Source organism: Streptomyces sp. NPDC048434 (genome assembly GCF_043200375.1).
GTDB lineage: Bacteria > Actinomycetota > Actinomycetes > Streptomycetales > Streptomycetaceae > Streptomyces.
Genome location: NZ_JBICXQ010000027.1, coordinates 55,092 through 110,701 on the forward strand (window position 1 = coordinate 55,092; position 55,610 = coordinate 110,701).

Annotated in this window: 52 protein-coding genes, 3 pseudogenes and 1 riboswitch (2 of these 56 cut by a window edge); of the genes and pseudogenes, 28 read left to right on the top strand and 27 right to left on the bottom strand. The window is 71.7% G+C overall.

Annotated features, from left to right (window positions below; all coding sequences use genetic code 11):
• Both ACGFWI_RS28635 and ACGFWI_RS28640 read right to left on the bottom strand, forming a co-directional pair.
• On the bottom strand, positions 1–122 hold the 5' portion of the coding sequence (locus ACGFWI_RS28635; protein ID WP_393908924.1) for a nitrous oxide reductase family maturation protein NosD. 982 nt of this gene lie to the left of the window's left edge; 122 of the gene's 1,104 nt are visible here — the first part of the coding sequence; its start codon is at positions 120–122; its stop codon lies off the left edge, out of view.
• Positions 123–664: 542 nt separating this feature from the next.
• Positions 665–1,039 carry a VOC family protein gene (locus tag ACGFWI_RS28640; RefSeq protein WP_393908925.1) on the bottom strand — a complete coding sequence of 125 codons (375 nt, stop codon included), beginning with the start codon at positions 1,037–1,039 and terminating at the stop codon, positions 665–667.
• 456 nt (positions 1,040–1,495) lie between these two features.
• Here ACGFWI_RS28640 and ACGFWI_RS28645 point away from each other — a divergent pair, with 456 nt between their 5' ends.
• On the top strand, positions 1,496–1,876 hold the full coding sequence (locus ACGFWI_RS28645; protein ID WP_393909009.1) for an ArsR/SmtB family transcription factor: 381 nt from the start codon (positions 1,496–1,498) through the stop codon (positions 1,874–1,876).
• Positions 1,877–2,180: 304 nt separating this feature from the next.
• Positions 2,181–2,348: a hypothetical protein gene (locus tag ACGFWI_RS28650; RefSeq protein WP_393908926.1), complete on the top strand. Its 168-nt coding sequence runs from the start codon at positions 2,181–2,183 to the stop codon at positions 2,346–2,348.
• Here the strand turns inward: ACGFWI_RS28650 and ACGFWI_RS28655 are convergent.
• The gene (locus ACGFWI_RS28655; RefSeq protein WP_393908927.1) at positions 2,317–3,111 is read right to left on the bottom strand and encodes a CDP-alcohol phosphatidyltransferase family protein; all 795 of its coding nucleotides are present in this window, start codon (positions 3,109–3,111) and stop codon (positions 2,317–2,319) included. The two genes, ACGFWI_RS28650 and ACGFWI_RS28655, sit on opposite strands and share 32 nt — an antisense overlap.
• Positions 3,112–3,220: 109 nt before the next feature.
• Between ACGFWI_RS28655 and ACGFWI_RS28660 the strand changes: the two genes are divergently transcribed.
• The 5 genes from ACGFWI_RS28660 to ACGFWI_RS28680 all read left to right on the top strand — a co-directional run bounded on the left by ACGFWI_RS28660 (position 3,221) and on the right by ACGFWI_RS28680 (position 7,677).
• Positions 3,221–4,207 carry a zinc-binding alcohol dehydrogenase gene (locus ACGFWI_RS28660; protein WP_393908928.1) on the top strand — a complete coding sequence of 329 codons (987 nt, stop codon included), beginning with the start codon at positions 3,221–3,223 and terminating at the stop codon, positions 4,205–4,207.
• A gap of 74 nt (positions 4,208–4,281) precedes the next feature.
• On the top strand, positions 4,282–4,680 hold the full coding sequence (locus tag ACGFWI_RS28665) for a 6-pyruvoyl tetrahydropterin synthase family protein (RefSeq protein WP_393908929.1): 399 nt from the start codon (positions 4,282–4,284) through the stop codon (positions 4,678–4,680).
• A complete protein-coding gene (locus ACGFWI_RS28670; RefSeq protein WP_393908930.1) occupies positions 4,677–5,798 on the top strand; it encodes a glycosyltransferase family 4 protein in 1,122 nt (373 codons plus the stop codon). Before ACGFWI_RS28665 ends, ACGFWI_RS28670 begins: the two co-directional genes overlap by 4 nt.
• A complete protein-coding gene (locus ACGFWI_RS28675) occupies positions 5,792–6,673 on the top strand; it encodes an SAM-dependent methyltransferase (RefSeq protein WP_393908931.1) in 882 nt (293 codons plus the stop codon). Before ACGFWI_RS28670 ends, ACGFWI_RS28675 begins: the two co-directional genes overlap by 7 nt.
• A complete protein-coding gene (locus ACGFWI_RS28680) occupies positions 6,670–7,677 on the top strand; it encodes a lysylphosphatidylglycerol synthase transmembrane domain-containing protein (RefSeq protein ID WP_393908932.1) in 1,008 nt (335 codons plus the stop codon). The genes ACGFWI_RS28675 and ACGFWI_RS28680 overlap by 4 nt, the downstream gene beginning before the upstream one ends.
• A gap of 108 nt (positions 7,678–7,785) precedes the next feature.
• Here the strand turns inward: ACGFWI_RS28680 and ACGFWI_RS28685 are convergent.
• Both ACGFWI_RS28685 and ACGFWI_RS28690 read right to left on the bottom strand, forming a co-directional pair.
• Positions 7,786–8,418: pseudogene (locus ACGFWI_RS28685) on the bottom strand (RibD family protein); the annotation flags it as partial.
• Positions 8,411–9,166 carry a creatininase family protein gene (locus ACGFWI_RS28690; RefSeq protein ID WP_393908933.1) on the bottom strand — a complete coding sequence of 252 codons (756 nt, stop codon included), beginning with the start codon at positions 9,164–9,166 and terminating at the stop codon, positions 8,411–8,413. The pseudogene ACGFWI_RS28685 and the gene ACGFWI_RS28690, both read right to left, overlap by 8 nt.
• Positions 9,167–9,278: 112 nt before the next feature.
• Between ACGFWI_RS28690 and ribA the strand changes: the two genes are divergently transcribed.
• The gene (gene ribA, locus ACGFWI_RS28695; RefSeq protein ID WP_393908934.1) at positions 9,279–9,962 is read left to right on the top strand and encodes a GTP cyclohydrolase II; all 684 of its coding nucleotides are present in this window, start codon (positions 9,279–9,281) and stop codon (positions 9,960–9,962) included.
• Between the two features lie 92 nt (positions 9,963–10,054).
• Here ribA and ACGFWI_RS28700 read toward each other — a convergent pair whose 3' ends face one another.
• Together ACGFWI_RS28700 and ACGFWI_RS28705 are read right to left on the bottom strand one after the other, a co-directional pair.
• A complete protein-coding gene (locus ACGFWI_RS28700; protein ID WP_393908935.1) occupies positions 10,055–10,804 on the bottom strand; it encodes a CbtA family protein in 750 nt (249 codons plus the stop codon).
• Between the two features lie 15 nt (positions 10,805–10,819).
• Positions 10,820–11,038 (bottom strand): CbtB-domain containing protein, encoded by a 219-nt coding sequence (locus tag ACGFWI_RS28705; protein ID WP_129292739.1) that lies wholly within the window; start codon positions 11,036–11,038, stop codon positions 10,820–10,822.
• A gap of 63 nt (positions 11,039–11,101) precedes the next feature.
• Positions 11,102–11,188: riboswitch (cobalamin riboswitch) on the bottom strand.
• Between the two features lie 160 nt (positions 11,189–11,348).
• Between ACGFWI_RS28705 and ACGFWI_RS28710 the strand changes: the two genes are divergently transcribed.
• The 5 genes from ACGFWI_RS28710 to ACGFWI_RS28730 all read left to right on the top strand — a co-directional run bounded on the left by ACGFWI_RS28710 (position 11,349) and on the right by ACGFWI_RS28730 (position 18,219).
• Complete coding sequence (locus tag ACGFWI_RS28710; protein WP_393908936.1) at positions 11,349–11,921, top strand: histidine phosphatase family protein; 573 nt, start codon at positions 11,349–11,351, stop codon at positions 11,919–11,921.
• Positions 11,922–12,056: 135 nt separating this feature from the next.
• Positions 12,057–12,497, top strand: coding sequence for an SPW repeat protein (locus ACGFWI_RS28715; RefSeq protein ID WP_393908937.1), 441 nt, complete (start codon positions 12,057–12,059; stop codon positions 12,495–12,497).
• A 578-nt stretch (positions 12,498–13,075) separates the two neighbouring features.
• Positions 13,076–14,116, top strand: a complete 1,041-nt coding sequence (locus ACGFWI_RS28720; protein ID WP_393908938.1) for a methyltransferase — start codon at positions 13,076–13,078, stop codon at positions 14,114–14,116.
• Positions 14,117–14,266: 150 nt separating this feature from the next.
• A complete protein-coding gene (locus tag ACGFWI_RS28725; protein ID WP_393908939.1) occupies positions 14,267–16,093 on the top strand; it encodes an alkyl/aryl-sulfatase in 1,827 nt (608 codons plus the stop codon).
• A 95-nt stretch (positions 16,094–16,188) separates the two neighbouring features.
• Entirely contained in the window at positions 16,189–18,219 is a 2,031-nt protein-coding gene (locus tag ACGFWI_RS28730; RefSeq protein WP_393908940.1) for an ATP-binding protein, read from the top strand.
• 18 nt (positions 18,220–18,237) lie between these two features.
• Here ACGFWI_RS28730 and ACGFWI_RS28735 read toward each other — a convergent pair whose 3' ends face one another.
• Genes ACGFWI_RS28735 through ACGFWI_RS28755 form a run of 5 tightly spaced genes read right to left on the bottom strand, consistent with a single transcriptional unit; the run spans position 18,238 to position 22,078 of the window.
• The gene (locus tag ACGFWI_RS28735) at positions 18,238–19,278 is read right to left on the bottom strand and encodes a serine hydrolase domain-containing protein (protein ID WP_393908941.1); all 1,041 of its coding nucleotides are present in this window, start codon (positions 19,276–19,278) and stop codon (positions 18,238–18,240) included.
• Entirely contained in the window at positions 19,275–20,198 is a 924-nt protein-coding gene (locus ACGFWI_RS28740) for a DUF6895 family protein (RefSeq protein ID WP_393908942.1), read from the bottom strand. The genes ACGFWI_RS28735 and ACGFWI_RS28740 overlap by 4 nt, the downstream gene beginning before the upstream one ends.
• Positions 20,195–21,178 carry a DUF6895 family protein gene (locus tag ACGFWI_RS28745; RefSeq protein WP_393908943.1) on the bottom strand — a complete coding sequence of 328 codons (984 nt, stop codon included), beginning with the start codon at positions 21,176–21,178 and terminating at the stop codon, positions 20,195–20,197. Before ACGFWI_RS28745 ends, ACGFWI_RS28740 begins: the two co-directional genes overlap by 4 nt.
• Positions 21,175–21,876: a hypothetical protein gene (locus ACGFWI_RS28750; RefSeq protein WP_393908944.1), complete on the bottom strand. Its 702-nt coding sequence runs from the start codon at positions 21,874–21,876 to the stop codon at positions 21,175–21,177. Before ACGFWI_RS28750 ends, ACGFWI_RS28745 begins: the two co-directional genes overlap by 4 nt.
• Positions 21,877–21,892: 16 nt before the next feature.
• Complete coding sequence (locus tag ACGFWI_RS28755) at positions 21,893–22,078, bottom strand: hypothetical protein (protein WP_030411128.1); 186 nt, start codon at positions 22,076–22,078, stop codon at positions 21,893–21,895.
• A gap of 418 nt (positions 22,079–22,496) precedes the next feature.
• Here ACGFWI_RS28755 and ACGFWI_RS28760 point away from each other — a divergent pair, with 418 nt between their 5' ends.
• Genes ACGFWI_RS28760 through ACGFWI_RS28770 form a run of 3 tightly spaced genes read left to right on the top strand, consistent with a single transcriptional unit; the run spans position 22,497 to position 25,287 of the window.
• Positions 22,497–24,377, top strand: coding sequence for an MFS transporter (locus tag ACGFWI_RS28760; protein ID WP_393908945.1), 1,881 nt, complete (start codon positions 22,497–22,499; stop codon positions 24,375–24,377).
• Positions 24,377–24,850 carry a MarR family winged helix-turn-helix transcriptional regulator gene (locus ACGFWI_RS28765; RefSeq protein WP_393908946.1) on the top strand — a complete coding sequence of 158 codons (474 nt, stop codon included), beginning with the start codon at positions 24,377–24,379 and terminating at the stop codon, positions 24,848–24,850. Before ACGFWI_RS28760 ends, ACGFWI_RS28765 begins: the two co-directional genes overlap by 1 nt.
• 29 nt (positions 24,851–24,879) lie before the next feature.
• Entirely contained in the window at positions 24,880–25,287 is a 408-nt protein-coding gene (locus ACGFWI_RS28770; protein WP_393908947.1) for a molybdopterin-binding protein, read from the top strand.
• 49 nt (positions 25,288–25,336) lie between these two features.
• On the opposite strand, the pseudogene ACGFWI_RS28775 reads toward ACGFWI_RS28770, so the two are convergent.
• A pseudogene (locus ACGFWI_RS28775) lies at positions 25,337–25,543 on the bottom strand (PucR family transcriptional regulator); the annotation flags it as partial.
• Positions 25,544–25,551: 8 nt separating this feature from the next.
• On the opposite strand from ACGFWI_RS28775, the pseudogene ACGFWI_RS28780 reads away from it, so the two are divergent.
• Both ACGFWI_RS28780 and ACGFWI_RS28785 read left to right on the top strand, forming a co-directional pair.
• Positions 25,552–27,888, top strand: a pseudogene (locus tag ACGFWI_RS28780) (xanthine dehydrogenase family protein molybdopterin-binding subunit); the annotation flags it as partial.
• A gap of 189 nt (positions 27,889–28,077) precedes the next feature.
• Positions 28,078–28,638 carry a molybdopterin-dependent oxidoreductase gene (locus ACGFWI_RS28785; protein WP_393908948.1) on the top strand — a complete coding sequence of 187 codons (561 nt, stop codon included), beginning with the start codon at positions 28,078–28,080 and terminating at the stop codon, positions 28,636–28,638.
• A gap of 59 nt (positions 28,639–28,697) precedes the next feature.
• Here ACGFWI_RS28785 and ACGFWI_RS28790 read toward each other — a convergent pair whose 3' ends face one another.
• The gene (locus tag ACGFWI_RS28790) at positions 28,698–29,117 is read right to left on the bottom strand and encodes a molybdopterin-binding protein (RefSeq protein ID WP_393908949.1); all 420 of its coding nucleotides are present in this window, start codon (positions 29,115–29,117) and stop codon (positions 28,698–28,700) included.
• A gap of 295 nt (positions 29,118–29,412) precedes the next feature.
• Between ACGFWI_RS28790 and ACGFWI_RS28795 the strand changes: the two genes are divergently transcribed.
• The 3 genes from ACGFWI_RS28795 to ACGFWI_RS28805 all read left to right on the top strand — a co-directional run bounded on the left by ACGFWI_RS28795 (position 29,413) and on the right by ACGFWI_RS28805 (position 32,831).
• Positions 29,413–29,808: a molybdopterin-binding protein gene (locus ACGFWI_RS28795; RefSeq protein WP_393908950.1), complete on the top strand. Its 396-nt coding sequence runs from the start codon at positions 29,413–29,415 to the stop codon at positions 29,806–29,808.
• Between the two features lie 148 nt (positions 29,809–29,956).
• Positions 29,957–30,763, top strand: coding sequence for a molybdate ABC transporter substrate-binding protein (modA, locus tag ACGFWI_RS28800; RefSeq protein ID WP_393908951.1), 807 nt, complete (start codon positions 29,957–29,959; stop codon positions 30,761–30,763).
• A 97-nt stretch (positions 30,764–30,860) separates the two neighbouring features.
• Positions 30,861–32,831, top strand: coding sequence for an ABC transporter permease (locus ACGFWI_RS28805; RefSeq protein WP_393908952.1), 1,971 nt, complete (start codon positions 30,861–30,863; stop codon positions 32,829–32,831).
• A 19-nt stretch (positions 32,832–32,850) separates the two neighbouring features.
• Here ACGFWI_RS28805 and ACGFWI_RS28810 read toward each other — a convergent pair whose 3' ends face one another.
• From ACGFWI_RS28810 to ACGFWI_RS28845, 8 genes are all read right to left on the bottom strand, one after another.
• Positions 32,851–33,297 carry a nitroreductase family deazaflavin-dependent oxidoreductase gene (locus ACGFWI_RS28810; RefSeq protein ID WP_393909010.1) on the bottom strand — a complete coding sequence of 149 codons (447 nt, stop codon included), beginning with the start codon at positions 33,295–33,297 and terminating at the stop codon, positions 32,851–32,853.
• A 280-nt stretch (positions 33,298–33,577) separates the two neighbouring features.
• Entirely contained in the window at positions 33,578–35,032 is a 1,455-nt protein-coding gene (locus ACGFWI_RS28815) for a SulP family inorganic anion transporter (RefSeq protein ID WP_393908953.1), read from the bottom strand.
• Positions 35,033–35,049: 17 nt separating this feature from the next.
• A complete protein-coding gene (locus tag ACGFWI_RS28820; protein WP_393908954.1) occupies positions 35,050–35,652 on the bottom strand; it encodes a carbonic anhydrase in 603 nt (200 codons plus the stop codon).
• A gap of 90 nt (positions 35,653–35,742) precedes the next feature.
• Positions 35,743–36,168 carry a hypothetical protein gene (locus ACGFWI_RS28825; protein ID WP_393908955.1) on the bottom strand — a complete coding sequence of 142 codons (426 nt, stop codon included), beginning with the start codon at positions 36,166–36,168 and terminating at the stop codon, positions 35,743–35,745.
• A 145-nt stretch (positions 36,169–36,313) separates the two neighbouring features.
• Entirely contained in the window at positions 36,314–37,618 is a 1,305-nt protein-coding gene (locus ACGFWI_RS28830) for an MFS transporter (protein WP_393908956.1), read from the bottom strand.
• A 27-nt stretch (positions 37,619–37,645) separates the two neighbouring features.
• The gene (locus ACGFWI_RS28835; RefSeq protein WP_393908957.1) at positions 37,646–38,158 is read right to left on the bottom strand and encodes a hypothetical protein; all 513 of its coding nucleotides are present in this window, start codon (positions 38,156–38,158) and stop codon (positions 37,646–37,648) included.
• A 38-nt stretch (positions 38,159–38,196) separates the two neighbouring features.
• A complete protein-coding gene (locus tag ACGFWI_RS28840; RefSeq protein ID WP_393908958.1) occupies positions 38,197–39,435 on the bottom strand; it encodes a hypothetical protein in 1,239 nt (412 codons plus the stop codon).
• A gap of 141 nt (positions 39,436–39,576) precedes the next feature.
• Entirely contained in the window at positions 39,577–39,732 is a 156-nt protein-coding gene (locus tag ACGFWI_RS28845) for a hypothetical protein (RefSeq protein ID WP_393908959.1), read from the bottom strand.
• Positions 39,733–40,077: 345 nt separating this feature from the next.
• On the opposite strand from ACGFWI_RS28845, the gene ACGFWI_RS28850 reads away from it, so the two are divergent.
• A complete protein-coding gene (locus ACGFWI_RS28850; RefSeq protein ID WP_393908960.1) occupies positions 40,078–41,781 on the top strand; it encodes a hydrogenase maturation protein in 1,704 nt (567 codons plus the stop codon).
• A 137-nt stretch (positions 41,782–41,918) separates the two neighbouring features.
• On the opposite strand, the gene ACGFWI_RS28855 is transcribed toward ACGFWI_RS28850, so the two are convergent.
• Positions 41,919–42,473 carry a winged helix-turn-helix domain-containing protein gene (locus tag ACGFWI_RS28855; protein ID WP_393908961.1) on the bottom strand — a complete coding sequence of 185 codons (555 nt, stop codon included), beginning with the start codon at positions 42,471–42,473 and terminating at the stop codon, positions 41,919–41,921.
• A gap of 1,064 nt (positions 42,474–43,537) precedes the next feature.
• Here ACGFWI_RS28855 and ACGFWI_RS28860 point away from each other — a divergent pair.
• From ACGFWI_RS28860 to ACGFWI_RS28870, 3 genes are all read left to right on the top strand, one after another.
• Positions 43,538–44,494 carry a hypothetical protein gene (locus ACGFWI_RS28860; RefSeq protein ID WP_393908962.1) on the top strand — a complete coding sequence of 319 codons (957 nt, stop codon included), beginning with the start codon at positions 43,538–43,540 and terminating at the stop codon, positions 44,492–44,494.
• Between the two features lie 211 nt (positions 44,495–44,705).
• Positions 44,706–46,157, top strand: coding sequence for an amino acid permease (locus ACGFWI_RS28865; protein WP_393908963.1), 1,452 nt, complete (start codon positions 44,706–44,708; stop codon positions 46,155–46,157).
• Between the two features lie 174 nt (positions 46,158–46,331).
• A complete protein-coding gene (locus ACGFWI_RS28870; protein WP_393908964.1) occupies positions 46,332–47,219 on the top strand; it encodes a GNAT family N-acetyltransferase in 888 nt (295 codons plus the stop codon).
• Between the two features lie 49 nt (positions 47,220–47,268).
• Here the strand turns inward: ACGFWI_RS28870 and ACGFWI_RS28875 are convergent, their stop codons facing one another.
• The 3 genes from ACGFWI_RS28875 to ACGFWI_RS28885 all read right to left on the bottom strand — a co-directional run bounded on the left by ACGFWI_RS28875 (position 47,269) and on the right by ACGFWI_RS28885 (position 51,004).
• Entirely contained in the window at positions 47,269–47,775 is a 507-nt protein-coding gene (locus tag ACGFWI_RS28875; RefSeq protein WP_393908965.1) for a DinB family protein, read from the bottom strand.
• Between the two features lie 515 nt (positions 47,776–48,290).
• Positions 48,291–48,485 carry a hypothetical protein gene (locus ACGFWI_RS28880; protein WP_393908966.1) on the bottom strand — a complete coding sequence of 65 codons (195 nt, stop codon included), beginning with the start codon at positions 48,483–48,485 and terminating at the stop codon, positions 48,291–48,293.
• 122 nt (positions 48,486–48,607) lie between these two features.
• Positions 48,608–51,004 (bottom strand): SpoIIE family protein phosphatase, encoded by a 2,397-nt coding sequence (locus tag ACGFWI_RS28885; protein ID WP_393908967.1) that lies wholly within the window; start codon positions 51,002–51,004, stop codon positions 48,608–48,610.
• A gap of 152 nt (positions 51,005–51,156) precedes the next feature.
• Here ACGFWI_RS28885 and ACGFWI_RS28890 point away from each other — a divergent pair, with 152 nt between their 5' ends.
• Entirely contained in the window at positions 51,157–51,936 is a 780-nt protein-coding gene (locus ACGFWI_RS28890) for a VOC family protein (protein ID WP_393908968.1), read from the top strand.
• Positions 51,937–52,053: 117 nt separating this feature from the next.
• Here ACGFWI_RS28890 and ACGFWI_RS28895 read toward each other — a convergent pair whose 3' ends face one another.
• Entirely contained in the window at positions 52,054–53,697 is a 1,644-nt protein-coding gene (locus ACGFWI_RS28895; protein ID WP_393908969.1) for a S1 family peptidase, read from the bottom strand.
• Between the two features lie 489 nt (positions 53,698–54,186).
• On the opposite strand from ACGFWI_RS28895, the gene tdh reads away from it, so the two are divergent.
• Positions 54,187–55,215, top strand: a complete 1,029-nt coding sequence (gene tdh, locus ACGFWI_RS28900) for an L-threonine 3-dehydrogenase (RefSeq protein WP_393908970.1) — start codon at positions 54,187–54,189, stop codon at positions 55,213–55,215.
• Between the two features lie 65 nt (positions 55,216–55,280).
• On the top strand, positions 55,281–55,610 hold the 5' portion of the coding sequence (locus tag ACGFWI_RS28905) for a glycine C-acetyltransferase (RefSeq protein ID WP_393908971.1). 864 nt of this gene lie beyond the right edge of the window; 330 of the gene's 1,194 nt are visible here — the first part of the coding sequence; it begins with the start codon at positions 55,281–55,283; its stop codon lies off the right edge, out of view.

The following is a 55,610-nucleotide window of genomic DNA, read 5'->3' on the forward strand; positions in this document are numbered from 1 at the left end:
TGGATCGACTCACCTGGGTGGACGACTTGCCGTTCCCTTGCGTCGCACGGCGATGCCGCGCCGAGGCCGCCGATCAACATCGCGGCGACGCAGCTCATGTATTTCATCTGTCGTAGCGCCATGAGGCGAAGCTATGGGCGATCACTCCCGCTCGCCACATGTGGTGACCCGGCGATGACGGTGTGTGCACCCGCCAGCTTTCGACACGCCGTCAAGTCCGCTGCCCGGCCGTGCACCGGACTGCCGATCAGGGCCGGTCACAGGGCTTCTCCCGGTCCTCGTCGACGGCGCCGGCCGGGCCGGCGCACGGCCGGCAATCGGCCGGGCCGGAATCAGCTGACCGGGTATCGGACGGGGTGCCGGGCTGAGCGTCGGGCCGGATATCCGACGGGTCATCAGCCGGCCCGTCCGGCCACACCTCGGTCAGGAACGCCGCGAGGCTGGTCGGCAGAAACCACGGGCGGGCGGGGGGAACGGTCACGGAAGACCAACGCGCCAGGCCCGGCCGACGACACCCGCTCAGGGCGGCGAGCGCATTTGATCACCCCAACGGCCGCGGGGAGGCGGCCGCTGAACGGGCGTCGGCCGCCTCCCCTCTGAACGGGCGTCGGCCACCCTCCCCTCAGCGGCCGCGGCGGATCGCGCAGGGCTGAGGCCCGCGGGATCAGCCCGCCCGCTCGGCCGCGCTGCGCTCCACACAGAACTCGTTGCCCTCGATATCGGCCAGCGTCGCCCACCCGGTCCCGTCGGCCCGCCGATGGTCGGCCACCAGGGCCGCGCCCAGCGCCAGCAGCCGCTCGACCTCCTCGTCGCGGCTGCGGTCCTGTGGCTGCAGATCCAGATGCACCCGGTTCTTCCCGGCCTTGGCGTCGGGCACCGTGACGAACAACAGGGCGCCACCCGCGGCCGTGACCGTGGCCTCCGGGTCGCCCGGCAGATCGTCCTCGGCCAGCGTGCCGTCCAGTACCTGTGCCCAGAAGCTCGCCAGCCGGTAGGCGTCGGTGCAGTCGATCGTGGTGTGACGTACCAGTGAAGTCATGGGCGTCACTATGCGGTTGGGGGACAGGGGGTTGTCCACCCGCATCCGGTGTACGGGGCGGCGCCCGCGGTTCCGGCCCCGCGACCGGTGCCGGTACCGGACGTCCCGTCATCGGTGGCCCCTGCCGCCCCCTACGGCAACTGTGTCCGTCCGCCGGGGAGTTCGTGACAAAACCGGCACCACGGGCCGGCGGCGGGCGGCGCGGTCCGGCGGGCCGTCGGCAGCGGGACGGGCGCGTGGGATGACCGCGCCGTGCATGCCCCCGGTTTGTCCGGCACACCCATTCAAGTCGCCCGCCCCGGTCGTCTACAGTTGCAGAATTCCGCAATTCAACAGATGACGCGATGGCCGGTCGGCCTGAACGCGGAGGACATGCGTGGGCGGTTTCGCCGAATCGGTACGGAAACGGGTGCGCGCGGCGCGGTCCGCGCCCGGCCCCGGGAGCGGGGCGCGGAGATGAACGGCGCCTGGGTTCCGCTCTGTCAGGCCAAGGCCGACTTCTTCCGGATGCTGGGTCATCCGGTCCGTATCCGGGTGCTGGAACTGCTCCAGAGCGGGCCGATGCCGGTCCGGAGTCTGCTCTCCGCGATCGAGGTGGAGCCGTCCGCGCTCTCCCAGCAGCTGGCGGTGCTGCGCCGCTCGGGCATGGTGACGGCCACCCGCAGCGGCTCCACCGTCGTCTACGAGCTGGCCGGAGGCGAGGTCGCGGAGCTGTTGAGCGCCGCCCGCCGGGTCCTCACCGAGGTGCTCGCCGGGCAGCATGCGCTGCTCACCGAACTGCGGCAGGCGGAGGCCGGCGTACTGCCGGCGGCCGACGGGGTGGGGGCGGTCTCGTGATCCGCCCACTGCGCCCCGCGGACGCCGGCCGGCCGGGCACGGACCGCTCGTTCACGACCGGAAAAGGGTGACGCTGATGTCCGGCGCACCGAGGCGTAAGGGGCCGCCGCCGTGGCGGGCGGTCCGCTCACGTACCTGCATACCCACGCCCTCCGGGCCGGGGACCGTACGGCCCTGCCGCGGGCGTCCCCCCGGACGAGGACCGCTCCGCACCGCTCGCGGACACGGCCGTGCGTGCCCGGAGAACGCCGCCCGCCACCGCACCTCGCCGCGCTGCGGCGTCCGGCGGGCCCGTACGACCGCGGTGCGCCCCGGGACACAGCTGGCCCGGCTGCCCGGTGCGGTACTGCTCACCCAACGGGCTCCACGGCGCAGCCTGTGGCGGCAGGTGCTGCTCTCCATCGTCGTGACCAATCTGCTGCTGGTCTTCCTGGCGCTGGTCATCTATCTGGGCCGGCACGCCGGGACGTGACGCGGAGGCCGGCGAGCGGGCCGACGTCCACCACCGGCGTCCTGCTCACCCCGCCCCCGGTCCGCCACAGCCACACGACATCCCGTCCGAAGGACCACACGAGGAGCCCCAGCGCCACGGCCACCGCGGTGACCGCCGATGGCTGCGGCAGGATCCCGGTACCGGCCACGACCAGTACGACACCCTGCAGCGCCGCCACGGTCTTCCGGGCCGTACTGGGCGGCAGGGCGCCGCGCAGCCACGGGAGCACCCAGGACGCCGCGACGAAGGCGTACCGCATGAGGCCGATGCTCAGCACCCAGCCGCCCAGCGGTACCGCGACATGGACACAGAGCACCAGGATCAAGAAGGCGTCGACCTCCATGTCGAAGCGCGCACCCAGTGGCGTCGCCGTTCCGGTGCGCCGGGCCACCTGCCCGTCGACCGCGTCCAGGACCAGCGCCACGGCGGCGAACGCGATCAGCACCGTGACCGGTACCCGCCGGGCGAAGGAGTCCGCGACCAGCGCGGTCACCCCGCCGACGAGAATGGTGCGGGCCAGAGTGACGCGGTTGGCCGGTCCGAACGACGTGGTCCACGTCCGGCGCAAGGCGACGGTGAGCACGGCCCAGGTGGCCACGGCGAAGACGCAACCCGTGAGCCACCCCACGGTGCCCAGGCCGGCCACTCGGCACAGCACTTCCAGAACCAGCAGTTGCACACCCATACCGGCCGTAATGTCCGGTCCGAACGGCCTTGTGTCGTAGCGCTCTTGTACGGCCACCCTGCCTCCCGGGATGTGTAGCGGAGTCGATGGGCGCCGCGTAGGGTGACGGCGTCCTCATGATCCCCAGCATCGATGAACCATCGCCGTAGCGTCCAGGAGGATCCCGATGCCGCGCGTCGCTTGTGCCTTTTGGCTAAGCGCTCCAGGTCAGGGCGAGATCCGGACGGTACCCCTTCCGGAGCCCGCCGCCGACGAGGTCCTGGTGCGCACGATCTGCTCCGGAGTGAGCCGTGGAACGGAGACCCTGGTCTTCCGTGGCGGCGTCCCCGAGAGCCAGCACACCGTGATGCGGGCGCCGTTCCAGGAAGGCACCTTCCCGGCACCGGTCAAGTACGGCTACCTCAATGTAGGTGTCGTCGAGGAAGGCCCGCACGACCTGCTGGGCCGTACGGTCTTCAGCCTGTATCCGCACCAGACGCACTTCGTCGTCCCGGTGAGCGCCGTCACTCCGGTACCGGACAGCGTCCCCGCCGCGCGTGCCGTGCTGGCGGGCACGGTGGAGACCGCGGTGAACGCCCTGTGGGACGCGGCGCCGCTGGTCGGCGACCGGATCGCGGTGGTCGGCGCGGGCATGGTCGGCTGCAGCGTCGCCGCGGTCCTGGCCCGCTTCCCCGGGGTCCGGGTGCAGTTGGTCGACGCCGACCCCGCGCGCGCCGCCACCGCCCGCGCACTGGGGGTGGACTTCGCGCTGCCCGCGGACGCGCTGGGCGACTGCGACCTGGTCGTGCACGCCAGCGCCACCGAGCAGGGGCTCGCGCGCTCGCTCGAACTGCTCGTCCCGGAAGGCACCGTGATCGAGCTGAGCTGGTACGGAGACCGGCAGGTCAGCCTGCCGCTGGGGGAGGCCTTCCACTCCCGCCGGCTGGTCGTCCGCAGCAGCCAGGTGGGCACGGTCTCCCCGGCCCGGCCCCGCCGTACCTACGCCGACCGGCTCGCGCTCGCCCTCGACCTGCTCGCCGACCCCGCCTTCGATGCGCTGATCACCGGAGAGTCGGCCTTCGAGGACCTGCCGCGGGTGCTGCCCGAGCTCGCCTCCGGCGACCTGCCGGCGCTGTGCCACCGCATCCGGTACGGGCCGGCGGACGACGGCTAGCAGTCCCGGGACCGCCCGGAATTCGCCCCCGACGACACCGTCACTGAGACCGACATCACACCGGAGGAACGGCCTTGTTCAGCATCACCGTCCGCGATCACCTCATGGTCGCCCACAGCTTCCGTGGCGCGGTCTTCGGACCCGCGCAGCGTCTGCACGGCGCGACCTTCATCGTGGACGCGACCTTCCGCCGCGCGGAGCTCGACGCCGACAACATCGTCGTCGACATCGGCCTGGCCACCCAGGAACTCGGCGCCGTCGTCGGGGAGCTGAACTACCGCAACCTCGACGACGAGCCCGCCTTCGCCGGCATCAACACCTCCACGGAGGCGCTGGCCAAGGTCATCGCCGACCGGCTCGCCGACCGCATCCAGGCGGGCAACTTCGGCGAAGGCGCCCGCGAACTGGCGGGGATATCGGTCACCCTGCACGAGTCCCATATCGCCTGGGCGACGTACGAGCGCACCCTGTGACCCCTACGGGCGCCACCGCGGCGACGGAGCGTGTGGTGCACTTCGTCCTCCCCGGTGACGTCGACGATCCGGCGGTACCCAGCGGCGGCAACACCTACGACCGCCGGGTGTGCCGCGACCTTCCGGCGGCGGGCTGGCAGGTGCGCCCGTATGCGGTGCCGGGAAGCGGGCCGCAGCCGGATGCCGCGGCCCGCGCGGGGCTGGAGCGGTATGTGGCGGCGCTGCCGGACGGCGCCGTGGTCCTCCTCGACGGGCTGGTCGCCTGCGGCGTCCCCGAGATCCTGGTTCCCGAGGCGGGACGGCTGCGGCTCGCCGTACTGGTCCATCTGCCGCTGGCCGACGAGACCGGGCTCGACCCCGCACTGGCGGCCGAGCTGGACGCCCTCGAACGCCGCACCCTGCACGCCGTGGGAGCCGTGGTCGCCACCAGCGAGTGGGCCGCCCGCAGGCTCGTCGCGCACCACGGGCTGGCGGCGGAGCGGGTCCATGTCGCCAGGCCAGGAGCCGATACCGCCCCCCTCGCACCGGGCACCGACGGCGCCACCGGGCTGCTGTGCGTCGCCGCGGTCACCCCGCGCAAGGGGCAGCACCTCCTGGTGGAGGCCCTCGCCGCCGTCACCGAGTTGCCCTGGAGCTGCACCTGCGTCGGAGGGCTCGACCGCGCCCCCGGCTACGTCGCCCAACTGCGGCATCGCGTCACGGAGTCCGGCCTCGATGGCCGGATCGCCCTCACCGGACCGCAGGGGGGTGCCGACCTGGAAGCGCGCTATGCCGCAGCCGACCTGCTGGTACTCACCTCGTACGCCGAGACCTACGGCATGGTCGTCACCGAGGCGCTGGCGCGTGGGATTCCGGTGCTGGCGACGGAGGTTGACGGCGTTCCGGAAGCGGTCGGGCGGGCTCCCGACGGCAGTGTGCCCGGCCTGCTCGTGCCGCCCGGGGGGCCGTCGGCCGTTGCCGAGGCGCTGCGTGGCTGGCTGGGGGATCCGCAACTGCGTGACCGGTTGAAGAATTCGGCACGCGGACGGCGTGCCATGCTGGAGGGGTGGGAGATGACGTCGCACAGTCTGGCCGGAGCGCTGGAACGGCTTCGGAACGAGATCCGGAGCATATGGTGAACGTGACCGGCAGGCCCCGATTCGCCCCGCGGTGGCTGGAGTTGCGGGAGCGCGCCGATGCCGCCGCCCGCGCACCCGAGCTGCTGCATCCGCTGCTCGACCGGTTGTCCGCGCAGCCGGCGCCGGCCGGCCCGCCCGGGAGCCCCCGCGGTCTGGTGATCCGTGATCTCGGGTGTGGCACCGGTTCGATGGGGCGCTGGCTCGCCGTCCGGCTACCCGGCCCCCAGCACTGGATCCTGCACGACCACGACCCCCTGCTGCTCGAACACGCCGGTGCGCGGATGCCCGTAACGGCCGCCGACGGCACGCCCGTTGACGCCACGACCGAGCGCGGCGATCTGGCCGCCCTCAGCGCCGACGACCTGGCCGGCACCTCGCTGGTGACCGCCTCCGCGCTGCTCGATCTGCTCACCCGCGACGAGGTGGAGGCGCTCGCCGAGGCCTGTGTGGGCGCGGGCTGCCCGGCGCTGCTGGCGCTCTCCGTCGCCGGACGGGTCGAGCTGACCCCGTCCGATCCGTTCGACGCCGAGCTCGCCGCCGCCTTTGACGACCATCAGCGGCGCACGGACCAGGGCCGCGGCCTGCTCGGGCCGGACGCGGTCGCGGCGGCGGTCGCGGCGTTCGAGCGGCGCGGGGCGACCGTGGTGGTGCGGCCCAGCCCGTGGCGGCTCGGCTCGGCGGAATCCGGGCTGATCGCCGAATGGCTGCGCGGCTGGGTCGGTGCCGCGCGGGCCCAGCGGCCGGAGCTGGCCCCCGAAGCGGTGGCCTATCTGCGCCGGCGGCTGGAGGAGTGCGCGGCGGGGGAGTTGACCGTCGCGGTGCACCACACGGATCTGCTGGCGCTGCCCGGCCCCTCGTCCAGGAGCGCGGGATGAACCGGTCCCGCTGGGCGGCGTGGCTCAGGCTGCTCGCGGGACTGGGCATCCTGGTGGCGCTGGTGTGGCATCTGGGATCCGACGCCTTCCTGGACGGTCTGCGCAGGATCGATGCCGCCACGCTGCTCGCCGCCCTCGCCATCGGCCTGCTCACCACGGTGTTCAGCGCCTGGCGGTGGTGTCTGGTGGCCCGCGGCCTCGGCCTGCGGCTGCCGCTGGGCGGAGCCGTCGCGGACTACTACCGCGCGCTGTTCCTGAACGCGGCGCTGCCCGGTGGCGTCCTGGGCGATGTGCACCGCGCCGTACGCCACGGCCGTCACTCCGGTGACCTCGGCCGGGGCGTGCGCGCGGTGGTCCTGGAACGCACCGCCGGCCAGTTCGTTCTGCTCGTCGCCGGAGCGGTGGTGCTGCTCGCCCGGCCGTCGCCCGTACTGGCGCCGGTCGCCCGCTTCCTGACCTCGCCCGGTGTCGCACTGACCGCGGCCGCGGTGGGGGTGCTGCTGCTGGCGGTCGCCGTCCGGCTGCGCCGGCGCCGCGGCGCCTCGCGCGCCGAACGCGCCCTGCGCACCCTGCTGGCCGAAGCGCGCCAGGGCCTGCTCGGCCGCGGTGTCTGGCCCGGCGTCGCGCTCTCCTCGGTGGCGGTCCTGGCGGGCTACCTCGGAATGTTCGTGCTGGCCGCAAGGGTTGCGGGAGTCACCGCGCCGACAGCCGAGCTGGTGCCGCTCGTGGTGCTGGCGCTGCTCGCGATGGCGCTGCCGTTGAACGTCGGCGGCTGGGGCCCGCGGGAGGGCGTCGCCGCCTGGGCCTTCGGCGCGGCCGGGCTAGGCGCGGCGCAGGGACTCACCACTGCCGTGATCTACGGCGTGCTCGCCTTCGTCGCGAGCCTCCCGGGCGCCGCGGTGCTGCTCGTCCGCCGGTCCGCCGGACGGCGCACCGAACGCCCGCAGTTCGAGTTCGAAGAGCGTGTCCTCGCCGAGCGGGGCGCGGCGCAGCGGCGGGCGTAGCGCCTCCCGCATCACCGGCGTACCGGGAAACCGCAGACCGGGGATGCCATCGCCGAGCAGGACCGGTGCGACGGTGACATACAGCCGGTGCAGCGCCCGCTCCTGCACAAACCGCGACACGGTGACTCCGCCGCCTTCGACCAGCACCCGGCCCAGACCACGCCGCGCCAGCGCCGCCAGCAGGCGATCCGGAGCGAACGCGTCCCGGTCCCGCAGCACCATCACGTCGACGTCTGCGCCGCGGGGCACGGCGGCGACATCCGGTCCCACCACCCACAGCGTCGGCGCGGCACCGTCGGTGAACACCCCGCTGTGCAGCGGCACCCGGCCCCGCGGATCGAGCACCACCCGCACCGGGTTGTCGCCCGTACAGGCCCGCACGGTCAGCCGCGGATCGTCCGTCACGGCGGTACCGGCCCCGACGACCACCGCATCGGCCAGCGCGCGCAGCCGGTGCAGATGGCAGCGGTCCTCGGCACCGGTGACATAGTCGGCATCGCCGGTACGGGTCGCGATGAAGCCGTCCAGACTCTGCCCGAGCTGCGCGAACGCGATCCGGGGCCCGGCCAGGCACAGCGGCAGATAGAGTCCCGCGAGCTCCACCGCCTCGGGTGTGGCGGGCCGCTCCCAGCGCAGCCCGCCGTCCCCGTCCGTCACCATTCCGGCGGCCCGCGCCTCGTCCGCCGTACGGATCGTCCGCAGCCGCTCCCAGGCCGCTGCCGTGTCGAGCGCCTCAGTCATGGGCTTCCGTCCGTGCGCCGAACAGCGCGGCGTATTCGTCGAATGCGTCGACCAGGCCGGCCAGCAATTCCTTCCCCTTCCGGGCGGACGCCAGCGACGGCCGCCCGATGACCCCGGATTCGGTATACACCGACATGCCGAGCGTCAGCAGGTGCTTCCGGTCATCGGCGACGCAATCCGCCGATTCATAGCCTTCCTTGACCAATTCGGGATGGGCATACAGGAGAATGGACGTCTCGGCCTCTCCCGCATGCATATCGGTGTGCCCGGACGTCTGCACCCCGGCCCGGGCGCGCGCCGCGTCCCAGTCCGCCGATCCGGGGAAGAGCGCCATCCGCACGCCGCTTCCGGCGGATTCCTGAACGACATTGCGCAGCACGTAATTTCCACCGTGCCCGTTGACCAGAATCAGGGTGCCGATACCGGACTTGCGGAGCGAATCAGCGATGTCCGTGACGACCGCATGCAGGGTACGCGCCGAAATGCTGACGGTCCCCGGCCATGCGGCATGTTCGTGCGAACAGGACACGGTCAGCGGCGGCAGCAGCTGGACGGGACGGCCGGCCGCCACCTCCCGGGCGATGGTGCAGGCGATGACGGTATCGGTGCTCAATGGCAGGTGAGCGCCATGTTGTTCGAAGCTGCCGATGGGCAGCACGGCCATCGTCGGCTGCCGTGCCCGTACGTCCTCGGTGGTGTCCGCCGGCAGCAGGCCGGGCGCCGGAGTCGGGTGTCCCGAAGCGGTCATCGTGTGCTGCGGCCTTTCGTCGCTGACTCACCGAGTCGTGGTTGTCGCAGCATACTTGTTGTGTTCTGAGTGAGTCCCGGCGATCCATTCCTCCCGCGGGTACCATCGCGCCATGATGGACGCCGACGACGATGCCTGCCCCGACCTCCGTGTCGCAATCGATGATGCCCTCGGCCACAAACCGGGCGTGGAACAGGTGGTGACGGTCAGGCTGCCCACCACATACGGTGAATTTCTCGCCGTCGGCTATCTGGACCGGCGTAGCGGGATCGAGCAAGTGGCTCTGGTCCACGGCGATGTCGTGGGAGAGCCGGTGCTGACCCGGGTGCATTCGGAATGTCTCACCGGCGATGTCTTCGCCTCCGCCCACTGCGAATGCGGCGATCAATTGTCCGCCGCGCTGCGCGCGATCGTGGCGGAAGGACGCGGCATTCTCGTCTATCTCCAGGGCCATGAGGGCCGGGGGATCGGGCTGTTGGCCAAGCTCCGGGCGATGAAGCTGCAGGAGGGCGGGCTGGACACGGTCGAGGCGAATATCGCGCTCGGGCTGCCCGTCGACGCCCGTGAATACCGCGTCGCGGCGGAGATGCTGCTGGACCTCGGCGTCCGGTCGGTGCGGCTGCTGTCGAACAACCCGCGCAAGCGCGAGGCGCTGCTGCGGCACGGCGTCGCCGTCGCCGAACAGGTCCCGCTGCTGATGACCCCCCGTGCGGAGAACATCCGCTACCTCCGCGCCAAACGGGAGCGCCTCGACCACGATCTGCCGCATCTGGACGGTATCCCCGGTCTGTCCTGACGTGGGCGGGACGGCCCGCGAGGGCGGCCCCCCGTACCACGAGGGAGGGCTCGCGACGCCGTACGTCGCGAGCCCTCCCTCGGTGGGCCGGGTCAGGAGGCGGCGGGCGCCGCCTCGGCCGCGGTGGCCTCCGACCGGGTCGGGACGACGCGCTCCGCGAGATGACCGAAGACCAGCCCGAAGGCGGTCCACAGCACCAGTTGGATGGCGATCGCCGACAGCCGGAACTGCCAGAGCAGCGTGGGCGAGAAGCCGTGCGGCACCTCGTCGATGGCCGGCAGGAACGCATAGGCGAGGCCGATGGCGACCACGAACGCGGCGACGGCCGTGACCGTGGCGTACCAGTTGCCCAGCTTCGGAGCCAGCCGCCGCCCGAGGATCGTGGCGGCGACGGCCAGCAGGATGCCGAGCAGCATCATCAGGAAGTACAGGGCGGTGCGTTTGCCGATGGTGTCGGGGTCGCCGACGGACGGCGGGTTGGCCGGGTACTTCAAGAACGGTACGAGGTAGACGGCCAGCAGCGCCGCGCCGGAGAGCAGCGCGGCCGTGGCGCGGGCACCGAACCGGCCGATCCGCCCGAGGGCGAAGCAGAAGGCCAGTGCGGCGATACCGCCCAGCGCGACGCCGTAGACCAGTACGCCGGTGGCCAGCCCCGCTGTGGACTGCACACCGCGGCTGACGACCTCCATCTCGTGTTCGTGGCTGTGTGCTTCCTCGAACGCGATGGCGGCGTCCACCCGCGGTTCGCCCAGCAGATAGGCGACGACGAGGGCCAGGACGCCTGCGGCCAGACCGGCGAGCATCCCGCGCACCAGAAGGGTTCTGATGGTGACGGAGTTCATGGGTGCGCAGTCCGATCAGTGGCAGGGGAAGCCGAGGAGGTGGCGCCCGTCGTGGACCCACTCGTGGACCTCCGTGCCCGAAAGCACTGAGGTGGCGCCCTGCTCCGCGCCGATGAAGTACAGGAGAACGAGCATCAGGACGCCGAAGAACAGCGCCCACGGGGCAATTGCCTTGAGGGGGAGCGGGGCCGGGGTGACGGCGCCGGTGGCCGGGGGTGCGATGGTCTGGGCCATGGCAGAACCTCCTGTGCGGGGAACTCGCGTCCCTGGTCGTGGGAGTGCGTAACGACATGCCGGGTCTGGCTCGCCCGGTTCCGGCCCTGGCTGGGCTGGTAAAAACCGGACATACAGTGGCGCGACCGCGCCGGGATCCCACCGGCTTCCGTCATGTCGTCGTCAATATCATCGGGAAGGTACCGCGAACCGACCCCCGGGCCAAGGCCGCGAAGGGGGCGGAGAGGCGCAGGACCGGGCGCATGGGCCGGACAACTCCCTTGTACGAGTGAGGTGTTGCCGGTACCGGTGATGAGTGGGAGAAGAGGGCATGACAACTCGGGTGATGTTGGTCTCACCGGCCGCGGGCGACGCCCAGCGCGAGGTGCGCTTCGACGACGACGGCCCGCTGAGCGAGGCCGGGCTGCGCCGCGTCCGGGCCGCGGCCGGAGCGCTGCCGGCCGCCGACCGGACCTTTGTCTCGCCCTCCGTCCGGTGCCGGAGCACTGCCGGGGAACTCGGGCTGTCGGCCCGCTCCACGCAGGAGCTGGCGGGCTGTGCGATGGGCGGCTGGCGCGGCCGGACGCTGGCCGAGGTCGCCGATGCCGAGCCGGTCGCGGTGTCCGCCTGGCTCTCGGACCCGGACTTCGTGGGGCACGGCGGGGAGTCGCTGCGGCAGCTCTGCGACCGGGTCGAGGCCTGGCTGACGCGGATGGCCCTGGACGCGGGCCGGGTGCTGGCCGTCGTCGAGCCGGATGTCGTACGTGCGGCGGCGGTCTGTGCCCTCGGCGTTCCCGTGGAGGCGTTCTGGCGGCTGGATGTGCCGCCGCTGACCGTGACCGAGCTGAGCGGGCGCGGCGGCCGCTGGAATCTGGGCCTGGGGCGGGCGCCGGACCGCAGGTGACAGCGGTGCGGCGGTTTTACGGCGAAATTCACTTGCCACTTCATCTACACATAAAGGCGACATAAGCGCAGAATAAAAGTGCGTGGTCCGATGCCGCGCGGAACGGCCGGAATGCGAGCGAAGGAGGCGAGTCGCATGGCCGACGTCTCACACCACAGGGGAGATCTCGCAGGTCACCCCGATGCTTCTGAGATGCAGGCTCGATATGAGCGGGTGCTCGGCGGGCGTGACGTGGTACTCGTCGACGGTCCGGTGCTACTGGTCGGCCTGTACTGCGCCGTCTCACCATGGATCCTCCACTTCACCGCCGCGCAGCCGGCGCTCGTGACGCACAACCTCATCCTCGGTATCGCGATCGCCCTCCTGGCGGTCGGATTCACCGTGACCCCTGAGCGGATGTACGGCCTGAGCGGCGCGATGTGCGCGATCGGCGCATGGATGATCATCTCCCCCTGGATCGTCGGCAGCGGCCCGGACGCCGGCGTCATCTGGAACAACGTCGTCATCGGTGCCCTGACGTTCCTGCTGGGCGCCATGTGTGTCGCCGCAGCGTCGAGGAGCCGCCGCGGCACGTGATGCGCTCTCCCTGCGGGGGCGTGAAAGCCGCTGACCGCCTTGCCCTCCTGTGAGGGCGCGCCGGTTGGCGGCTGCGTGTGAGGGGGTACGGCGGTCGGCGCTCAGGCTGCTAACGGCGCGGGGCGCCGCCGCCCGTGAAGGGCTGCCGCAGCAGCCCGGCCAGTACCAGCCCGCCGGCGAGCAGCAGTCCGTCGGCCAGCGCGATTCCGGCGGCCAGACTGCCGACCGCGGCCGCCGGCGCCAGCCAGGCGAAACCGCGGTGGTACGGGCGTAACCGGACCCGTTGGCCGGCTGTCGGGGTGCGGGGGCGGGCGCCGGGCCCGGCGCCGTGCCGGAACGCTTCGGTGAGCTCGCCGAACGGGCCGTCGTCGTACGGGGGCAGCGTCGTCCCTCCTCCGGGTCGTGTGGACGGCCGCGCCGTAGTGGCAGGGCGAAGGCGGGCGGGGGCATTGCTCCGGTGATCGCGTCTGGTTAGGGTTGCCTAACTAAGGTAGCGGGGGGGCGCCGTCCAACGTCTTCGGCATTGTTGTGCCCTGCCCGGCCTTGTCCGTAACGCCGTTGACGAGAGGTGCCGCAGCATGCCGCGCGAGAACCACCCATCGCACAAGGACAGGGACACGCTGGTCCGGATCGCCTACGGTGCGATGGCCACGCACACGATGGGCGCCGCCGCCCGTCTGCGGATCGCCGATCTGATCGGCGACGGCGAGTGCACGGCCGACGAGCTGGCGGCGGAGTGCACGGCGCAGCCCCAGGCCATGGGCCGGTTATTGCGGGCGCTGACCGGTCTCGGGCTGCTCGACGAGCGGTCCCCGGGCGTCTTCGCCCTCACCCCGGTCGGCGCTCTGCTGCGCACCGACGAACCCGAGTCGCTGCACTCCTTCGTCCGGATGTTCAGCGATCCCACCCTGCTCAGGGCCTGGGAGCGGCTGGACGACAGTGTGCGCACCGGCGAGACCTCGTTCGACGCGGTCTTCGGCAAGGATTTCTTCGGTCACCTCGCCGAACGGCCGGAGATGTCCGCCGACTTCAACGCCGCGATGAGCCAGGCCACCCGCGACACCGCGGCCCTGCTGCCGTCGGCGTTCGACTTCGGCCGCTTCGCGACGGTGGCCGATATCGGCGGCGGTGACGGCACCCTGCTCGCCGCGATCCTGCGGGCCTTTCCGTCGCTCGACGGCATCCTCTTCGACAGCGCCGAGGGTCTGGCCCAGGCCGGTGCGAAGCTGGCGCGCGACGGGCTGGACGGCCGCTGTTCCCTGGTGCCCGGGGACTTCTTCGCCACCGCTCCCGAAGGTGCCGATCTGTATCTCCTCAAGAGCGTGATCCATGACTGGAGCGACGCCCGGTGCGCGGACATCCTGGGCCACTGCCGGCGAGTGATCCCCGACGGTGGCCGGCTGCTGCTGGTCGAGCCGGTGCTGCCGCCGGTCGTCGATCCGGCGGCGGCCGGTGTCGTCTACCTCAGTGACCTCAACATGCTGGTGAACGTCGGTGGCCGGGAGCGCACCCGGGACGACTTCGAGCTGCTGTGCCGCGCTGCGGGCTTCGCCGTCCGTACGGTCACCCGGCTCCCGAAGCCCAACCGCTTCAGCGTCATCGAGGCCGAGCCGGTGTGAGGCGGGCGACGGGGTGGACGGGGGCGGGCGACACCCGTGCACCCCGGTGGGGGCGGATGCCTGCACGCATGCGATAACCGGGCAAATTCGGTTAAATCGGTTGCATGGGTCCGTCGACTGTGGCCCGCCGCCCCGGAGAGGGAGCGTTCCGTGACCGCTGCACCCGTGGATGATCACCAAGACTTCGCCGATGCCGACCGTGGCTTCATCGCCGCGCTCGACCCGCCCCAGGTCACCGCGGACGACGGCCGGGTCATCTGGGACGCCGAGGCCTACGGCTTCCTGGCCGGAAACTGCCCCGACACCGCGAGCAAGAGCCTGTGGCGGCAGGGCCGGCTGGTGAGCCGGCAGGGCCTGTACGAGGTCACCGAGGGCATCTACCAAGCCCGCGGCCTGGACCTGTCCAACATGACGCTGATCGAGGGCGACCACGGCGTCATCGTCGTCGACCCGCTCGTCTCCGCCGAGACCGCCGCCGCGGCCCTGGAGCTCTACCGCAAATACCGCGGTGACCGGCCGGTCACCGGCCTGATCTACACCCACTCGCACGGAGAGCACTTCGGCGGCGGGCGGGGCGTACTGCCGCACGACCACCACCCCGTCCCGGTGCTCGCGCCGGCCGGCTTCCTCCGGCACGCGGGGCGCGAGGACGTCTACGCGGGTACCGCCATGACCCGGCGCTCCGTCTACATGTACGGAACCCAGCTGCCCAAGGGACCCGACGGCCAGATCGGCTGCGGCCTGGGCACCACCCGCTCCACCGGCACCATGACCCTCATCCCGCCGACCGTGGACATCACCCGCACCGGCCAGGAGGAGATCGTCGACGGCGTCCGCATCGTCTTCCAGCTCACCCCGGGCACCGAGGCACCCGCCGAGATGAACTTCTGCCTCCCGGCGCACCAGGCCCTCTGCCTGGCCGAGAACGCCACCCACACCCTGCACACCGTCCTGCCGCTGCGCGGCGCCCCCGTCCGTGACGCCCGGGCCTGGTCCCGCTACCTGGGCGAGGCGCTCGCCCTGTTCGGCGACGAGGCGGAGGTCGCCTTCGCCTCCCACCACTGGCCCACCTGGGGCAAGGACCGCGTCAAGACCCTGCTGGCCCACCAGCGTGACCTGTACGCCTATCTGCACGACCAGACGCTGCGGCTGCTCAACGAGGGGCTCACCGGCACCGAGATCGCCGAGGAGCTCCGGCTGCCGCCGGCCCTGGAGCGGGACCCGTCCCTCCACGGCTACTACGGTGCGCTCAGCAACAACGTCAAGGCGATCTACCAGCGCTACCTGGGCTGGTTCGACGGCAACCCTGCCCACCTGTGGGAACACCCGCCGGTCGAGCAGTCCCGACGCTATGTGGACACCATGGGCGGCGTCGAGGCCACGGTGGACGCGGGCAAGCGGTACGCCGCCGAGGGCGATCTGCGGTTCGCGGCCACGCTGCTCAACCATGCCGTCTTCGCGGACCCCCACAACCTCCGTGCCCGGCGCGAACTGGCCCTCGTCTACGAACGGCTGGGCCACGGCTGCGAGAACGGCACCTGGCGGAACTTCTACCTCACCGGCGCCATGGAGCTGCGCGGCACCCTCGCCGAGGCCCGCCCGGACACCGCCGACTCCGAACTCGCCCTGGCCCTGACCGTCGACCAGCTCCTCGACTCGCTCGCCATCCGCATCGACGGCCCCCGGGCCTGGTCCACCGCGCTCACCCTCGACCTCTACCTCCCCGACGAGGACCGGACCTGGCAGCTGACGCTCTCCCACGGAGCCCTCACCCACCTCAGCGCACCCGGCGCCCCCACTCCGTCCGGGGAACGCACCCCGGACCTCACGCTCACCCTCACCAAGCCCCAGCTGCTCGACCTGCTCGCCGGCCGCGGTCCGGGCGACGCCGCACAGCACGGCGAGCCCGGGGCACTGAACCGGCTGCTGAGCCTCGTCCGCACGCCGAATCCCACCTTCCCCGTCGTCACGCCCTGACGAGGACCGTCCGCCCGGCCGTCGGCCGTCAACCTCGCGCCCCGGACCGCTTCACCGGACCCCTGCCGACACCGCGGCTGGGGCAAACTGAGCCAGTGGCGAGCAACATTCCCGAGGAGTCGACCAGTTTCATCGGCCGACGAGCCGAACTGCGCCGGATCGACGACGATTTGACGGTGCATCGGCTGATCACTCTGACCGGGCCCGGTGGTGTGGGCAAGACCCGGATCGCGATGCGGGCCGCACGCGCGGCGGCGGCGCGGTTCCCCGACGGGGTCTGCTGGGCCGATCTGTGGCCCCTGCACGACGCGGGGCGGCTGGTGGCCAGCGTCTGCGATGCCGTAGGGCTGGCCGACCACACGGCGCGGACGCCGGTAGCGGTGCTGTGCGAAGGGCTCGCCGGCAAACGGCTGCTGCTGGTACTGGACTCCTGCGAGCATCTCGTCGATGCCTGCCGTGACCTGCTCGGGGACCTGCTGACCGCCGCCCCGGGCCTGACCGTGCTGGTCACCAGCAGACAGCCGCTGGACATCGTCGGCGAGTGGACCACCGAGATCGGCCCGCTGCCCTGCACCGGCGACAACGACGCGCTGGCCCTGTTCACCGCACGGGCCGGGGCCGCGGCCCCCGGGCTGCGGCTCACCGCCCCACCGCATGCGACGGCCGCCGCCGTCATCTGCCGCCGCCTCGAAGGCATCCCCCTGGCCCTGGAGCTGGCCGGCGCCCAGCTGGCGAACAGCTCCGTCGAGCAGATCGCCGAGCGGCTCACCTCCCGCTTCGACACCCTCGACGGCGACGGGCCCGTACGGCTGCCGCGGCACCGGACGCTGCGCTGCGCCATCGGCTGGAGCCATGAGCTGTGCGCACCGCTGGAACGGCTGCTGTGGGCCCGGCTGTCCGTCTTCCGCGGCACCTTCGACGAGGAGTCCGCGAGCGCCGTGTGCGCCGGTGGACCGCTCACCGGACCGGGGGTGCGCACCACGCTGGCCTCGCTGGCCGCCAAATCGGTGCTCACCCGCGAGGGCGCGCGCTACCGCATGCTCGACACGCTGCGCGAGTACGGCCGGATGTGGCTGGCCGAACTCGACGAGACGACGGCGCTCGCGGACCGGCACGCCGCACACTTCGCCGCCTTCGGCCGCCGCGCCGAACTGGGCTGGCTGGGCCCCGAACAGGTCGGCTGGTACGACAGGGTCGCCGAGGCTCACGTCGACCTGTGCACCGCGCTGGACCATCTGCTGGCCACCGACCCGGAGCGGGCCCAGGAACTCAGCGCCTCGATCGGCTTCTTCTGGAACTGCTGCGGCCATCTGCACGAGGCCCGCGACTACGTGGCCCGCGCCCTGGCCGCCCACCAGCGCCCGGGCCCGGCACGCACCCGGGCGCTGTGGGCGCTCGGCGTCGCCGTACTGCTCCAGGGCGATCTGGCGCTGGCCGACTCCCTGGGCCTGGAGTGTTCCCGCGCCGCGCGGGTGTCCGACGACGCGGAGGCGGTACTTCAGGCCGGCTATCTCACCGGTCTCACCCATCTGATGGCCGGCCGCCCGAGGTCCGCGCACACCGTCGCGGAACAGGTGCTCGGCCCCGCGCCGTACACCCCCTTCGCCTCTCCCGGACGGCTGCGCTGCCATCTCGTACAGCTCTTCGCGCTCACCGGCCTGGGCAAGCTCACCGAGGCCCGCGCCGAGGCGAGCGCGCTGCGCCGCGGGTGTGTGCAGCGCGGCGAATACTGGACCCGGTCCTATATCGATTACCAGCTCTCGCTGATCTCGCTGTTCCAGGGCCGGCCCGAGGAGTCGGCGGACCACGCCCGCGCGATGCTCGCGGCCAAGCAGGGCATCGGCGACAAGTTCGGTATCGCGCTCGGCCTGGACCTGCTCGCGGCCGCGGTGGCGGCCCAGGGCCACGGCGCGGCCGCCGCCCGCGTCTACGGGAGCGGCCAGGCCATCTGGCGGACCGTCGGGCACCCGCAGCGCGGCACCCCGGAGCTGCGCGCGGTACGCGAGGAGTGCGAGCAGCGGGCTCGCGCGGCGATCGGCGACGAGGCGTACGCGGACCTCTTCCGGCGGGCCAGCGAGGAGCGGCCCGGGACCTCGCTCGCCCGGATCCTGGCGGGCGACCTGTGACCGGCGCCGGTCACCGGCTCAGGCGGAGGAATCACCGGCCAGCGCGTACAGCAGCTCATAGGCGGTGGTGATCATCCGGCAGGTGCGGCCGCGGCGGGTGGCCAGTGCGACCAGCCCGGTGTGCGACGCCGGGTGGTAGCCGAGGAACGCCTGCTGGCCGAAGGTCGCCCCGACGTGGAAGAGCAACGGCCCGCGCGGAGCCGGATGTTGATACCACGTCAGGGTGTGGGTGTGGCGGTTCCGCCAGCCGCGGCGCAGCAGCGGCACCTGGACGTCGCGCAGCGGCCGGGCCAGCGGCGTGTCGCCGGGGGAGAGGTGCGCCTCAAGGTAGCTGAGCAGATCGGCGGGGGTGGCACGGACCGACCCGGCGGCGACGAAGGCGCCCATGTCGGCGCTGTCCACCGGCGTCACCCCGTTCGTACGGTGGCCGATGGCGTCGGTGCCGGTGGTGCCGGGGCCCAAGGTGGTGTCCGCCAGCCCGAGGGGCCGCAGCACCCGGCCGGTGAGCAGCGCGGGGTAACCGGCGCCCGCGGCCCGGGACATGGCCGGGCCGAGCAGCGCCAGCCCGAAGTTGGAGTACCGCCAGCGGGTGCCGGGACGGTGCCGCGGCCGGGTACGGCCGAAGGTGTGCAGCAGCCGCTCGGTGTCGTAACGGGCATAGCCGTTGGCGTACGGGTGCACCAGCGCGCCGGCGATCAGGTCGGCGGGGATCCGCGGCAGCCCCGAGGTGTGGGTCGCCAGATGCCGCAGGGTGATCAGGCGCGAGTACGGGTGCCGCAGCGGCAGCTCCGGCAGACGGTCGGCGAGCGGATCGTCCAGGGACAGCACATCGGCCCTGGCCAGTTCGGCGAGCAGCAGCACGGTGAAGGTCTTGGACAGCGACCCCAGCTCGTAGCGCAGCGCATGGCGGGGGGTGGGCGGTGCCAGCGCCGAGCCGCCGGTCATCACGGTCCGCCGGCCGTGCCGGGTGACCGCCAGCACGACGTCCGGCGCGTCGATCAGGGTGACCGCGTCCGCGAGACGGTCACCGAGCGCCGGTCCGGGGTCCTCGGGGGTCATCCGACGGCGGACAGGGCCCGGGAGGTGGCCATCGCGGAGGCGAACGCGGCGACCAGGGTGGGGTGGTGGACCAGATCGAAGACCCGCGCCGCGTCGCCCTGCGGCATCCGGCGCTGGATGGGCATCGCGCCGGTGGGCGACTGCGCGGCGGCGTACCGTTCCCACAGCTCCGCGTCGAGCGTGGGCCGCGGCAGGCAGGCGTCGACGACGAGGAGTTCGCCGAGCAGATCCCAGTGTTCGAGGTCCGCCCAGTCCTCCATCCAGGCGGGCAGGTACCGCGTGAGGTAGTCGGCGAGGGCCGACGGGATGCGCTCGGGGGCCTCGCCCCAGTTGGTGAGGTGGAAGACGGTGTGGGTGAGGTCGTAGGCGACGTGCAGCTGCACCGTCCACGGTTCGGGCAGCTGCCCCAGCCAGGTGCGGCCCACGGCCTGGTCGAAGTCGCTGCTGGGCGGCAGACCGAGCTTGCGTTCCGCGTTGAGCACACCGAGCCGCCGGTTGGGCATCATCTCCAGCGCCGTCCAGCTCGTGGTGCGCCGGCAGATCTCCAGCGCGGCCTCCAGTCCCGGGTGGCGGTGGCCGAGTTCGTGGAAGGTCGCATAGACCTCCAGCGGCACCGGGGAGAGCGGCTCGTCGTGCTGGAGCCGGGCCAGCACATTGCCGCCGTCCAGCAGCTCCCGCCAGGCGAAGTCCAGCAGCTGCCCGGCGCGGGCCTTCTGCCGGGACCCGGCCACGCCCTCCCGGAACAGCACCTGCATATTGAGCGCCAGCTCCCCGATGGGCTTGAGCCGCTCGACGACCGCGCCGTTGCTGGCGAGGTCGTCGGGGGTCAGCCGGAAGTGCTCGCGGTGGTCGTCGAGCCAGCTCAGGGCCCGGTCGCCGACAGCGTGCAGCAAGGCGGGGGATGCGGCCGTCACGGTCACGGGGCTGTCTCGCTTTCGCAGGAGGTCCGCCCGCCCGCCGTCGCCGTATCACCGGCCGGGGGACCGGCCTCGGCCTCGTCGGAGGCGATACGGGCGAGGGTGGCGGCGAACGCGGTCACCAGGGTGGAGTGGTAGCAGGCGGTGAACGCCGCGGCCCGGTCGCCGGTGGCCGGCGCGGAACCGATCTCGGGGACGCTGCCGTCGGCCGTCTGGGCGCCGGCCAGCCGCTGCCAGGCATCCGGATCGTACGGGGCGCCGGGCAGGCAGGCCGTCACGGCCAGCAGCTCGCCGGCCAGGTCCCACAGCTCTTCCTCCAGCCAGTTCTCCAGCCAGGAGGGGAGCCACAGCCGCAGATAGCCGGCGAGTTCGGGGGAGAGCCGTTGCCGGTTGCGCCCCCAGTCGGTGAGATGGAAGACGTCATGGGTCACGCCGTACGCCGTCTTGCGGTCCAGCGCCCAGGGCTCCGGCAGTCCGCCGAGGCCGGTCTGTGCCAGGACGGCGCCGAAGTCGGCGTGCTGCCGCAGCCCGATCCGCCGCTCCGCGTTCAGCACGCCGAGCGTACGGGTGTGATCCTCGCGCGCCACCCGCCAGCCACGCAGCCGCGTCGTGGTGTGCACCAGCTCGTCGACCTCGGCATGGCGCAGCCCGGCCTGGGCGAACACCCCGTACAGCTCGACCGGATAGGTGGCGAAGGGCTCACCGCGGATCAGCTCGGCGAACAGCTCGCCGTCGCGGGTCTCGTTCCAGGCGAAGGCGAAGAGCCCGCGGGCCGTCTGCCGGATCTCGTCCCGCGGGTGCAACAGCCCGATCAACTGGGTCAGTTCGGCGAGTTCGCCCAGCGGTTTGAGCGTCAGGTTGGGGTCGGCGTCCGTGGTGACGTTCGGGGGCAGGCGGAAGAAGTCGCGCGCCTCCTCCAGCCACCCCAGGCCGCCCAGGACCATCCGGTCCAGGAGCCCGGGGTCGCCCCGGCCGCCGGTCACCAACCCCGTCCGTGGAATCGTCGGGCGGCCTCGGCATGCAGCGTCACCCGTGGGTCGCCGCCGCCCATCTGGCGGACGAACGCCAGCCCGTTGTCGAGCCCCAGGGTCTGCGGTACGTCGGGCAGCCGGGCCAGCCAACGGCCCAGGCCCGCCGCCTGCAGCCAGTCCCGGCGGCGTACCGCCCGGACGAAACCGCGGGCCAGATCGTCGGTGCGTGCCGACAGCTGCTCGGCGAGGCCGGGCGCCAGCCCGGGCAGCGCGAGCGCGGCAAGCTGCGACACGCGATGGGAGAGCTTCGGCCAGGGGTCGGCCGTGACCCAACCGGCCGCCGCCGCCGGTGGTCGTGGCCAGTGCTGTGCGCTTCCGGGCAGAAACGCGTGCGAGGCCTCGACCAGGCCCCGGTAGGTCCACACCGACACCTCCGAGGCATCGGCTCCCGGCGGATAGGCCGTGAGCGCTTGCCGGACGACCTCCGTGTCGTCCGCGCCGACGGGCGTCCCGAGGCGGTCCATTGCGTACGGTGCGAGCGCATCGGCGCCGAGCACCCGGATGGCGGCCGGAGCCAGTGCATCGCTCTGCCGCAAGATGGCCGACAACGCATAAGGGTCGCCCTCACCCCGCAGGGCGAGGGCGACCCCGGTTGCGGCATCGGCAATCACAGCGCTCAGCGGGACTGCTCCCTGCGTCTGTTCAGCCAACGCTTTCCCCTCAGCCTTAGCGGACGTCAGTCTTGGGCCGGGGGGTGGGCGGCGAGATCAGGAGCAGCGCGGCCAGCAGCAGCGCACCTCCACACTCGCGGGTATCGCGGAAAACGCCGTCGGCCTCGGCGGGTTCAAGCAGTCCCTCGACCTCGGCGGCCAGGGTGGCCGTCTCGACCGGCGCTGTGCGATCCGTAACCATGCGATCAACTCCTTCGACGAATGGGATCTCAGATTCACATCGGCATATTTGCGGCGCAAGGGGAAAGAAGCGACAAACATCAATCTTTCGGGTGGTGGTGATGGCCTCTCAGCGGGTTCCCTGAACGCCAACTGCCTTGTTCCGCACGGCCGGTGGTGTTTCCTCCAGCGCGGCAGGCAGGTGTACGGCGCGTTTGCTCCAAGGAGGACGGAGCCGCACCGATGGGGGATCGGACTGCTCTGTTCGGATGCACCGGGCCCGCAGAGGCCACGCGGCGCGCAGGCGCCGAAGGGAACGGCCCCGGGCCGGAGCGGGAGCACGGCAAGCGGCACCACGGTCCGCACTGGCCGGTCCCCGCGCGGAGAGTTAGATTGGTTGATGTCAAGCAAGTAAATATCCCGGTGGGAGTGAGTGCCCCGTGGGAAGCACTGCTGCTGATTCCGGCGACCGCGCCGCTGCGGGCCCGCGGCCGCGCCCCGCGCCGGGTCCGGGCTACAAATGGGTCGCCCTGTCGAACACGACCCTGGGCGTGCTGATCGCGTCCATCAATATGTCGATCATGCTCATCGCGCTGCCCGACATCTTCCGGGGCATCGGTGTGGACCCGCTGCAGTCCGGAAACACGGGGCTGCTGCTGTGGCTGATCATGAGCTACCTGGTCGTCACCGCCGTGCTGGTGGTCAGCTTCGGCAGGCTCGGCGACATGTACGGCCGGACCCGGATGTACAACCTGGGCTTCGCCGTCTTCACCGTCTTCTCCGTACTGCTGTCGGTGACCTGGCAGCACGGCACGGCCGGCGCCCTCTGGCTGATCGCCATGCGGGTCCTGCAGGGCGTCGGCGGCGCGATGCTGATGGCGAACTCCAACGCGATCCTGACCGACGCCTTCCCCGCCCACCGGCGTGGCCTCGCCCTCGGCCTGAACCAGGTCGCGGGCATCACCGGATCGTTCGTCGGGCTGGTGCTCGGCGGGCTGCTGGGCCCCGTCAACTGGCGGCTGGTCTTTCTGGTGTCGGTGCCGTTCGGGGTGTTCGGCACCGTCTGGGCGTATCTGAAGCTGCGGGACACCGGCATCCGCACCCCGGCCCGGCCCGACTGGTGGGGCAACCTCACCTTCGCGGCCGGCCTGATCGCCCTGCTGGCCGGGATCACCTACGGCATCCAGCCGTACGGCGGACACACCATGGGCTGGAGCAACCCCTCCGTACTCGCCGCGATGGCGGGCGGGGTGCTGCTGCTGGTCGTCTTCTGCGTGGTCGAGACCAAGGTGGCGGCGCCGATGTTCCGGCTCGGGCTGTTCCGGATCCGCGCGTTCACCGCGGGGAACCTCGCCAGCCTGCTCGCCTCGCTCGGCCGCGGCGGCCTGATGTTCATCCTCATCATCTGGCTGCAGGGGATCTGGCTGCCCCGGCACGGCTACGGCTTCACCGAGACACCGCTGTGGGCCGGTATCTACATGCTGCCGCTGACGCTGGGCTTCCTGGTGGCCGGGCCGGTCTCCGGATGGGCGTCGGACCGGTTCGGGGCGCGGACCTTCGCCACCGGCGGGATGCTGCTCGCGGCCGGCACCTTCGTGGCGCTGCAAGCCCTGCCGGTCGACTTCGGCTACCCGGGCTTTGCGCTGATCCTGCTGCTCAACGGCATCGGCATGGGCCTGTTCGCGGCCCCCAACCGGGCCGCCATCATGAACAGCCTGCCGCCCGACCAGCGCGGGGTGGGCGCCGGCATCAGCACCACCTTCCAGAACTCGGCCATGGTGCTGTCCATCGGCATCTTCTTCTCGCTGATGATCGCGGGCCTGGCCGGAACCCTCCCGCGGGCCCTCACCAGCGGTCTGACCGCCCAGGGCGTCCCCGCGGCCGACGCCGTCAAGGTCGCGGCGCTGCCGCCGGTGGGCGTGCTGTTCGCCTCCCTCCTGGGCTACAACCCGATCCGGACCCTCCTCGGGCCGCAGGTGCTGGACCATCTTCCGCCCGGCCGTGCCGCGTACCTGACCGGCCGGGAATTCTTCCCGCAGTTGATCTCCCAGCCGTTCTCCGACGGGCTCGCCGTCGCCTTCGACTTCGCCATCGCCGCCTGTCTGATCGCCGCGGTCGCCTCACTGCTGCGCGGCGGACGGTACGTCCACGACGAGGACCGGTACCGTCACCAAACGGACGGGACACCGGCGCCGGTGACGGTCGCCGTGGCCGAAACGCCCGGGCTCGCCGCCGCTCCCGGCACCGGCACGGCCCCCGGCGCCTCCCCCCACCCGGGTCCGCCCCGGCCCCCGTCCCCGCCGCCCTCCAGGAGCCCGTGATGGAGCAGTCCGACGCCTCGACCGAGCAGCCTTCGCCGCCTGGGACCGAACCGGCGGAGCTGGCCGGGCGGCTGCGCGCGGTGATCCAGCAACTGCTGCCGCTGCTCCGCGGCCAGAGCCGGCACCGCGATCTCACCCCCAGCCGTACGGCCGCCCTCGCGGCCCTCGCCGCCCACGGCCCGCTGCGCATCAGCGACCTCGCCGCGCGGATGAACATCGCGCTGTCCACCACCTCCCGCATGGTGGATCTGCTCGACAGCTTCGGCTGGATCGCCCGCCGCCCCGACCCCGCGGACCAGCGGGCCAGCCTGATCAGCCTCAACGACGACGGGCTGGCGCTGCTGCGTGCCGTACGCCGGGAGACCACCGGCGTGCTCTGCGAACGGATCGACCGGCTGGCCCCCGACCGGCAGCGGCTGCTGCAGGAGGCGCTCCCCGCGCTGGAGGAGCTGGTGGAGGGGAGCAGCCCTTAGGGGGTGTGACGACCCCTTAGAGTGCCAGCGTGCCGACATACAGCATTGGTCAGGCAGCTGGGCTGCTGGGCGTGAGTTCGGAGACCGTCCGCCGCTGGGCCGATGGCGGGCAGTTGGGGATGGACCGGGACGGCGTGGGAAACCGTGTGATCGACGGGGTGAGCCTGGCGGCGTTCGCCAAGGAGCGCGCCGAGGGCCTGCATCCGGTGCCGGGCGATGTGCTGACCTCGGTACGGAACTCCTTCGCCGGGATCGTCACCAAGGTGACCCTCGACGATGTGATCGCCCAGGTCGAGATCCAGTCCGGGCCGCACCGGCTGGTGTCCGTGGTCAGCCGGGAGGCGGTCGAGGAACTGGGGATCGAGGTCGGGGTGCGGGCCACCGCCCGGGTGAAGTCCACCAATGTGCACATCGACCGGGCGGGCGACCGGAGTTGAGCGGTGCTTCCGGCCGGTCCCCGGCGCCCGCGGCCGGCCCCGGCGTCCCTCAGCGGCAGAGCAGCGCCGCCTGCAGATCCAGCTTGTGATCGAGCCGGGACAGATCGCGGCCGGTGAGCGTCTCGATGCGCTGGATGCGGTAGTGCACCGTGTTCACATGCAGATGCAGCGTCTCGGCGGTCCGCGCCCATGACCCGTGGTGGGCGAGGAAGGCCTCCAGCGTCTCCAGGAGCATCCGGTGCGAGGCGCTTCCGGCGCGGCCCGGGGCAGTCGGTCGGCCGCAACCTGGGCGCCCCGGCCGGGCCGCTGGTCGTCACCGGCACCGCTCGCTACACCTTCGACATCGAGGTGGAGGGGCTGCTGCACATGAAGCTGCTGCGCTCCCCGCACCCGCACGCCCGGATCGTCCGCATCGACACCGCCGACGCCTTGCGCGTGCCCGGCGTACACGCCGTCTTCACCCACCACGACGCCCCCCAGCGGCTGTTCTCCACGGCCCGTCACGAGCACCCCACCGAGGACCCCGACGACACCCGGGTGCTGGACGACGTGGTCCGGTTCGTCGGGCAGCGGGTGGCGGCCGTGGTCGCCGACAGTGAGGGGGCGGCCGAGGAGGGCTGCCGCCGCATCGCCGTGGAGTACGAGGTGCTGCCTTACGTCCTCGACCCCGAGGAGGCGATGCGGCCCGGGGCCCCGGTGATCCACCCCAAGGGTCCCGAGACACGGATCGCGCGGGCGGAGAACAACGTCGTCGGCGAGGTGCACGGAGAGACCGGCAGCGTGGAGGAGGGCTTCGCGGACGCCGACCTCGTTCACGAGGACACCTTCCGCACCCAGCGGGTGCAGCACGCCAGCCTGGAAACGCACGGGGCGGTCGCCTACTTCGAGGAGAACGAGGGGGGCGGGGAGCGGATCGTGGTGCGGTCCAGCACCCAGGTGCCGTTCCTGACCCGACGCGCCCTGTGCGCGCTCTACGACCTGCCGGAAGACCGGGTCAGGGTGGTCGCGGGCCGGGTCGGCGGCGGCTTCGGCGGCAAGCAGGAGATGCTGGCCGAGGACATCGTGGTGCTGGCCGCGATGCGGCTGAAGCGGCCGGTGAAGCTGGAGTTCACCCGTGCCGAGCAGTTCTTCGGCGCCACCACCCGGCACCCCTTCACCGTCGGCATCAAGGCGGGCGCGAAGCGGGACGGCACCCTCACCGCCCTCCAGCTCCGGGTGGTCTCCAACACCGGCGCGTACGGCAACCACGGCCCCGCCGTGATGTTCCACAGCGTCGGCGAATCGATGGCCGTGTACCGCGCGCCGCACAAGAAGGTGAATGCCTTCTCCGTCTACACCAACTGCGTCCCGGCCGGGGCCTTCCGCGGCTACGGGCTGGGGCAGGTGACCTTCGCGGTGGAGTCGGTGATGGACGAGCTCGCCCGACGGCTCGGCATCGATCCGCTGGTCTTCCGGGAGCGCAACATCATCGGCCCCGGCGAGCCCATGATCAGCCCCGGCGGTGAGGAGGAGGACCTGCACATCGCCAGCTACGGCCTCGACCAGTGCCTCCAGGTCGTCCGCCGTGCCCTCGCCGAGGACCACAGCGCCGCCGAGGCACCGGAAGGCTGGCTGGTCGGACAGGGCACCGCGATGTCGATGGTCGCCACCGGTCCGCCCGGCGGGCACTTCGCCGATGCGACGGTGACGCTGCTGGAGGACGGCACGTACGACATGGCGGTGGGCACGGCGGAGTTCGGCAACGGCACCACCACCGTGCACCAGCAGATCACCGCCGGGGCGCTGGGCACCACCGCGGACCGCATCGCCATCCGGCAGTCCGACACCGATGTGGTCCGGCACGACACCGGCGCCTTCGGCTCGGCCGGGACGGTGGTGGCCGGCAAGGCCGTGATGCAGGCGGCCAACGGTCTGGCCGAGCGGATTCTGACCTTCGCCGCGGAGCACGCCAGGACCCCGCGGAGCCGGTGCCGGCTGCTGGCGGACGCGGTGGAGTGCGACGGGCGGCCGGTGTCGCTCAAGGAACTCCACGAGGCCGCGCACGACAAGGGCGTGCCGCTGACGGCCGACGGGCACTGGGGCGGCTCGCCCCGCTCGGTGGCGTTCAACGCCCAGTGGTTCCGGATCGCCGTCGACCCCGGTACCGGCGAGATCAAGATCCTGCGCAGCGTGCACTCGGCCGACGCGGGCAAGGTCATGAACCCCCTGCAGTGCCGGGGCCAGGTCGAGGGCGGGGTCGCCCAGGCGCTCGGCGCGACGCTCTTCGAGCAGGTCCTCGTCGATGACGGCGGCAAGGTCCTCACCCCCGCGTTCCGCCGCTACCGGCTGCCGGCCTACGCCGATGTACCGCGCACCGAGGTGCACTTCATGCAGACCTCGGACGCCATCGGACCGCTGGGCGCCAAGTCGATGAGCGAGAGCCCCTTCAACCCCGTGGCACCCGCCTTCGCCAACGCCCTGCGCGATGCCACCGGGGTGCGGTTCACGGAGCTTCCGCTGCTGCGCGACCGGGTGTGGCTGGCTCTTGAGGAGCACCGTGCGGGCGGTGAGGTGCCGGGCCGGCCGACCGGGCGGCATCCGTCCCGCGAGGGTTCGGTGTGAGGCGGACCGTACGGCGACGGACCGCGCCCGGCAGGATCTCGCCTCCGGACATGCCGCCCGCATGGCGCCCTTTGCCTCACATCAGCGAGGTAAAGATGCGGAGATGGCTCGCATCCGTGGTTCAGGGGCGGGCCGGTCGGGCATCACAGGGAGGCAGCCGCCGCGCGGATCGCCTCAAGGGGGTCTCGAATGAGCCGACTCGGCCCGCCGTCCCGCACCACCGCCGTACGCCCGACGCCCGAGGATGTCGTACCTCCCGACCCCCGGCGCTTCCTGATCCGCGGTCAGCTGCGGCGTCCGCTCGCGCTGACCGTCGCGGAGCTGCGGGAGCGGTGGCCGCAGCGGCGGGGGGGGGCCGAGGTGGTCTTCGACTGCGCCACGAACGGGCCGCAGCACCACACCTTCGAGGGGCCGCTGCTGCGGGAGGTCATCGACGCGGCGGGACCGGCCTTCGATGCCCGGCGGCGCAAGGACCGCTCCCGCTACGTACTGGCGGTCGCCGGCCGGGACGGGCACCACACGGTGCTGTCCTGGGCGGAGCTCGACGCCGACTTCGGCGATGCGCCGATCCTGCTGGCCACGGCCATGGACGGGCGGGCGCTCGACGCGGCGGGCAGCCAGCTCGTGGTCCCGTCCGACCGCTGCGGGGCTCGCTACATCAGCGCCATCACCGGCATCTGGTTCGGGACCTGCGCTCCGCCCGAGGCGGAGGGGGGCCGGTCCGGCGGGCCGGGGCCGGCCGCGTCCTGACCACCGCCGGAAGGTCCGAAGTCCCCCATGGTCCGGGGGACTTCGGCGGCGGACCGCGCTCAGACAGCGGCGAGCGCGACCTCGGTCGACTTGACCAGCGCCGTGACCTCGGCACCGGCGGCCAGGCGCAGGTCCTCGACCGCGTCCTTGGTGATCGCGGCGGTCAGCTCCCCGCCCGCGACGGCGACCTTGACGCCGGCCATCGCGCCGCCGGTGGTGACATCGGTGACGGTGCCGGGGATCCGGTTACGGATGCTGAGGCCCTCCACCGCGCCGGTGGTGAGCGCGACCTCGGTGGACTTGATCAGCGTGCGCACCGCGGAGCCCTCCTCGATGCCCAGCTCCTTCACCGCCTCCAGGGTGATCGCGGCGGTGATCTCCTGGCCGCCGTCCAGACGCACCTTGACGGTCGCCATGACCTCGCCGGGGGTGACGGAGAGAACGGTGCCGGAAATCTGGTTACGGATGCTCAGGCTCATGGAAATGCCTCACCGGGGGAGTGGAAAGCCGAGGATGGAATGTCGCGTTTTCCCTGCTCTGTCATCTGCAGCCTAGCCACACTCCACGCGGTCGGCCGGGCGTGCGGGGCAGGCGTCAGGGGGAAAGGCGAATGTGTCCGGCGCGGCGGAGGCGGGGGGATTCGCTTTCGGTATTCGGGGCTGCGGCGGGCCGGGCGGCGGCCTTTCGTCCCTTCCTCCAGGGCACCTGGCATCTGCCGTATAGCTTCGACTGATGAATTGCAAATGCGAGCCGATACTGCATATCTTGTCGCACATGCAGTCCTATACGATCGGCCAGGCGGCGCGGCTGCTGGGCGTCAGCCCGGACACCGCCCGCCGCTGGGCGGACGCCGGCAAGGTCGCGACCCATCGCGACGACGGCGGCCGCCGCCTCATCGACGGCCGCGATCTGGCCGCCTTCTCCATTGAGGTGGCGCAGAGCGGCACCGGTGAGGACGACGCCTCGTACACCTCCGCACGCAATGCCTTCCCGGGCATCGTCACCGCCGTCAAGCTCGGCGATGTCGCCGCCCAGGTCGAGATCCAGGCCGGCCCGCACCGCCTGGTGTCCCTGCTGACCCGGGAAGCGGTGGAGGAACTGGGCCTGGAGGTCGGCATGCAGGCCACCGCCCGCGTGAAGTCCACCAGTGTGCACATCGACCGCACCTGACCCACCGCGGTAGCACCACAGCCGATACGCAACCACCGTCCCCCACCGGCCGGCTGCCTCACACCAGCGGCGTCGCCCGTCCACGGCGCGGCTTTTCCCATCCGCTCGGACGACACCCGTCGTCCCGCGTTCCAAGGAGTCCCGCCCCATGTCCCAGCTCTTCACCGGGCGCCGCGCCGCCGCCGCGATCGTGACCGCCGCCCTCCTCGTACCGCTCGCCGCCTGCGGCAGCAACGACGACGGCAAGAAGGAGGGGGGCGCCGAGAAGTCCGGCAGCAGTTCCGCCCCGAAGGCGGACCTCACCGTGCTCGCCGCCTCGTCGCTGACCGATGTCTTCAAGAAGGCCGGTGCGGTGTACGAGAAGGAGCACCCCGGCACCAAGGTGAACTTCTCCTTCGCCGGTTCGCAGGAACTGGCCGCCCAGGTCAAGGAGGGCGCCCCCGCCGATGCCGTGGTCACCGCCGACACCAAGACCATGGACGGACTGAAGGCCGACGTCGGTACGCCCACCGTCATCGCCAAGAACCGCCTGGTCATCGCGACCGGAGAGGGCAATCCGAAGAAGATCGACAACCTCAAGGCGCTCACCGACAGCAAGCTGAAGGTCGTCCTCGCCGCCTCCGAGGTGCCGGTCGGCCGCTACGGCAAGCAGGTCCTGGACTCCCAGAAGCTGAAGGTCAAGCCGGTCTCGCAGGAGCCCAACGTCCGCGCGGTGCTCAGCAAGGTCGAGCTCGGCGAGGCCGATGCCGGCCTCGTCTACAAGACGGACGCCGCCACCGCACCGAAGAAGGTCGACGCCGTCGACATCCCCGACGCCCAGAACGCCGTCGCCTCCTACCCGGCCGCGACCCTGAAGGCCTCTCAGCACACGGCTGCCGCGGCCGCCTTCGTGAAGTGGCTGAGCACCCCCGAGGCGCAGAAGCTCCTGCAGCAGGCCGGCTTCCAGAAGCCGTGACCCGGCGCGGCGCACACGGACCGGCCGGCTCGGGGAGCGGTCCGGACCGTGCGCGTCGCCGTACACCGGCCCGGCCCGCCCCGATCCCAGGAACCCGATGAGACGCCCCCGCACCCTCGCCCGGCCCCCAGGCAGGTTCCGCGCGCCCGGCAGCCGGACCCCCGTCGCGCTGGCCGTGCCCGCGCTGGTCGCCATCGCGTTCCTGCTGATGCCGCTGGCCGGCATCCTCGCCCGCACCACCTGGAGCGACCTCGGCACCCATCTGACCAGCCCGGGCGTCCTGCAGGCGCTCCGGCTGTCGCTGCTGGTTTCGTTCTGCGCGCTGGGGCTCTCGCTGCTGCTGGGGGTACCGCTGGCCTGGCTGCTGGCCCGGGTCAGCTTCCCCGGCAAGGCGCTGGTCCGCTCGCTGGTGCTGCTGCCGATGGTGCTGCCGCCGACGGTCGGCGGTGTCGCACTGCTCCTCGGCTTCGGCCGCCGTGGACTGCTCGGCCCCTGGCTGGAGGACACCTTCGGCATCGTGCTGCCGTTCCACACCTCCGGCGCGGTGGTCGCCGCCACCTTCGTCGCGATGCCGTTCCTCGTCATCAGCCTGGAGGGCACGCTCGCCGGACTGCGCCCGAGGTACGAGGAGACCGCCGCCTCCCTCGGCGCCTCTCCCGTACGGGTCTTCCGCACCGTCACCCTCCCCATGGTCGCCCCCGGCCTCGCCGCCGGCGCCGCGCTGACCTGGGCCCGCGCGCTCGGTGAATTCGGCGCGACGATCACCTTCGCCGGCAATCTGCCCGGCACCACCCAGACCCTGCCGCTCCAGGTCTATCTGCTGCTCCAGGGCTCCCCGGAGGCCGCCACCTCGGTCTCGCTGCTGCTGCTCGTCATCGCCATGGGCGTGCTGATCTGTCTGCGCGGCCGCTGGACCGGCGCCACCACCGCCCGCGCCGCCCGCGCCGTGCCTGCCACCGACGACACCGACCTGGCGTCGCCGCCCGCCACCCGCATCGAGGAGCCCGTCACGACGCCGACGGCGCCCCGGGAACGCTGGCCGCTGCACGCCGACGTCACCGGCTTCAACCAGCTGACCCTGGACGCCGATCCGGGCACCACCATCGCCGTCGTCGGCCCCAACGGCGCCGGCAAGACCACCCTGCTGCGTGCCCTGCTCGGCCTCACCCCGCGCGCCCGCGCCACGCTGCGCCTCGGCGACACCGACGTCACCACGTTGCCCCCGCACCGGCGCGGCGTCGCCTGGGTCCCCCAGGACGGCGCGCTCTTCCCGCACCTGACGGCCCTGAGCAACACCGCCTACGGGCTGCGCGCCCATGGCACTCCTCGTGCCGAGGCCCGCCGCGCGGCACAGCTCTGGCTCGACCGGCTCGGCGTCGGCCCGCTCGCGCACCGCAAGCCCGCCCAGCTCTCCGGAGGTCAGAACCAACGGGTGGCCCTGGCAAGGGCGTTGGCCGCCAGCCCCCGCCTGCTGCTGCTCGACGAACCGCTCGCCGCGCTCGACCAGACCACCCGCGCCCATGTGCGGCACACCCTGCGCGGCCATCTCGCCGGCTTCGGCGGCGTCTGTCTGATCGTCACCCATGACCCCGTCGAGGCGGTCTCACTCGCCGACCGGGTCCTCGTCCTCGACGACGGCCGCGCCCTCCAGGACGCCCCGCCCGCCGAGGTCACCCGGCACCCCCGCTCGCCCTGGGTGGCCCGGATGCTCGGCCGTAACGCCTGGCCGGCCATCGCCACCGGCGACGGCCTCGCCCTCACCGACGGCGGTCGTCTCGTCGCCGCCGACCGGCTCCCCGACGGCGCCCGGGCGCTGGCGATCATCGCCCCCGAGGCCGTGTCCCTGCACCTCGACAAGCCCACGGGCAGCCCCCGCAACGTCTGGCCGGGCACCGTCCGGGAAATCACCTCGGCGGGCAGCCGGCTGCGGATCCTCGTCACCTCGCCCGAGGCCCCCGACCTGGTGGCCGAAATCACCCCGTCGGCGGCCCTCGAACTCGGCCTCGCGGACGGCGTGTCCGTGTGGACCAGCGTCAAAGCCACCGAGGTCTCCCTGGTGACGCTCTGAGCGTCACCAGGGCCCGGTATCAGTGCGCCGTGGCCGCCGGCTCCAGGACGAACACCGGGATCTGGCGGTCCGTCCTCTTCTGGTAGTCGTCGTAATCGGGGTACGCCGCGACCGCGCGGCCCCACCACTCGGCCTTCTCCTCGCCCGTGACCTCACGGGCCGTCATGTCCTGGCGCACCGGGCCGTCCTGCAGCTCCACCCGCGGGTCGGCCACGAGGTTGTGGTACCAGACGGGGTGCCGGGGTGCGCCGCCCATGGAGGCCACCACGGCGTACGTCCCGTCGTGCTCCACCCGCATCAGCGGGCTCTTGCGGATCTTTCCGCTCTTCGCGCCCCGGGTGGTGAGGACCACGACCGGCAGTTCCCGGATCGTCGTGCCTTCCGTACCGCCGGAGCCCTCGTACTGCTCGACCTGATCGCGTACCCACTGCTCCGGGCTCGGCTCGTACTCACCCTGAAGAGGCATGGTGTCCGTCCCCTCGACGACGACAAGCGTGGTCGGCCGCATCCGGGCATCCGTGCAGCCACGGCCGACATGACCTTCGCTGAACAACCGCAGCGGGGGTAATCTTCCCGGCTCCGCCGCCCGGCCGCCCGGTGCGGTCCGGCGGACGGGTGACACCGCGCCGGCCACCGGCGGCTGCCCGGTCGCCTCCTGGCGGAGGCCGGAACAGCCGGATCCGGTGGCCGGCGCGCTCGGTCGGTTCCGGGCCGCACAACGGCAGGTCCGGTGGGCGGCCCGGTCGTCAGGACACCAGCTCCGCCGCCCGCAGGCTACGGCGGTGCTGTTCGGCCCAGTTCGTCAGCGCGGCGCCACAGGCGTGGTCGAGATGGCGCAGCCCGCTCAGGTCGAGCTCCACATCCCGGTCGGCGGGCAGCGCTTCGAGCTGGTCGAGGATCTTGGGCAGCCGCAGGAAGGTGGCGTTGCCGACGGCACGTACCCGCACCGGCTCGTCCCCGTCCTCCGGGGTGTGGATGTCGAGGTGGACATGGGAGGTCTCCCAGGCCGTTTTCGCGACCGCCATCAGCAGGCCGATGAGGACGCCCTCGAACATATTGACCGTCACGATCGCGAGGGCGGTGACCAGGAGCACCACGGCCTCACCGCGGTGTTCGCGCCACAGCGGCCGCAGATCGCGCAGCGGGATGAGCTTCCCGCCCGAATGGACCAGTACGCCCGCCAGCGCGGCCACCGGCACCACACCCAGCGCGGCCGGGAACGCCGCGGCGAACACCAGCAGCCACACACCGTGCAGCACCCGCGAGACCTTGGTCCGCGCGCCCGCCTGGACATTGGCCGCGCTACGGACGATGACGGCGGTCATCGGCAGGGCACCGAGGATGCCGCAGACGGCGTTGCCCGCGCCCTGGGCCATCAGCTCCTTGTCGTAGTCCGTGCGCGGCCCGTCGTGCAGCCGGTCGACCGCGGCGGCGCTGAAGAGGGACTCGGCCGACGCGATCAGCGCGAAGGCGAGGACCGTGCCGAGCACACCGATCTCGGTGAGCCGGCCGAGGTCGGCGAGGCCGGGCGGCTGGATCGCGTCCAGCAGTCCGTTGACCTCGACGCGTGCGACGGGCAGATCCAGTGCCCACACCGTGCAGGTGGCGAGCGCCACCGCGGCCAGCGGTGCGGGCAGGATCCGCGCGGCGCGCCGCCAGCGCGGCCACAGCACCAGAACGGCGATGGTGCCGGCACCGATGGCAAGCGCGGCCAGAGCCGTCCCCGACCCCGCGGTGGCGGTCACCAGTCCGGGCATACCGCCGAGGTTGGCGAGTCCGCTGCCCGGCGCCTTGGCGTCCGCGAGGGCGTAGAGCTGTCCGGCGATCAGGACCAGGCCGATGCCGGCCAGCATGCCCTGGACCACGGCGACCGAAATCGCCCGGAACCAACGCCCCAACTTCAGGGCGCCCATGGCAAGTTGCAGTGCGCCGGCCGCCAGTACCAGCGCGCCGAGCGCGCCGATGCCGTACTCCTTGACGGCTTCGAAGACCAGCACCGTCAGACCGGCGGCGGGCCCGCTGACCTGAAGGCTGCTGCCCGGGAGCAGGCCGGTGAGCAGTCCGCCGACCACGCCGGTGACGAGCCCCAGCTCGGCCGGGACCCCGGAGGCGACGGCCACCCCGACACACAGCGGGACGGCCACGAGAAACACGACGAGGGAGGCGGTGAAGTCCGCCCGGAAGGAGGTGAATCGCTTCATGAGGTGCAGGCCCGCCTTCACAGAGGGAGGAACAGGTCGGAAGCCGGGTGGTGCGCGGCCACCATGCCGGTGTGCACTTCGTAGAACCACCCGTGCAGATTCACCTCGCCGGCGGCCAGCCGCTCCTGTACACAGGGGTAGCCGCGCAGCCGGTCGAGTTGTTCGCGCACATGCTGCTGGACCGCGGCGGCGACCGTCGGCTCCTCGTCCCTGGGCAGTTCGTCGGACAGTTGCTGCGCCAGCCAGTCCCGTACGGCGGGGGCGCCGGCCAGGTCCTCACCGCGGGCCTTGGCGCCGACCGCGCCGCAGTGCGAATGACCGCACACCACGATGTCGGCCACGCCGAGGACGCGCATCGCGTACTCGATGGTGGCCGCTTCCGCGCAGGCCGCCATGTCCTCGCGGTAGACCGGTACGGCGTTGCCGGCCGTCCGCAGTTCGAAGAGTTCGCCGGGCCGCGCCCCGGTGATCAGGGACGGGACAACCCGCGAGTCTGAGCAGGTGATGAACAGGGCGAGGGGGGACTGTCCGGCCGCGAGCCGGCCGTAGGTCTCCTGTTCGTCCCGCCGGTCGGCGATACGGGCCGTCAGGCCCCGGGCATGCTGGATGAAGGTCTCCATGAGGAGGTCTCCTGCTGATGAGTGGTGCCACTGTGGGGTGGTGGCGGAAACGTGCATGGTGCGGGGGTGGGGCAGGCCACCACGCCGCTCTCAGCAGCGGAAGACGCAGTGCAGGACGGGGATTCCGGCCGGTCTGGACGCGGCCTTGGTGGAGCTGCCGGCCGACGGGACACCGGATGCCTGCGTCCCGGCGGGTGCCACGGCGCCCGCGCTGAACGGCGGTAGCGGCCGGCCGGTGTGCTGGGGAACGCCCACGGAGGTCCGGGCGGTGCGCCGGGGCTGGCCGCGCTCGGCCTCGCGCTTGGTCTTTTCCTCGTTGGTGTCGTAGCCGGGCTTGGCGGCCGGCGGGGCGCTCGCGGATTTCGCGGCGGACGAGGCGGTGAACGCGGCCTTCGCCGCACCGGGCGCCGTCGCCACTCCGCCCAGCAGGAACGCCAGGACCACCAGCAGGGCGGTCAGCGACATACGGCACAGGCGCAGCACGGTGATGCCCGGTACGCAGCTGTCCTTCCGCATCATCGCCCCCCGTGGTTCGTCCGCACGACTCCACCTTGCCCTCACAGTGCAGCATCCAGGTTTCGGGCGGGATAACGAGAAATGACGCCAAGTTTCAAGATTTCCCGGAATGGGTGCCGGGACCATCCGTCCGGCGAAGGGGTGTTCATGCCTGCTCCGTTTCCGCAGGGGCAGCCGCGGGTGCGGTGACGGTGTGCGGCCGGCGGGCCGCCCATGCGAGGACGGGCACGACGGCCAGCGCGAGGATCCCGCCGGCCAGCGCCAGCGTCGGGTAGCCGCCGAGGACGACGACCAGACCCGAGGACATGCCCCCGGCGGCACCCGCGAGGGCGATGCCGACGTCCACCAGCCCCTGCGCCGACGCGCGGCGGGCGGGCGGCAGCGCGTCGGTGACCAGGGCGGTGCCGCTGACCAGCCCGAGGTTCCAGCCGATGCCGAGCAGTACCAGTGCCGTGGCGAGCGCGGGAACGGAGTGCGGTGCCGTGGCGGCGACCGCCCCGGCGGCCAGCAGGACCGGACCGGACGCGCCGGCGACCCACCGCCGGCCGACCCGGTCGACCAGCAGACCGGTGAGTGGGGAGGGCAGAAACATCGCTCCGACATGGAGGGCGATGACCCAGCCGGCCGCCTGCGTGCCATGGCCGTGCGCCCGCATGTGTACGGGCGTCATCGTCATGATGGCGATCATCACGAGCTGGGTGAGGACCATGACCGTGGTCCCGGTGACCACCCCGCGCCGGTCCGGCCGGGCATCCGGCAGTCCGCCGGCCTCGTCCGCGGCGCTCTCTGCCGCCACCTCGGCCCGTGCCGCGGCCAGTTTCTCGGCCAGCCGCAGCGGATCGGGCCGCAGCAGACCGGCCAGGACCACCGAGGCCGCCCCGAACGCGGCGACGGCCAGCAGAAACGGCCCGGCGAGACGGGGGATGCCCCAGGAGTGCGCGACCTCTCCCGTCAGCGTCACCAGGTTGGGGCCGATCACCGCGCCGAGCGTGGTGGCGAAGAGCACGGTGCTCACGGCCCGTCCGCGCCGTGCGGGCGAGGCCAGATCCGCACCGGCGTATCGCGCCATCAGATTCGTCGCGGTACCGGCTCCGTAGACCACCAGGGCCACGAACAGCAGCACCGCACTGCCGAGGGCGGCCGCCAGCACGACCCCGAGGCTGCCGAGCGCCCCGACGGCGTACCCGAGCGCAAGACCGGGGCGCCGGCCGCGGCGCCGGCAGATCTGGCCGATGCCGACGGCGCCGAGCGCGGCCCCGGCGGTGAACAGCGCACTGGGCACGCCCGCCAGGCCGGTCGAGCCGAGCATCTCTTCGGCGAGCAGCGCACCGACGGTGATCCCCGCGGCGAGGCCCGCGCCGCTGAGGATCTGGGAGAGGACCAGGACAGCCAGGATCCGCCGCTGTTCCGGCGCCTCGCCCTCGGCCGGGGCGGTGTGGTGAGCCCTCATGATTCCTTCCGTTCGAGCCGTCGGTCGCTATGCGGTCGTCATCGGTTCCAGCGCCGCGATCTCCGCGAGCGACAGCCCCATCTGCTCGTGCAGGAAGCGCACGATGGTCCAGTGCGGCAGCGCACCCTCGTCGAACGGGCCGAATTCCCGGCAGTACAACGGAATCCAGCGCAGCGCCTCTTCGAGTGCCTGCTCGCGGCCCGGCTCCTGCTGGTACTCCTCGTAGGCGATGCTGCGGTGTTCGATGAAGAAGTGTCCCGGCAGCCGTTCCTCGCACAGCGCCCGGTATTCGCGGGTCTGCAGGATGAGGTAGTGCCAGATCTCGTCGATGTCCTGCTCGACGGGCAGGAACAGACCGCCGAGCCGGTCGTGGTGCCGGGAGACGAGGTAGAGATAGCGCAGACACTCGGTGACCTGGCGCTCCACGAACTCCCGCGGCGCGGCGCTCCGGTCGTCGAAATGCGTCACCACCTCGGTTCGCAGCGCGTCACCGAGCAGGTCTTCGAGCGCGTCGGGGGATACCCGCGGCAAGGTGGTCATGCTTCTCCTGTCCGGGTGGGGAAGACGTCCCGGGTGGGTCAGAGGCCGGTCGTGAGCCAGGCGTACTTTCCCGACTTCCCGATCGGGATATGCGGACGGTGCGCGAGCCGGCAGCGCCGCCCGGTCAGTTCACCGATGCTTTCCTCCAGCGCAGCGGCCTCCGTGGGGTCGACGGGTGCGCCGCCGAACGTCGTGTACACCAGCCGCGCCCCGGAGTCGCCGGTCAGCTGCAACTGGTACACGAAGACGTGTGAGGACGTCTCGCTGATGCACCGGTCGAGGTCGCCCTGGGCGACGGGCCCGTGCGGAGTGCTGAGCAACTCCTTGTGACGACCGCAGAATTGGGAGATCCTGCCGGGGTCCGGGGTGCCGTCCAGGGTGCGTACGCAGTCGCCCGAGCGGTACCGGACCAGCGGCATATAGGGATTGCGCACACTGGTGACGATGAGCTGGTAGATCGTGCTGCCGTCGGCGACCGGGTGGAGTTCGACGCTCATTTTGTCGAGATGCGGCCAGTAGCTGCCGCGGCGGTCGCTGAAGTAGAGATAGCCGAGCTCGGTGCTGCCGAACAGGTCGATGACCGGGCAGGCGAAGTGCCGGTGCAGAAAACGCCGGACGTTCACCGGGGTGTATTCGTAGGCGTGGATGATGCTGGCGGGCGGCGGGAAGTCGTCCCACAGCCCCCACTCGGTGACCTTCCGCAGCAGATGCGCCAGGTGATATCCGGAGCAGTCGAGGTGGTACCAGCCGCGCGGGTGCGCTCGCGCGGCGGCCCGGATCTCCTGGAGCATCCGCACCACCTCGTCGCGCTCCCACAGCGCCGGGTCGAGCCGCAGATTGAGATAGCAGGTACGCGAATCGAGCCGCCGGTCCGCGGGGGCGGGCACGGGCTCGGGCGCGGTACCGCGCCGCGCGGCATTGACCCGCGCCACATGTTCCGTCGCCAGCACCGTGGTCAGCGAGACCCGCCGGCAGCCCGATGCCCAGGTGTCGGCGATATCGGGGTGTTCGCCCCACAGCCGGTAGTAGGAGTGCAGCAGGAAGTACGGGGGCCGGATGATCTGCATCCGGGCGTGGTGGGTGCCGGTGGAGAGGACGAACTCCGCTTCTCCGGATTCGAGCGCCGTGGCCAGCCGGGGCGTCATCCAGTTGTCGGGGAAGCCGCGCGCGATCTCCGGCTTGTCGAGCAGGGGGAAGTGGCCCTTCGCCAGCGACTCGCGGTAGATCGGAATGTCGCGGATCTGCTCGATGACCTCGGCGGTCGGCTGACCATCCATGGATTCCTCGTCCTTGGTCGGAATGCGGTGCCCGCACGGGAATTCGGGGTGCGGGGCACGGGACGGGCCGGTGGCCGGGACCGGGACGGGGCCCGTTCCCGGTGTTCGCCGGCCCGTTCCGGGCCCCTGAGGGCGCGAGGGTCAGGAGATACAGCCGGCCTTGGGCGCGGCGCTGATGCAGCCCGACTTCGGTGCCGCGCTGATGCAGCCGTCCTTCGCCGCCAGCTGTGCGGAGTTGGCGGCGAGCCAGTTCCGCCAGACCTGGTCCTGGGACATCTTCTTGATGAGCTGCTCCATGGGAACCTCCGATGAGAGTGCGGAAGACGAACTGGGCATACGGCGCTGACCTGCGCTGATGCCGCACCATCGAAGGTAAAAGTATGACCAAGTGAATGTCAATTAACGGCAATGTCGCGGTCTGGGGAAGCATGCCGGGCGCGCCAACTTTGGCGGGATACCGTCGAGATGATCTACAACCGGAACTAAGTGACGGCCTGTCAGTCGGCGCCCTGGCGGTCATTGGGCCGCACGGCGGCCGTCGATCGGGTGACCCGTAGCGCGGGTCCGGCGCCGGACGGCCGCCCGTGGGGAACGATCACGACCAGTTACCGCTGACCGGTTCCAGCTCCAGGGGAGTCCGCTGTGCGCATTCTGCTCATCGCCGGCGCGTTCAACAGCCTGACGCAGCGCGTATACGCGGAACTCGGCGAGCGAGGGCACCACGTCAGTCTGGAGCTGGTGACACGGGAGACGCCGCTTCCCGAGGTCGCACGCCGTCATGGCCCGGACCTGATCGTGGCACCGATGCTCAAGACGGCCGTACCCCGCGAGGTGTGGTCGGCGTGCACGTGCCTGATCGTGCACCCCGGCCCCGTCGGTGACCGCGGCCCGTCGTCGGTGGACTGGGCGGTGCACCTGGGCGCCGGCCGGTGGGGGGCCACGGTCCTGCAGGCCAATGACGAGATGGACGCCGGCGACATCTGGGCCGCGGCCGACTGCCCCGTCCCCGACGTGGGCAAGAGCGACCTCTACCGCAACGAGATCGCCGATGCCGCGATCGAGGCGGTCCTGTCGGCCGTCGCACGGGTGGCGTCCGGCACCCACCGGCCGCAGCCGCAGGCCGCCCTGCCCGACGCCGCGAAACCCGGTCGCCCCCGGCCGCCCTTCCGCCAGGACCTGCGCCGGATCGACTGGCGGTCCGACCCCACCGACACCGTCGTACGCAAGCTGCGCGCCGCCGACTCGCAGCCCGGCGTACGCGATGAACTCCTCGGGGAAAGCTGGCATTTGCACGGCGGCCACCCCGAGGACACCCTGACGGGCCGGCCCGGTGAGCTGCTCGCCACCCGATGCGGCGCGATCTGCCGGGCGACCGTCGACGGCGCGGTATGGATCCCGGAACTGCGGGCGCCCCGCGCGCCGGGGGAGCCCGGCACTCCCAAGCTGCCCGCCACCCTGGCACTGGGGGACCGCCTCCCGCCGCTCCCGGAGGTCCCGGCCCCGCTCGACCCCGGCGAGGGTCCCCGCACCTGGTCCGACATCCGCTACCGCGAGGACGGCCCGGCCGGTTTCCTGGAGTTCTCCTTCCCCGGCGGCGCGATGAGCACCGGCCACTGCAGGCGCCTGCTCGCCGCCTACCGCCACGCCTGCGCCCGGCCGACCTCCGTGCTGGTCCTCGGCGGCCGCCGGGACTTCTTCTCCAACGGCATCCATCTCCATGTCATCGAGGCCGCCGCCGACCCCGCCGAGGAGTCCTGGGCCAACATCAACGCCATGGACGACCTGGTGCACGCCGTCCTGACCACCACCGACCGGCTGGTGGTCGCCGCGCTCGGCGGCAATGCCGCGGCGGGCGGGGCGATGCTGGCCCTCGCCGCCGACGAGGTGTGGTGCCGCGCGTCCGTGGTGCTCAACCCCCACTACCGGCTGATGGGGCTCTACGGTTCGGAGTATTGGACCTATACGCTGCCAGGCCGGGCGGGTCCCGAGGTGGCCGGGCAACTCACCGCGCGTGCCCTGCCGATGACTGCGGCGGCCGGGGCGCGGCTCGGCCTGGTCGACCGGATCATCGACTGCAGCGCGCAGGATTTCGCCGCACGGACCGCCCCTCTCGCGGTCCGGCTGGCATCGGCGGCCGCGACCCAGGCCCGTATCGCCACGAAGAAGGCCTCCCGGGAGCGCGACGAGGCGGAGCGGCCGCTCGCCGCCTACCGGGAGCATGAACTGGCCCGGATGCACCGCACCTTCTTCGACCCGGACGCGCCGTATCACGCCCTGCGCCGGGCCTTCGTACGCAAGGAACCCGCGGCCGGAACCCCCTCGCACCTGAACACCTCACCCGCCTGAGGCGCTGTGGCCCGTGCGGTGAGCGCCGGAACGGCCGGCGGGCGAGGCATCCCCCGGGGCCGGTGGCCGACATCCGTCGTCCACCGGCCCGCTGCCGTGTGTGCCCACCGCGGCCTTGGCGCGATCGCGGCTGCGCGTCAGCCGCGGCCGTCGGCCTGGGCCGGCTGGTACTTGTAGCCGATACCGAAGACCGTGCTGATGGTGTCGCGCAGGCCTGGGCCCAGACGTCGGCGCAGACGGGCGATGTGGACATCGACGGTGCGGTTGCTGGACTGGCAGCTGGGCCAGACGGCCGCCATCAGTTGTTCCCGGGTGAAGGCGCGCCGGGGATGCAGCACGAGATGAGCGAGCAGATCGAATTCCAGCCGTGGGAGATCGAGTTGGCGTCCTCTGATGAAGACCGTCCGGGCCGCGGTATCGATACGGATCGGCTCCGGCCGTGTCTGGCCGGCCGGAGGCTCGTCGGGGCGGGACGGTTCCTCGCCCGGCGGCGCCAGAATGATGTGGACCTCGTCGGACGGCAGCCGGTGCACCGATACGGGTTCCAGGTCGTGCAGGGTCAATTGCCACTTTCCGTCGGGTAGCCGGTCGACCGCCAGGGGTGGCCCTTCGCCGGGCCCGGCCATCAGCGGCCGGACGACATCGGCGTCCGGCCGCAAAGCAAGCGGGGTCGTCGAGGAGTTCAGAAACATGATCTGGGCCCATTCCTCTTGCAAAGCAGGCGTGTACGGACAGACATGGCGGTGCTCGACGTTCAAGGGTGCTGAGGTGCTACGCAGCGATCACGAGGTGGTCCGGTGGTGAGGCGGGGCGGCGGCCAGACACTTGTGGTGCAGGTGCGCCCATCGGGGGCGATCGCTCCGCTCGTACCTCAGGAACGCTCGCGCCCATGCCTGTACCCAGCCATGACATGGTGTGAAGTCACGGCCTCCGGTCCAGTCGAACGCTACATGTGATCGCGTGGTTCCGGAAAGTAGCGTCCGCTAATTCGGTTGCTCTTGAGCCGACTTCGTGTTTGCCCGGCGTCCACTCGGGCGGCGCGTAGGCCGCTTGCCTCCGGGCGTCCACCGTTCCGTTTCGCGGGTGCGTCAGGAATTCATTGAATGTTGTCGGTTCGGGTTGCTCCCGCGGCCTCGCAAGGGCACGGTGGCGACTTCACCGGTGACGGTGTGGGCCGCGGGGAACGGCTCGCGCCCCTCGGGGTGTGGGGGCGGTGTTCACCGGGACCCGCGTGCCCGCCCTTCCGGGCCCCGACGCGACTCCCGACCGGCATGGCTGGAAAGGAGCCTCGAACTGGCCGAGAAGGGTGAGTTGTTGCGGGGCGGGCCCGGCCGGGAGTGAGAGTGTCGCGGGCGTATTTGCCCTTCTCGTGCCGGGGGTTGGCGGGGGTGTGTCGCCACCCGGCGGGTCGAAGTGCCGAGGATCCATGGAAGCGGTGGATACGGAGGGGTAATCGGCAATGATGTCCAGTTGTGAAGGCCCCGCGGGCATGTGAATATGCCAAATAAATGCCCGGTGGTGAACGGGGGTCGCAAAGTCATGAGGTTCGGCAGGTCGCGCAAGAAGTTGTTTCCTTTTCAATCTCATCGAGACTAAAAGGTGCGGAACCAGATATTCCAGGCGACTTGTTTTCGCGATGAGTTGAGGGTGAGTAGGGTGTTCCCGCTGTCACTTGACCGGTGGCAGGGATCCGGCTGAATTCGGCGCAGCTGGAATGCGGTGTGGGGGATGAGGCCTTCGTGACCGGGAGGGGACCATGGCAGCCGGCTCTTTCGAGGGACAGTACGTGTGGAGTCCGGCTGCCAATGACCGGGCGCTGGCGCGCGCGTGTATGGACGTACGGACCGGACGGTACCTGAGTGCGCACGAAGTTCTGCGGGAAGCCCGGGGGGATTTCGAGGTACGCGCCCACCGCTCCCTGGTGCTGGCGTCCGTGGCGGCCGACTCGGACCTGGCGGAACGCTGGCTGGCCGAAGAGCCGGGACCGGAGGCGGCATTGCTCTGGGCCCGGGTGGCCATGCTCCGCGCCCTGCGCATGGCCGATGCCGGTGACCGGCGGCAAGGCGCCCTGGTGCGGATAGCGCGATCGGCGTGTGAGCGGGCCGCGAAGCTGCTCCCCGAGGACCCCACGCCCTGGGTCGCGCAACTGGCGCTGACGCGCCTCGACCGTCCGCAGGACCCGGCGCCGAAGGGGCTGCTGACCGCTCCGGCCGGGCCCTGGTACCTCTTCGCCCACATCCTCCGGATCGACCCCTGGCACCGCGAGGCGCACCACCGCTTCCTGTCGTTCTACTTCACCCGCTACGGCGGTTCGTCCAGCGCGAGCTGGGACGTTGCCGCGTTCCTGAGCCAGCGGGCCCCGGCCGCCTCACCGCTGCGGCTGCTGCCGCTGGTGGCACTGGTCGAGGACTACGACCCGTCCGAGCTGCTCGCGGACCGCACATGGGAGCAACCCCAGTGGATCACCACCGCCATGGGCATTTACCGGAACTGGTTTCCGGAGGTGGCCGGTTACCGTTTCACGCCGGTGCTGGATCTGGCGTATCTGGCCCATGCGCTGTTCATGGCGAAACGCGAATTCGAGGCACGGGAGGTCTTTACCGCCATGGGGCCGTATGCCTCGCGCATGCCCTGGAGTGCATTCGGTGATCCCGAGGATCAATTGACCAGGGCGAGACGCTCATGCGGACTCCCCGTCCCGCATGACGGCTGATTCGCGATGAGGCCTGAATTCCGCCGGATTCGGCATCGTAAAAGGCCCACTCATTCCGCTCCACCCGTTCGATCAGCTCAACCCGATCCATTCTCCCCCCGGTCCCCCCAGAAAGGTTACGGTTGTGTCCGAGCGTACGTCCCCAGCTCGCTCGAAAAATCCCCACGCGGCGGATTCCGTCACACTCGACGATGACGCCACGCTCCATGCCATGGGCTATCCGCGGAAACTCACTCGCAGATTCCGCGCGTTCGACAATTTCGCCATTTCCTTCACCATCATCAACATCATCTCCGGGATCTTCTCCTCCTTCGGCTTCGGTATGAACGCCGGCGGCCCGCGGATTCTGATCTTCGGCTGGATCGGCGTCTCGATCATGGTGCTCTTCGTCGGCGCCGCGATGGGTGAGATCGCCTCCGCCTACCCGACCAGCGGTGCGCTCTACTTCTCGGCCGGCAAGCTGGCCAAGCGGCACCAGGGCGCCTGGTCCTGGTACACGGGCTGGCTGAACTTCGTGGGCCAGGTGGGCGGCACGGCCGCCACCAACTTCGCCGCCGCCACCTTCATCCAGGCGTTCATCGCCATGCAGTGGCCGTCCTATGAGCCGACGCCGCAGCAGACGGTGGGCATCACCGCGGCCATCCTTCTCGTCCAGGGGCTGGCCAACACGTATACCGTGCGGCTGGTTGCGGTGGTGAACCGCATTTCCGTGTGGTGGCTGCTGGTCGGCATGGTGGTGATCGTCGGTGCGCTGACCGTGATTCCCGACCATCACCAGTCGCCTTCGTTCGCGACGCACTTCGTCAACAACACCGGCTTCACCCATGCGATTTACGGCGGAATGCTGGGTCTGCTCGTCACCAGTTGGACCTTCACCGGGTTCGACGGCAGTTTCCACATGTCTGAAGAAACGGTGAAGGCCACCGTCAACGCGCCCCGGGGCATCATGCGGGCGATCAGTTACTCCGCGATCACCGGACTGCTCCTCATGCTGGCGCTGGTGTACGCGATCCGTGACTATGGCCACGCCGCGAGTGCCGAGGCGCCGCCGGTGCAGATTCTCGTCGACGCGCTCGGCCAAAGCACCGCCAAGTTCCTGCTGTTGATCGTTATCGGTGCCATGCTCTTCTGCGGCCTCGCCAACATGACCAGCAATACCCGGCAGATCTTTGCCTTCTCCCGTGACGGTGCGATGCCCGGCTTCCGTTGGTGGCATTCGGTGTCCGCGCGCACCCGTACCCCCGTCAAGGCCGTCTGGCTCGCCGCGGTGTGCCCTCTGGTGCTGGTGCTGCCCGGCTGGTGGTCCCACACCGCCTTCACGGCCGTGGTGAGCGTCAATGTCGTCGGCCTGTTCCTCGCCTACGCCGTGCCCATCTTCCTGCGGCTGCGGCTCGACGACTTCCAGGCCGGGCCGTGGAACCTCGGGCGCTACGGCAAGCCCGTCGCGGCGGTCGCGGTGGCCTGGATCCTGATCAGCAATGTGCTGTTCATGCTGCCCCAGGCGTCCCCGATCACCCCCGCCTCGTTCAACTACGCGCCCATCGCGCTGGCGGTGGTACTGGTCATCGCCACCGTCTGGTGGTTCGCCACCGCCCGACGGCGCTTCCAGGGTCCGGTCAGTTACGGCCGCCCCGACGAGGTCGCCGCGATGGACCTGATCTAGGCAGGAGTGTCGTCGGACTCCCTGGGACGCGTCGCCCGGATCACCCCGGGACCGCGCGGGAGGTCCGGCCGGCCGTACCTCCCGCCGGCCGGACCTCCCCGCCCACCGTCACCGGCCCCGCACCGCCCCTGCCGGCTCGCCCCCTGCCCCCACCAGAAGGGACGAACACCCGACATGCCCCCCATCGGCAACGCCCCGGACCACCGGCCCACCACCGGCGAACTCACGGTCTCCACCGCCTCGTTGGAGGACTGGCACCAAGTGGCCCGGTGGGCCGCCGACGAGGAGTGGAACCCCGGGCTCGGCGACACCGCCTGCTTCCACCCCACCGACCCCGCAGGCTTCTTCCTCGGACGCCGCGCCGGACGGACCGTCTCCGCGGTCTCGATCGTCAACTACTCGGACGCCTATGCGTTCCTCGGCTACTACCTGGTCCACCCCGGCCACCGCCGGCAGGGCCTCGGGCCTGCCACGTGGCGTGCCGCCTTCCCGCACGCCGGTGCCCGGACCGTGGGCCTCGACGCCGTCCCCGCCCAGCAATCCACCTACCGGCGCGCCGGGTTCACCCCCGCGTACGACACCATCCGCTACGGCGGACGCCCCCTTCGCCCCGGTACCCCGCCGCCGTCGGGGATCGTCCCCGTCACCGCCGCCCACCTCGACGCCCTCGCCGACTACGACCGGCGCTGCTTCCCCGCCGACCGCCGCGCCTTCGTCACCCGCTGGCTGACGGCCCCCGGCCACACCGCTCTCGCCTCTCTGCGCGAGGGCGCGATCGCCGGGTACGGCGTGCTCCGACCGGCCCGCACCGGCCATCGCATCGGCCCGCTCTTCGCGGACACCACCGAAGCGGCCGAGGCGCTCTTCGACGCCCTCACCGCGTCCGTCCCCCCGGACGCCGAGGTCTTCCTCGATGTTCCCGGGCCGCGGGACACCGCCCACACCCTGGTCACGGCCCGCGGACTGACCCCGCAGTCGCACACCGTCCGGATGTACACCGGCCCGGTCCCGCCGACGGAGCAGGGGCGGACCTTCGCGGTCACCAGCCTGGAGCTCGGCTAGGCCCCCGGCAGGTGTCCAGGCCCCTGGCCGATGGCGGCCGGGGGCCCGCTCACGGGCCGACCGTGCCGTCGATGGCCTCGCGGAGGAAGTCCGCATGGCCGTTGTGGCGGGCGTATTCGTGGATCAGGTGCAGCATCACCAGGCGCAGGGAGACATGCTCGCCCCAACGCGGCTGGTAGCCCGTGACGTCGAGCGATGCGGCCTGCTGCTCGATGCGACGGGCGTGTGCCACCTCTGTCCGCCAGGCGTCGAACGCCTCCGCGCGGGTGGCGCCGGTCGCGTCGTACGCCACCTGGTAGTCGCCCTCGGCCGACCAGACGAGCGGGATGTCCTCGCCGTTGATCACCCGGCGGAACCAGCTGCGCTCCACCTCTGCCATGTGCCGCACCAGGCCGAGCAGGGACAGCGTGGACGGCGGGCTCGACTGGCGCCTGAGCTCCTCGTCGGAGAGGCCGTCGGTCTTCATGGCGAGCGTGGCCCGGTGGAAGTCGAGGTAGGACCGCAGGGTCTCCCGCTCGCCTGCGCGTACGGGCGGGGAGGGGCGTTCGGTGGTCACAGCGGATTCCTTTCCGCGGCGAGTCCCCGGGCAGGACTCGGCCGGTGTGCTGTCAAGGTGCTGAGCGGTGTCACGGTGCGAGCCGCCTGCGGGGCTCAAGGGTCCGGGAAGAGCGGCCCGCCCCTGGAGCGGGACGAGCTCCCTGTGCTCCCCGGAGCGTGCCGACGAGGCGGCGCGGCCGCGGTCGAGGGGATCTTCCCGAGTGCCGCGGGCCGCCGCAAGCGGTTTATCGAAAGCTGCGGTGGCGAGGGCCGTATCGCGGCGCTGGGTCAGGGCTCAACTCCGCGCGGCGGAAGGTCTGTTGCACGGCTCAACTCCGCACGGCGGAAGGCCTGTTGCTGTCCCACTCCGCGCGGCCGAAGGCCTGTTACGGCGAGAGCGGCGGTGGCGGTGAGCCGCGGTGACGGCGTACGGGCGCGCGCGACAGCCCGTCCGCGGGCCGTGCGGCTGCGCGCACCGGGCCCGCGGACGGGCCGCCCTCCGTGCTCCCGGCCCGCTTGCTCAGCCGGCGGCCGTCACGGCAGATACCGCTCGATGGCGGGGCCGGGCCCCTCCTCGGCCATCAGACGCCTGGCCCATTCCAGGGTCGACGGGGTCGGTTCGCGCCCCGAGACCCTCACCAGGTCCTCCGGGTCGTAGGGCCGCTCGCTGCCGGTGTACAGCTCGACCGGGTGCCGCTCGGCCGACTTGTCCCTGCCATTGGTCGTCACAGGTCCTCCTCTTTCCGCGCCCGCCGAGTCGCCGGGACCTCGCTTGGTTCCATCATGGGACCGCCTCCGAACGCCCGCACGATATGCGCCGGACCAATCCGTGCCGCACGTTCACAGGCCGGTCAGCCGGCCGGGCGCGGGGCCCCGGGATAGTGCGGCGGAAACGCCTGTTCCGTCCAGATCGTCTTGCCCTCCGGCGTGTAGCGCGTGCCCCAGCGCTGCACCAGCTGCGCGACGATGAAAAGCCCCCGACCGCCCTCGTCGTCGCTGGCGCTGTGCCGCAGATGGGGCGAGGTGTGGCCGGTGTCCGACACCTCGGTCAGCAGGGTCAGATCGCGCAGCAGCCGCAGATGCAGCGGTCCCGCGGCATGCCGGACGGCGTTGGTGACCAGCTCGCTGACCACGAGTTCCGTCGCATACGACAGCTCCTCCAGGCCCCACTCCCGCAGCTGCCCGGTGGCCAGCTCACGGGCCTTGCCCACCGCGGCCGGCTCCGCGGGCAGCTCCCAGGCCGCCACCTGCCGGGGGCCCAGCTCACGGGTGCGCACCAGCAGCAGCGCCGAGTCATCGACGGCCGGGCCGTCCGGGAGCAGCTCGGCCAGCGCTTGGTCACACAGCTCGTCCAGCGGCCGGCGGTGCTCGCTCAGTACCCGGCCCAGGATGTCCAGCCCCTCGTCGACGTCCCGGTTACGGGCCTCGACCAGCCCGTCCGTGAACAGGGCGATCAGGCTGCCGGCCGGCAGCTCGATCTCCAGGGATTCGAACGGCAGGCCCCCGAGGCCCAGTGGTGGGCCGGCCGGCAGATCCGGGAAGTGCAGGCCGCCGTCCGCGTCGACGACGGCCGGCGGCAGATGCCCGGCCCGCGCCATGGTGCAGCGCCGGGACACCGGGTCGTAGACCGCGTAGAGGCAGGTCACGCCGGTGGCCACATCGTCCGTGCCGGCCGTGGCCGGCTGGTCCTCAGCGGTCTGGCCCACCAGGTCGTCCAGCCGGCTCAGCAGCTCGTCGGGGGACAGGTCCAGCCGGGCCAGGGCGCGTACGGTCGTCCGCAGCCGCCCCATGGTCGCCGCCGCCTGGAGGCCATGGCCGACCACGTCCCCGACGACCAGGCCGACCCGGGTCCCCGAGAGGCCGATGACATCGAACCAGTCGCCGCCGACCCCGGCCCGGTCGTCGCTCGGCAGGTAGCGGTAGGCCAGATCGACGGCGGACTGGGCCGGGAGGTTCTGCGGCAGCAGATTGCGCTGCAGGGTCAGTGCGGCGGTGTGCTCCCGGGTGAAGCGGCGGGCGTTGTCCAGGCACACCGCCGTCCGGATGACCAGCTCGTCGGCGAGCTCGATCTCTCCCTTGTCGAAGAGCGACGGGGTGGTGCGGAGGAACGTGACCAGCCCCATCAGGGTGCCGCCGGCCCGCAACGGCACGACCATGGTGCTCTCTTCGCGGACCATGCCACCGGAGGACAGGCTGCGGTACTGCAGCGAGCCGGGCGGGTACTCGACGCGGTGCAAGCCGGGCGGCGGGCCGTCAGGTGTGTGATCGGCGGTGCGGGTGGCCACCCGCACCAGGGTCGGAAGATTGCCGTCGACCGGTTCCGGCTCCTCACCCTCCAGTACGGACCGCACCAGGTCGACGGTGACCATGGAGGCGAAATCCGGCACCGCCACCTCCGTGATCTCCCGCGCGGTGACGGTCATATCGAGCGTGGTGCCGATCCGGGTGCCCGCCTCCACCAGCAGGTTCAGCCGGCGCTGTGCCTGGTAGCGGCCGCTGATGTCGAAGGCGTCCTCGCACACCCCGAGCACCCGGCCGTAGGCGTCCTGCAGCCGGTAGTAGGAGCAGGACCAGACGTGATCGGTCCCCGGGTCGGAGGGCTGCTGGCCGACGAAGTGCAGATCGAGGATCGGCTCGCCGGTGTCGAGGACGTGATGCATCACGTCCTCGAGGGTGCGCGGATACCCCTCGGTCACAAACTCGCCGTCCGGGTACAGCTCATCGGCCCGGGCGCCGAGGAACTCCTCCACCGGCAGTCCGATCTCCCGCGTATACGCGGTATTCGCCCAGGTCAGCCGGAGCTCGGTGTCGTAGATCCCCAGGCCCACCGGAGACTGGGTGGCCAGCCCGTGCAACATCGCCTGGCGGGACTCCCACATCCGGTGCTCGTCCAGCTCGGCCGCCACCAGGACACGGGCCGCCTCCGTACCGGCGTCCTCGGACGTCTGGGCGAGGGGGCAGGTCGTGACGGCCATCCGCACCATCCGGCCGTCCCGGTGCCGCAGCGTGTGCACCTGGCTGCCGCTCAGCGAGCCCTCCGGTGGGTGTGCGGCGCCCGCGGAACCGGCCGGCAGCAGCGTCTCCAGGGGGGATCCGATGATCTCCTGCGGGGTGTATCCGAGCAGTCGCTGGGCCGCCGGGCTCCACCCGATGATCCGGTCCTGGGCGTCCAGAACCGCTGTGGCCGCCCTGGTGACGTCGAGGGGACCACGGAAGTCGGCGCTCTCCGCCGCGTTCCATGCGTTCATGGCATCAACCCAGCCCGGTTCAGTATCTACAGCATCGAGCCTGATCAAGACCGGCACAACTGCGCTGCTGCCGGGGGGACGCGCCCTTGGTGCGGCCCTGCTCCGTCGCTGGCAGAGTGGGAAGGGGCGCTGAGCAACAGGAGGCAGATGTCATGTCGGCCCATGGCCCGGCCACTCCGGTACGCGGCGCTCCGTGCTGGGTCAGTCTGATGGCTCGGGATCTGGAATCCGCGCAGAAGTTCTACTCCGCCGTCCTGGGCTGGCGGTTCCGCCCGGCCAGCCTCGGCGAGGAGTTCTCCGTCGCGGTGGCTGAAGGACAGCCGGTGGCCGGCATCGGTGCTCTCGCCCAGAGCTTCCAGGTCGCCGTGGCCTGGACCTCGTACTTCGCGGTGGAGAACGCCGACGAGACCGCGGACCGGATCCGCGAGCGCGGGGGGACCGTCGGTGTCGGCCCGCTCAAGCTGGGCCCCGGCCGCGCCGCCCTCGCCGCCGACGCCGACGGCGCCACCTTCGGCTTCTGGGAGGGCCAGACCCTGGCGTGGTCGGTCGGGCAGGGTGCCGCACCCGCCCTGCTCGAACTCCGCACCCGGGACGCCTTCGCCGCTGCCATCTTCTATGCGGAGGTCTTCGGCTGGGCCTCCGGGGAGCCGGGCGGCTGCGATGTGACCTACGAACACGACCAGGTGATCGTCCGGGACGGGACGCACACCGTTGCCACCCTGCGGGGCGGTGCCGTGGAGTCCGCCCCCGACCCGCGGGTCCGCCCCCGCTGGCACGTCCACTTCCCGGTCCGCGACATCGAGAAGGTGACGGCCGCCGCGGTGGCCGCCGGCGGAACCGTCACCCCCGTGACGCCGACCGCGGACGGCAAGGGCCGCCAGGCCGTCATCCGTGACCCCGACGGCGGCCTCTTCACCGTCACCTCGAACTGAGCGCCCCGCGGTTCCGCCGCGCGCAAGGGACTTGCCCCACTCATCGGCCCCGCCCTCCTTCGTCGGGAAGGGGACGGGGCCGATGGCGCAGAGGGATCCGGGGGAATTCCGGGTCGGTCAGTTCAGCGAATCGCCACTGCCCGCTCCGGGGTCACTGCTGCCGACGGCTCCCGGGTCCTGGGCACCCGTACCGGGGTCCTGGGAACCGGCACCGGAGTCTCCCGCTCCGGCGCTTCCGGCTCCCGCGTCTCCGGCTCCGGCGCTACCCGCTCCGGCGTCTCCGGCTCCGGCGCTTCCGGCACCGGCGTCTCCGGCACCTGCGCTTCCGGCACCCGCGTCTCCGGCTCCGGCGCTACCGGCACCGGCGCTACCGGCACCGGCGCTACCGGCACCGGCGCTTCCGGCACCTGCGTCACCCGCACCGGCGCCGCCCGCTCCCGCGTCACCGCCGCCGGCGCCGCCGGCGCCGATCTCGGCTCCCGTGGCCTTGAGCGCGTCGGTGACCGGCTGGAAGAAGGTCTCGCCGCCCGCGGTGCAGTCGCCGCTGCCGCCGGAGGTCAGCCCGACGGCCGAGTCGCCGGAGAACATCGAGCCGCCGCTGTCGCCGGGCTCCGCACAGACATCCGTCTGTATGAGGCCGTTGACGATGTCGCCGTTGCCGTAGTTCACCGTCGCATCGAGGCCGGTGACGGTGCCGTCGTGGAGGCCGGTGGTGCTGCCCGAGCGCTGCACCTTCATCCCGACGGCGGCCTCCGCGGCCTTGGTGATCTTCTGGGTGCTGCCGTCCCCCTTGTCGACCGCGCTCTCTGGCTTGGCGGCCTTGTCGTCGTAGGTGACCAGCGCGAAGTCGGTCTTCGGGAACTTGGAGTCGGCCACCGTGCCCAGCGGCTGGCTGCCGCCCTGGTCGGCCGTCCAGGTCTTGGAGTCGTTGCCGCAGTGACCGGCCGTCAGGAACGCCGGTGCGCCCTTGACCGTGACGTTGAAGCCCAGCGAGCAGCGTGCGTTGCCGCCGAAGATGGCGCTGCCGCCGACCGGAGCCGCAGCCTGCCCACCTCCGGCACCTCCGGCACCTCCAGCACCTCCGGCACCGGCCGATTCACCGGCGCCGCCTGCACCTGCGGCATCACCTGCGCCGCCGGCGCCTGCGGCATCACCTGCGCCGCCCGCACCGCCCGCGGCCGCCCCGCCGTCGCCGGCCGCGCCCCCGGCCGCACTGCCGGCCGAGCCCCCTGCCGCACTCCCCGCGTCCCCGCCGTCGTACCGCTTGAACTCGCCCTGAGACCGCTTGACGGTGACCATGCCTGCGCCCATGCCACCCGTGGCCTTGTTGAGCGTGGCCATCTTTGCGCCGGTGACGGTTCTGTCGGCGAGCACCACGATCTTGTTGGTCTTCGGGTCGATCGACCACGCCGTGCCGGGCACCGAGGCGGAGTCGCTCAGGGTCTTCGCACCGGCCTTCAGCGCGGTCATGCTGTTGTGCACGACCTTGGCGACGGCACCCTTGGCCGTGACGCTCTTCGCGGCGTCCTCCGACAGAACGTTCATGACCAGGTGGCCGTTCGCGCTGTCCAGGTACCAGCCGGCCGTGTTGTTCCCCAGGTCCGCCTTCAGGGATGACGCCAGCTGCGTTGCCGAGTGGGCGCTGAGTGTCTTCAGGGCCGCCGGCTGGTCCGTGCTCGCGTTGGCGTTGGGGAGCAGGATCGCCGCAGCCGCGATGGCGGCCGCTGCGGCGCCGGCGATGGCGCCGGTCCGCTTGTTCACATGTCGGTGGCTCAATTCACTGACCTCCAGGGACGCACAGGAACGAGGCACACGGGCGACCGCGGTGCGTCGCGTCAGCACCCGTGTGTTGCTGCCACCCAGTCCTACGTAGCCCCGTGCACCCGGGTCTCACGGCCACTCAAGCTGTGATGAATTCCAACGCTTGCGGTGGCGAACGTTTACACTCCCGCACCGCCCGGCCGCCCACCGGCAGGGTCCGGCCGCCCGTCCCCGGCACCTCGCACAGACCGGCGGCACGGTCCCCGAGCTGCGCGTCCGGCCGGTCTGCCGAGCCCGGTGAGCGGTGCGTGACCGCCCTCACGTCCGGCGCCGGGAGGCCGTTTCCTGCCGGGCGTAAAGAGCAACTGTGGCCGCGCTTAAGAAATCCTCGATGGACCGGGCGGCCGGGGTACGGAAGATTTCCTGACGAAGATCGGGCGCCCGGCGCGGGCCCCCGGCAGGTCACACCGACGTACGGGAGCCGATGCGGTGAAGGCACTGGTCAAGCAGAAAGCGGAACCGGGACTCCGGCTCATGGAGGTGCCGGAACCGGCCATCGGTCCGGGCGATGTCCTGATCAAGGTGCTGCGCACCGGAATCTGCGGCACGGACCTGCACATCCGGGCGTGGGACGGCTGGGCCCAGCAGGCCGTGGCCACCCCGATGACGATCGGTCATGAATTCGTCGGCGAGGTGGTGGAGACCGGCCGGGACGTCGCCGACATCAAGGCCGGTGACCTGGTCAGCGGCGAGGGGCACCTGGTCTGCGGCAAGTGCCGCAACTGTCTGGCCGGCCGCCGCCATCTGTGCCGCGCCACCGTCGGCCTCGGCGTCGGCCGGGACGGCGCGTTCGCCGAGTACGTGGCGCTGCCCGCCGGCAATGTGTGGGTGCACCGCATCCCCGTCGACCTCGATATCGCCGCCGTCTTCGACCCGTTCGGCAACGCCGTGCACACCGCGCTCTCGTTCCCGCTGGTCGGTGAGGACGTCCTGATCACCGGCGCCGGACCGATCGGCATCATGGCCGCGGCCGTCGCCCGGCATGCCGGGGCCCGCAATGTCGTGATCACGGACGTCAGCGAGCCGCGCCTCGAACTGGCTCGCAAGGTCGGTGTCAGCCTCGCCCTCAATGTCGCCGGGACGACCATCGCTGACGGCCAGCGCGAGCTGGGCCTGCGCGAGGGCTTCGACATCGGACTGGAGATGTCCGGCCGGCCCGAGGCGATGCGCGACATGATCGCCAACATGACGCACGGTGGCCGGATCGCGGTCCTCGGCCTGCCCTCCGAGCAGTTCCCCGTCGACTGGTCCCGGATCGTCACCTCCATGATCACGATCAAGGGCATCTACGGCCGGGAGATGTTCGAGACCTGGTACGCGATGTCCGTGCTGCTCGAAGGCGGCCTCGACCTCGCGCCCGTGATCACCGGCCGCTACCCGTACCAGGACTTCGACGCCGCCTTCGACGATGCCGCCAGCGGCCGGAGCGGCAAGATCATCCTCGACTGGACTGCCTGAATTTTCGGCTCGGTTCGACGAAGCCGGTGGCTCACTCGTCCACCGCACCCTTAAGGAGCACCCCCATGTACGACTCCGTACGCGATGAACTGCGCGGCGCCCTCGACGAGATCCGCGCCGCCGGCCTGCACAAGCCCGAGCGCGTCATCGGCACCCCGCAGTCCGCCACCGTCGCGGTCACCGCGGGCGGCAACCCCGGCGAGGTCCTCAACTTCTGCGCCAACAACTACCTCGGCCTCGCCGACCACCCCGAGGTCGTCGCGGCCGCTCATGAAGCGCTCGACCGCTGGGGCTACGGCCTCGCCTCGGTCCGCTTCATCTGTGGCACCCAGGAGGTCCACAAGGAGCTGGAGCAGCGGATCTCCGGCTTCCTGGGCCAGGAGGACACCATCCTC

Excerpts from the sequence above, each read along its gene's own strand:
- ACGFWI_RS28640 (WP_393908925.1), bottom strand. The coding sequence starts at position 1,039 with ATGACTTCACTGGTACGTCACACCACGATCGACTGCACCGACGCCTAC.
- ACGFWI_RS28645 (WP_393909009.1), top strand. The coding sequence starts at position 1,496 with ATGAACGGCGCCTGGGTTCCGCTCTGTCAGGCCAAGGCCGACTTCTTC.
- ACGFWI_RS28660 (WP_393908928.1), top strand. The coding sequence starts at position 3,221 with ATGCCGCGCGTCGCTTGTGCCTTTTGGCTAAGCGCTCCAGGTCAGGGC.
- ACGFWI_RS28675 (WP_393908931.1), top strand. The coding sequence starts at position 5,792 with ATGGTGAACGTGACCGGCAGGCCCCGATTCGCCCCGCGGTGGCTGGAG.
- ACGFWI_RS28680 (WP_393908932.1), top strand. The coding sequence starts at position 6,670 with ATGAACCGGTCCCGCTGGGCGGCGTGGCTCAGGCTGCTCGCGGGACTG.
- ACGFWI_RS28690 (WP_393908933.1), bottom strand. The coding sequence starts at position 9,166 with ATGACCGCTTCGGGACACCCGACTCCGGCGCCCGGCCTGCTGCCGGCG.
- ribA (WP_393908934.1), top strand. The coding sequence starts at position 9,279 with ATGATGGACGCCGACGACGATGCCTGCCCCGACCTCCGTGTCGCAATC.
- ACGFWI_RS28700 (WP_393908935.1), bottom strand. The coding sequence starts at position 10,804 with ATGAACTCCGTCACCATCAGAACCCTTCTGGTGCGCGGGATGCTCGCC.
- ACGFWI_RS28705 (WP_129292739.1), bottom strand. The coding sequence starts at position 11,038 with ATGGCCCAGACCATCGCACCCCCGGCCACCGGCGCCGTCACCCCGGCC.
- ACGFWI_RS28710 (WP_393908936.1), top strand. The coding sequence starts at position 11,349 with ATGACAACTCGGGTGATGTTGGTCTCACCGGCCGCGGGCGACGCCCAG.
- ACGFWI_RS28715 (WP_393908937.1), top strand. The coding sequence starts at position 12,057 with ATGGCCGACGTCTCACACCACAGGGGAGATCTCGCAGGTCACCCCGAT.
- ACGFWI_RS28720 (WP_393908938.1), top strand. The coding sequence starts at position 13,076 with ATGCCGCGCGAGAACCACCCATCGCACAAGGACAGGGACACGCTGGTC.
- ACGFWI_RS28735 (WP_393908941.1), bottom strand. The coding sequence starts at position 19,278 with ATGACCCCCGAGGACCCCGGACCGGCGCTCGGTGACCGTCTCGCGGAC.
- ACGFWI_RS28755 (WP_030411128.1), bottom strand. The coding sequence starts at position 22,078 with ATGGTTACGGATCGCACAGCGCCGGTCGAGACGGCCACCCTGGCCGCC.
- ACGFWI_RS28765 (WP_393908946.1), top strand. The coding sequence starts at position 24,377 with ATGGAGCAGTCCGACGCCTCGACCGAGCAGCCTTCGCCGCCTGGGACC.
- ACGFWI_RS28785 (WP_393908948.1), top strand. The coding sequence starts at position 28,078 with ATGAGCCGACTCGGCCCGCCGTCCCGCACCACCGCCGTACGCCCGACG.
- ACGFWI_RS28790 (WP_393908949.1), bottom strand. The coding sequence starts at position 29,117 with ATGAGCCTGAGCATCCGTAACCAGATTTCCGGCACCGTTCTCTCCGTC.
- ACGFWI_RS28795 (WP_393908950.1), top strand. The coding sequence starts at position 29,413 with ATGCAGTCCTATACGATCGGCCAGGCGGCGCGGCTGCTGGGCGTCAGC.
- modA (WP_393908951.1), top strand. The coding sequence starts at position 29,957 with ATGTCCCAGCTCTTCACCGGGCGCCGCGCCGCCGCCGCGATCGTGACC.
- ACGFWI_RS28805 (WP_393908952.1), top strand. The coding sequence starts at position 30,861 with ATGAGACGCCCCCGCACCCTCGCCCGGCCCCCAGGCAGGTTCCGCGCG.
- ACGFWI_RS28810 (WP_393909010.1), bottom strand. The coding sequence starts at position 33,297 with ATGCCTCTTCAGGGTGAGTACGAGCCGAGCCCGGAGCAGTGGGTACGC.
- ACGFWI_RS28815 (WP_393908953.1), bottom strand. The coding sequence starts at position 35,032 with ATGAAGCGATTCACCTCCTTCCGGGCGGACTTCACCGCCTCCCTCGTC.
- ACGFWI_RS28820 (WP_393908954.1), bottom strand. The coding sequence starts at position 35,652 with ATGGAGACCTTCATCCAGCATGCCCGGGGCCTGACGGCCCGTATCGCC.
- ACGFWI_RS28825 (WP_393908955.1), bottom strand. The coding sequence starts at position 36,168 with ATGCGGAAGGACAGCTGCGTACCGGGCATCACCGTGCTGCGCCTGTGC.
- ACGFWI_RS28830 (WP_393908956.1), bottom strand. The coding sequence starts at position 37,618 with ATGAGGGCTCACCACACCGCCCCGGCCGAGGGCGAGGCGCCGGAACAG.
- ACGFWI_RS28835 (WP_393908957.1), bottom strand. The coding sequence starts at position 38,158 with ATGACCACCTTGCCGCGGGTATCCCCCGACGCGCTCGAAGACCTGCTC.
- ACGFWI_RS28840 (WP_393908958.1), bottom strand. The coding sequence starts at position 39,435 with ATGGATGGTCAGCCGACCGCCGAGGTCATCGAGCAGATCCGCGACATT.
- ACGFWI_RS28845 (WP_393908959.1), bottom strand. The coding sequence starts at position 39,732 with ATGGAGCAGCTCATCAAGAAGATGTCCCAGGACCAGGTCTGGCGGAAC.
- ACGFWI_RS28855 (WP_393908961.1), bottom strand. The coding sequence starts at position 42,473 with ATGTTTCTGAACTCCTCGACGACCCCGCTTGCTTTGCGGCCGGACGCC.
- ACGFWI_RS28860 (WP_393908962.1), top strand. The coding sequence starts at position 43,538 with ATGGCAGCCGGCTCTTTCGAGGGACAGTACGTGTGGAGTCCGGCTGCC.
- ACGFWI_RS28865 (WP_393908963.1), top strand. The coding sequence starts at position 44,706 with ATGGGCTATCCGCGGAAACTCACTCGCAGATTCCGCGCGTTCGACAAT.
- ACGFWI_RS28870 (WP_393908964.1), top strand. The coding sequence starts at position 46,332 with ATGCCCCCCATCGGCAACGCCCCGGACCACCGGCCCACCACCGGCGAA.
- ACGFWI_RS28885 (WP_393908967.1), bottom strand. The coding sequence starts at position 51,004 with ATGAACGCATGGAACGCGGCGGAGAGCGCCGACTTCCGTGGTCCCCTC.
- ACGFWI_RS28890 (WP_393908968.1), top strand. The coding sequence starts at position 51,157 with ATGTCGGCCCATGGCCCGGCCACTCCGGTACGCGGCGCTCCGTGCTGG.